The sequence below is a fragment of the Paenibacillus contaminans genome, from assembly GCF_003285015.1.
Classification (GTDB): domain Bacteria; phylum Bacillota; class Bacilli; order Paenibacillales; family NBRC-103111; genus Paenibacillus_V; species Paenibacillus_V contaminans.
In genome coordinates, this window is sequence record NZ_QMFB01000011.1 from 230686 (window position 1) to 288356 (window position 57671).

The following is a 57671-nucleotide window of genomic DNA, read 5'->3' on the forward strand; positions in this document are numbered from 1 at the left end:
CGGGGCAAGGCTCCGTACTCTCGGCTTCATACGTTTCCAATTTTCGGTCCCCGAGCCATATTTCCTCGACTTGGCCGAATTCGGACGGCAGCTGAATCGACAGCTTCAGACTATGGATGGCGTTCGCATAAAGCTTGGGCTTGTACAAGAGTATGGCGCTATTTTGATGCTGCAGCCCGAGCTTCCTGCCATCGTCTCCGAGAATGGTTTCGGTCAGCATCGGCGGGCGTTCGTTGACGATATAGTTGGCATACACCGCGCGAATATCGGATTGACGGACAACCGGACTGCTTTTTTTGTACAAAAGATGAAAGGAATCGGTTTGAACGCCATTGTGAAATTCATTCGTGGAAACGCCCAGCGCATAACCCGCTGTCATATAAGTGCTCGCGATCCCGCTGCCTGCGCCGTATTCGTACGTTTCCCCATCCTCCTCCGGCCCAAGGATCGCTGCTGAAGCAGCCGCGTCCGTCGACGAGCTGTACTCCACAGTCGCTTGATACTCGAACGGATATTTCCGGTTCAGCGCCCATTCCGCCAGGTAGACGGGACAGTGGTAAATCGTATTCAACTGCCACGCCGACAACACCTGCATATAAGCGGGCCAGCCGTGAATCACCTCATCCTGCTGTCCGTTCTCTGTGCTGAACAGCGTATTCAGCGGATTCACCTGCATGTGGTCGCCAAGAACCGCATACAAAATATCTCTGGCATGGTGGGAATGCCCGGTGGAGTCGACGGTGTAGGCTCTGGAGTACGGTCCCGCCATCTGGAACGTTTCACCGTGATATCTTCCAAGCACCTCCACCCAGATGCGTTCCTCGCATTGCAGCGCCATATTCCGAACTTCTTCGTCCCGGATCAGATTCGCGATCTCGGCTAAGGCCAACACCTGGATCGGGGTATAGGTGGGGCTGGAAAATTCCGTAGGGGCGCCTCTTCGCGAAAGCATGCCCTTCAGCTGGTTCAGCCGCTTGACGCCTATGGCGAACAAATCCTCACGTTCGAACAGCTCGCCGCCAATGAGCATAACGAACGTGCTGATACATGGGAAATTGTCGTTTACGCCGACGAAATCCAAATCGTCGCCGGAAAAATGACTCCACATCATTTCCATGTATCCGTTCAATCTGCTTATACATGCCTCGTCCAATAAGGAGCGGTATTTGGTCAAAAGCTGAAGTGCGTTGCAAGGCGAGAAATGGCAGTGAGCAAAATCGGATGTTCGGATAATCCGCCTCGCCGTTTCAATCGCTTCCGGTTGCCCGCTTTCCAAAAAACATTCGGCAAAGCATAACCGTTCATAAAGACCGGGGATGTATTCCTCGCGCCGCACGACCGGAACATCCTTCCCGAGCCATTTTCCAAGCTCATCGAATTTGGCCAACGTGCGCTGCGTCACCAAATCATTGAAAATACGCTTTCTTTGCCGCTGTCCGGCCTGATCATAAAAAACGGCGGTCATATCGTCGGTCCCTCCCCCGAAAAGGCAGCCACAGCCGAAATCGACTGCGGCCCCAAATGTTCATCCTGCTATGCCCGGAAGCCTTAAAAGACTGTCCGGACCGTTAAATAGTCGATGGACCGATTCCCGGAAGCGTCCTCCGCTTCAATCCGGAATTCGTACTCCTGCCCCGTCGACAAGCCCTCTATTTCATAGCTAAGTATCGTACCGTCTACCGAATCCAGCAGCGCGCCGTTTTGATAAATCGTATACCGGGTCACCGCCGTATTGTCGGCCGCGGCATCCCAAGAAAGCGCCAGCCCGGCTCCGGAATGTTCCGTCGACGCTAAACTGCCGGCCGCCCAGAAAGGCGCTCTGACATCTTTGTAGCTGTCGTTCAGGATGACCTCGTTCACGGGAACTCCTCTGTAATGAACGGGAGTTGTAACAGCTGTAAACGCATTGCCCTTCAAAATATGACCGTAATCGCCGAGAGACAAATGAATCCCCTTGTTCAAGTGGTGCAGCCGATTATTTTCGATAATTACGTTCGTGTTGTCCCCGGACTCGCTCGAAGGGCTGGCATCGCTGCTCAACTGTGCGGACCAGGACAAGATGCCCGATTCGGCAGGCGCTTCGGTATTTTGCAGCGGAACCGCGGAAGGCACCCCTTCCACCCGATTGTCCCTGATCTCGATTCCATATGCGCTGACGCCGTAATACCGCCCGTTTACGCCGGTTCGCTGGGAGTTGATATAAATCCCGGAATGCCCGCTTCTTCTGGAAACGCCCGTAATGATATTTCCGGTTACCCGGATGTAATAATCGGGCGTGAACCGGGATTGATTTTTGACCTGGGACGTATAGACGAAGATGCCTTCGGAATCCTCGCTGATGTTGTCCGCGGCTACCCCGTCAATCGCATTTCCGTAAAACCAAATGCCCTTCGCATTATTCAGGATCGTATTTCGATGGAAGGTTACGTTATCGTTGGGCGCGATCAGCGTCATCTTGCTCGTTCCGTCGGGAATAACATCCCATGACCTGTCGATCGCAAGCTTACTTCCCGTGATGCCCGTCACTTTCCTCAACTGGCCCATGCCCTTGCCGTCCGTAATGACGACCGCCAAGTAGCTGTACCGCAGCGGGTAAGACGCCTTGAGGGGAGTGGCCGGAACGATAGTCAGGTCGTTGGCCGTTGCGCCCAGCACCTTGCCCTCGTTCAGATAGGCCTCCGGCATCTCGACGGCCAACGGCTCCCCATCCCCGTTCGTCGGGGAATCCGGCCCCATGTTTTCCACAATATTGTCCGCCATGTGCACATTGTTTCTGCCGAAAATCCCGTGCGCATCCGCGCCGAATTCCGGATGGTTCACAAGATGGTTACCCGTCACGAACGAATACTGCGCGAACGTCGTAACCGTACCGGCTGCATATTCAAAATAGTTATTTTTGTATGAGGCATATGAGCCGATATAACTTGCTTCCGACGAAGCGTGATACCCTTTGAAATGATTCTCCTCGAATACGACTCTCTCTTTGGCGATAAAAATCATGCCCATGCCTCTGCCCGCCCCGGATGGCTGCACGGTCATCGGATAATCGATATCCACATGGTACACGAACAGCTTCTCTGCGGTTCGCAGAGTCTGATCCGTAACGGCCGGGCCCCAGTCGCCGCCCAGCCAGATGAACGAGTCCGGCCTGCGGCCGGCGTCGGACAGCCTCAGAGCCAGATGCGCGATGCCTTGTCGGCCCAGCGTTTTGCCGTCGCCTGAAGAGCGGATGAAATTGGCGGTCCCGGTTCCGGTATGATACAGGAACGTCGTCGCCTCATCCTCCCCAAGCAGCACAATGTCCGCCGGAATATCGATATGAGTCAAATGATAGGAGCCCGCCGGGAAATAGACCACACCGCCGCCCGACATTTTGGCGGCATATACCGCATCTCGGACGCTCGCCGTATCGTCCGCGGCATCGTCCGGCCAAGCGCCGTAATCGTTGACATTAAACACGCTGCTCCACGCAAACTCTTTAGCCCAGGCAACGTTCAATCCCAACGGATTCGAGCTTGGGACGACGATGCTGAGCCGCTGTCCGTTGTCGAGCCGCGCCCAGGTGACGCCTCCGTCGTTGCTGACGTCGACAAAGTAGGTTCCCGTCGGGACCGTGCCTACGGTAAACTCGATCGAATACGGCGTAAGCCGCTTGATCGTCTGATAATAGGACGTCTCATTCTCGTCCTGCAGTCTAATCATCGTTTCGCCCGCCGATCCGAATTCCGCGGCGGAGAAGTTTCGGCCCGACAGCTCCAGATTCAGACCGCTGTACGCTTCATATTCCGACAGGAACAACGGTCTAGGCACGTTAATTCTCGCGGGGCTGCTCCATCCGAATTCATTTTTGACCCAGATGTCATAAACGCCGCCCGTTACGGTATCAGGAAACCGGGGGGTAACGAAAAATCCGTTTCCGGCATCGGTTTGCTCCAAAACCAACTCTGTCGCATCCAGAGGAGGCGTTGCTGGGGCGGCTCCCGTCGCCTTGCTGATCTTCGCCTGCACGTCGTTCATATCGCTGCCGTTCATACCGTACCCGTTGACGGAAAAGAGCGTATCCGGTTTGACCGCGTCGGAAACCCTCAGAATGACCGGCGGCCGCTCCCATGCTTCGTTATACACCGTCAGCGTCACGGTTGCCTCGGCTTTATCGATTTGGTTCCCATCATCGTAAGGGACGGAAGCCACAATCCGATAATTCCCCGAGTACTCGGGCGTGTACGAGATTACCGCCAATCCGCCGGAGTCCGTGACCGCCGAACCGATAGCCGCATCGATGTAAGTCCCGACATACGGGCCTTGCAGCTCAAAACGGACGGTTTTGCCCGGCAGCGGATTGCCCGAAGCGTCCTCAAGTCCCGCTTCAATAGCCGCGTTCAAGCCTGGCTTCGGCAGCGAGTAAGCGGGCGAAGCAAACTGCAAGTCTATAGAGGTGTATGCGGGCAACGTGATCGATTCCGGCTCGTTCGGATCGGACGGCTTATGGCCGTCAATCGCCCTTAACCGGTATTCATACGTGCTTCCGGCGTCCAGATCCGAATCCCGGTAAGTCGATACCGTGCCGGCGACAGCGGCAATCGGGACAAACTCCGATTCGGTCGACTTTTTTCGCTCGATCGATATTCCCTGATCCGTGTCCGCATTGACCCAACTAACGTCAACCTGTCTGGGACTTGCATACGAAAGCTGCAAAGCGGACAACGTATTCGACGGAATCTCATCGAAGAAGAATCCCTCTATGTGCGTTGCGTAACCGGCCAGCACGGTCGCCTTGAGCTTAAAGCTTCCTTTCACTTTGTACATCAAGTACACGCCGTCATTGGTCGCATCGACAATTCGGGTCGACAACAAATTCCCGCTCAAATCGAACAACTCAAACTTCTCGGTCACGGATTCCGTACTTTCAAAATCCGTTGTATAGATCGAGAATAGATGCTCGTCCGTATCCGTGAGATAAAAGGTTTCTTCAAATGTGCTTCCGCTGTACGCGACCAGTTTCTTGCGCTTCGCCGGATCCGGATCGGCGGGATTCAGCAGCGCTCGCGTGTCGGAAGAAGGATTCTGGATCACGGAATAATTGGACCCGTACTTCGAATAATCGGAAACGTAAACTGGCAGATCCGCTACATCCGCCGCAAGCGGATTATCCCGGCCGGATGACCGCGTCGTGGAATAGAACGGCAGCACGTAACCGTCTCCCCCATACACCCCGATCCAGTTTCCTTGAACGGTCCTTTCCTCGCCCACATAGGAGACCGCGGTCAGCGGCGGCGGCTCGGACGTCAGAACGGCGTCCACCTTGATATTATCGAAATCGATTATGCTGGGATTCGCCGCAGTCGTTGAGTACGTGGCTATCCGCAGATCAAACGTCGTGAAGCTGCCGGCTACGAATTTGTCCGTTTTTCCGTTGCCGTCGTCATTGGCGCTGTCCGCCGCAGGAAATAGTTTAATGGGGACGGTAGCCGTGTAGGTTGCAAATAAATCGTCGCCGACAGGAGCGCCCGCGCGATTATCCGCGTAGGCGGCAACCAGCACATAGCTGGAACCGGCTGCGCCCGTCACCGCGTTCGTTCCGAACAACCTAAGCCATAGATAAGGAGATCTCGTATCATTGCGGCTCACAATATCGTAATCCAAGCTTAGTTTGATGTCGTAGGTTCCCGGTGCCAATGTATTGAGCGCATTTTTGGCGGCGGCGGCAACGGCAGCCGCCGGCGACACATTCACGCCCGCGACCGACTGCCCGGTTCCCGCAGATACGGCGGCAAACGTGCCGGCGGCGCTGGAGCCCGTACCGTTCGTTTTCCCGTCCGTCGTAAAATCCCCGCTGCCGATCGTCAGCAAGGAAGGTTCGGCATTGCTCAGAACGGCGGCCGGACCGTGCGCGCCTTCAAAGTCCAAGGCAAGCACGCTTGTCGTTGGCCCGTCCGCTCGGACAAGCTGCGGCGAAGGCCAACCTCCGAAGCAGCTAACGATCATGAAAAACAGCAACCAGCACGCGATTCGCTTCTTGGCGAACATATCCGCACCCCTCAAATTGATTTTGCATTCCTGCAATCACAACCTAACGCTTCATGCTGCTGTAAGTCTCGTTCGCTTCCTTCTCCAGCTGCGAGCCGCCTCGCTCATTCCATTGCTTCACAAAATCGTCAAACGAAGATAAAGGCTGCTCTCCGATAATGATTCGGGCATACGTTTCGGTCTTGAGCTTGACCAGATCTCCCCAATACTTGCCGGATGACGGCAGGATATCGGACTTGCCGAACAGATCCCACACCGGCTTGTTATACAGCTTGTAGTTGTCGAGCGCGAACTGATTGTAATACTTGCCGACTATGTCCAAGTTCGCTTGCGCGCCCCAAAACGTCGTCCCGGTCGAAATGTCCACAATGCCTTCCGCCTGAAGCTTCGCGTTGTCGACGTACGGCTCCACATGCTTTAAGCCGCCGGCGACTTCTTTGGCCGGATCTTTGTAGTCCCAATGCTTGCCCTTCTCTCCCCATGCAAGCGGAAGCCAGGCTTGTTCGTCGTTTTGCAGGGCGTCGAGGATTTGCAGCGCTTTTTGCATTTTCTCCGGGTCCTTCTCCAGCTGCTTGCCGAATGCCCAAATATTGCCCGCCGTTCCCCAAGCCCAGCCGCCGGATTGGCCTCGCGGACCTTCGGGAAGCGGAGCATAGCTAATCGCAGCGCTTGGATCGTTCTTGCGAACGACATTGATCAACGAATTAGGGTTGCTTTCATCAAGCGAAGCAGCGTCCGCAAAATCGATAAGCGCGATTTTCCCGGTGCTGAACTTGGCCACGATATCTTTCCCGGTCAAGAAATCCGGATCGATGTATCCCGCCTTATACCATTCCGCCAGCTTGCCCAGCGCTTCCTTCGCTTCGGGCTGCACCGCGCCGTTCACGACTTTGCCGTCCTTCACCAGCCATTGGGTGGGCATGACGCCGTAAGCCCCGAACGTGGAATGGAAGGCGTTGTAATACGATTGTCCGTTGCTGGACATGCCGTACACCCCGATTTTTTTGAGCGCGGCGAAAGCTTGCGTTATTTCGTCGATCGTTTTGGGCACCTGGTCGATCCCGGCCTTCTTCAGCAGATCGGTTCGCCATACTTGCTTCGTATTGAACTGTCCGGTGAAATAAAAGGTGGGCACACCGAAGTTTTTGCCGCTAATGTTCGTGTAGTACCACCCTTGAGGGGCCTGCTTATCCAGATTCGCCTTCGTCCGCGGAGCATACTTCGCGATCATGTCCAGCGGAATCTCGGCCAGCAGTCCCTGTGAAGCGTATTTGTTCAAATTGCCGGGGTCCAGGACGAACATGACATCCGGAACGTCGCCGGCGGCCAGCTGAACCTGCTGCTTCTGCGCAAAATCTCCCGAAGCGATCGGGTAAACCGGCTTCAGCTTGATGTTGAATTTGCTCTCCATCCATTTGTGTCCGTATGAATTCTCCTGAATCATGCCCGGGACATTCATCCAGTTAAACTCCAATACGGGCTCGGCCGTTTGCGCCGGCGCTCCCGTCCCCGTTCCCGCCGTAGCGGCCGGGCTTTTTGTCGAACCGGCGGAACACCCTGCCAGCGCAACCATCGCGGTTAGCGTCAAACCTACGATTCCTCTTCCAATCCCCAATCTTTTTTTCATCGATTTTCGATCCTCCCTTTACGTTTTCGATCCAGGGCGTGTCTGAGAGCTCCGAGGGGAGCAGATTTTACCGAATTTTCGTTCCATGCAAGGCGCGTTTGTGAAGGCGTACCGGGGGTACGTCAAGCAAACGGAACGAAGCAGGGGGCGAAAAGGCGGTGAAAGATGCCCCTGAGCGGGTTTTCAGACACGCCCTAACTATATACGAAGTCCATAGGACCGCATATCCAAGTCAGCCTTTCACCGAGCCCATCAATATGCCTTTGACAAAAAAACGCTGAATATATGGATAAACCAGCAAGATGGGCAGCGATACAATCATAATGATGGCGCTTTTTAAATTCTCGGGTGTGATATCCTGTGAATCGATCAGAGCATATTCCTGACCCAAATTCGTATTGGGATCAATGACGCTATGCCGCAAAAACAGCTGCAGCACTTGCTTGTCGGGGGCGTTAATGTAAATCATGGCGTCGAACCAGGCGTTCCAATGGCCGACTGCCGCCCACAATCCTACAACGGCCAATACTGGAGCGGAAAGCGGGACGATAATTTTGACGAATGCGTACAGGTCGCCGGCTCCGTCTATTTTGGCCGACTCCGTTATTTCACTCGGTATCGCTTCGAAAAAATTCCGCATGACGATCACGTTAAAAGCCGTTACGGCTCCCGGCAATACGAGCGACCATATGCTGTTCAACAGCCCGAGCTGTTTGACGAGGAGATAGGTCGGAATCAATCCGCCGTTGAACAACATGCTGAACACAAACAGCTTCATAATCAGGGAACGGCCGGGGAACGATTTTCTAGCGAGCGGATAGGCGGTTAACGAAGTGAACAGCAGCACGCAGGACACTCCAAGAACCGTTCTCACGATGGTATTGGCGTAAGCGGTATACAATTGCGGATTGACCAATACTTTGGCATAGGCGGTGAATGTCGGATTCCACGGCACGATATGAAGGCCGAGAGAATGGATATCGGCGGGCGAACTGAGCGAGATGGTGAGCACATATAAAAAGGGATACAGCGTCGCCAAGCCAAGCAGGAGCAAACCCGCCATGTTCAGCCATTCAAACCATCTCTCGCTTAACGAAAGCTTATAGTTCATCTCATTCACCTACCATAATCCTTGATCTTTGTCATATTTTTTGATGAGCCGATTGGAGCCGACGACCATTGCCAATCCGACCAGGGAAGAAAAGATGCCCGCCGCCGCGCCCAGCTCATAATCCATCGTCAACATTCTGCGCAGGACGTACGTATCCAATATATCCGCCACATTCGAATTGATCGACGTAGTCAAATTATAGATTTGATCGAATCCCACCGATAGGAAATGCCCGATATACAGCAAAAACATCGTAATGATCGTCGGCATGAGAGAAGGCAGTGTAATATGCCAAATGCGTTTGAAGCGGTTCGCCCCATCCGCAATGGCGGCCTCATACAACGTCGGATCGATGGACGACAACGCCGCGAAGTAGACGATCGACCCCCATCCCGCGCCTTGCCATATAGCGGATGCCACGATGAGACCGTAAAAATAGTCCGAGCTCATCCACCAGCCGATTCGGGGAATGCCGAACCATGCCAGCAATTGGTTGACGCCGCCCTCGAGACTGAGCAATGAGAATAGGATGCCGGCAAGAATGACCCATGAGAAAAAATAAGGCAAGTAGGACACGGTCTGAACCCATCGGCGAAAAGCGCGATGCCGGACTTCGTTTAATAAGACGGCCAGCAGGATCGGGGCGGGAAATACCAAGACGACCTTCAATAAGGCGATATAAATCGTATTTCGCAGCACTCGGGCAAAATCGTCCCCTGCAAACAAACGGCGAAAGTGATCGAGACCGGCCCACGGACTATTCCAAATGCCGTCCAAAATTTTAAAATCCTTGAAGGCGATGAGAAGCCCGTACATCGGTACGTATTGAAATAAAAAGAAAAGAAGGAACCCCGGCAGAAACATCAGCAACAGAACTTTGTGCTTAATCATTTGTGAAACATAAACTTTCAACGATCTTCTCCCCTCGCGATGTGATTGGCCGAGCTGTCGAATGGACTGGAACCGGTAGCCGTTCGGATGAACGGCTTCACTCCCGTCGGTATGGCCCCTTATTGCTTGCTCTTATCCTATTTCGACACGCATTCCATATCAATATTCATTAATTACGTCGCATGAAGTCATGAGAAAACCGCCTTGCGGTGGCTTTGGTGTTCGATAAACGTTTGTTCGTTGGCGAGGCAATGGGTATAGGCTTTCAGCCGCTCTTGAAATCGTGTTTCTTTGAACTTATTACGAGGGAGAAACACGATTTCAAAGGCGGCCCATAGCGAAGCTCCTTTGCCGGCCCCCATACCCATTACCTCTTGTTCGCCTTCGGTGCTTTCTGTTACGTCTTTGACATTTACCGATCCTCCAACCGGTATTCCTACCTGCTCGCCCCTCTTCGTCGCTTGCATGCGTCCGATTTTGCCCACTTGGAATCGAGTACGGCTTCCTTTCCTCGCCTGTAGTCCGAAAACGCCTACTTGCAGCGGGAATTTTGCATGGCACACCGGTGAATCCGTTCTCACGTTTACCGAGATTTAGAGCCGTTTCCGCGATATCCTTTCCGACAAATCAAAAAAAACCGTCAGTACCGGGTACCGACGGTTTCTTGCGTTTAGGAAGTCACATGCAGCTTTCTGAACTCTCCGGGCGTGATCCCTTCCACTCTTTTAAAAACCCGGATCAGCTGCTGAGCATTGTTGTATCCGACCTCGCCAGCAATCTGCCCGATGTTGATATCGGTCTCCACGAGCAGCTCTTTTACCTTATCGATCCTGTATCGGGTAATATAATCGATGAAATTTTCACCGGACGCTTCTTTAAAAATCAAACTTAAGTAGGAAGTGTTGATCTGGAGCCGATCGGCCACCATTTGCAAGGATACATCGTCTCTATAGTGCTTTTGGATGAACCCGATGGCATCGGCGACAAGCTGCTGTTTGCGATGGCTTCGCATCCTGCTGAAGTAGTCGATAACGGTCTGAAGGACACTTTGTGCAAACCAGTCTTGCACGGACTTTTGCCCCTCCAGCGCCACGATTTCAACGAACGGACTTCGCGAGCCGAATATTTGGCGCAAGTCTTCCTCATAATCCTGAACCAAACGGATCACCGTAACCAGGAGTTGGAAATAATACGTTCGCATGACATGGAGCGAAGCGTGCCGATCGACGAGATAAGCGCCGAAACGCTCCAACTGCCCGACAGCCTCAGCCGCATCCACGGAACGGATCGCTTCGAGAATGAGCTTCTCTATATCTGCGGGATAATCCAGCATTTGCTGGGATAGCCGTTCGTTCGTCTGCCGAAAAGAAAGGACCTCATCTCCGGCTTTCACCCAATTTTGCCGCAGCAGGTTGACAGCTTCGTAATAGGAAGCAGAAATATCGCCAAAGCTGCCGACGACACTTCCCATAGCGATGGTTATAGTCTGCTTAAGCAACCGCCCCACAGTCTTCCGGATCTCCTCCGCCGCTTCGAACAATTCCTTTTCCTTCACGGGTTTCGGCATATTCAGAATCATAATCACATTCCCCTGAATGATTACGGTCTCCGCCAGACAAACCGGTTTCATCAACTCGCCGGCGATATTGGCAACCGCGTAAAGAAATAGGTTCTCATCTTCCTTTCCAAAGGGAACATCCCCTTTCGGCGGGTCTATCTCCATCAGGAAAACCGAAAAATGAGCGTGCAAAAATAAATTGGCTCGATGATCATGCAGATGCACCAGCTTGTCCAAATCGGCCGAACGGTTAGCCAACGCGGAAAACAAATAATGGTCCTTCAATAAGGGCAAGTGCTCCTCCCATCGAACTCGGGCCTGCTGCATTTCCTCCAACAGATTCAAAATTCCCGTTTCAATTCGCGCCATATAATTTTGGATCAGGCTCTTGTATGGGGATGACGCCGGTTGCGACGATTTGGACAATAGCCGAACGATCTGCAGCAGTCCGCTCTGGAAGCGGTTAAAACTGAAAATCGATACAACAAAAGCCATTACAGCCAACAATCCGGTTATCCCGATCACCATTTTCTTCAACCCGTTCACCTTCTGGTACAAAGCTTCCGTCGGGATAAGCGACGCATAAGTCCAACCGTTTTTGTTGGATACGGCAAAAGAAATATTGTATTTTTCCTGATCGATCTTGAATTCGCCCGAATGTCTACCCTCCGGCAGCTGCGCCAAGTAGTCGTAGATCCGTTCGTCTTCCGCCGTTGCGATACCGGACTGGGCTCCGCCTTGAACGATAAATTGGCCGGTCTCGCTGAAAATCAAAATACTCCCTTTTTCAACGAAAGGGGAATTGCCGATCATACGACTTAAGTACTTCGTGTCCACATTCACAACCAAGGCGGCTTTTAATTCCGAATAAAACACAGGCAGCAGGGCGATATAGCTGATCCCCAGTCTGCTTCCCGTCGGAGTATCCGGCAGGGGCCTCGGGGCAATCCAGAAGCTTTGTTTGTACCTTTCCGCTTCTTTTTGGATCGCGGGCAGCCAATTCGTATCATGAAAATAACCGTTGGACAAATCGGTGATCAGCTGGGAAGTCACCATAGTATCCTGCGTGGCATGGTAGTAATAAATCGAATCCATGGCGGGGAAGGACGATTGTAAAGCCAGCAAGTCATTTCTAAGCACATTCGCGGCTTGGATAGAACCAAGCGAAGGGCTCGCACCGATTTTACTGACATCGCTTACATTGGATTGAATGGAAAATTGACCGGTCGTTTGCTCGATCTGGCTGACCAGCAATTCGACCTGTTCTTTAACTTGGGATAATGCGGAGTCGGACGATTGATTGACTTCCGTCCGGACTATATCCAAACCCATGGTATATACGATCATGCCGAATCCTAACACGGGGAAAATCGATAAAACCAGCAGGATGATCAACATTTTTTGATTGATATAGTCGCGGTAGCCGCGCTGCTTCTTCATCCAGCTCATGTTGAGTTCTCCCCCGAATTTATTGTGTTTTTTATTATACGGGGACTGCAATTCCATGTACATATTCATTTTTTTAGTGCGTCTAAAGCCGTTTTTTCTCCACTGCAGGTCCTTTAAGGATAGGCGCGTTTACCGAGAAGTCGAATAATCAGCGGAGGATATACTTTCCCCTGAAATAACGATATTTCATTCATCAGTGGTGCCGCGAAGTCTGAGATTCTTAAGAAAAACCGTCCGGAATGTTCGCCGAACGGTCCTTTTATGTGCGTAGCATGACGTTTGTACGTGGGAGACAAATGGGGATAGGCCTGCTCGTCGCTCGCATGCGCCGGAGTCCGATTTTGCCCAATTGGAATCGAGTCCGGCTCCCTTTTCTCGCCCGCAGTCCGAAAAGTCCCACTTGCAGCGGCTATTTGGCTCGGCACACCGGTGAATCCGTTCTCCAAGCCGGCAAAATCGGACTCGAGCGTAAGGCGAACCTCGATTCCTTGCGCCAAGCGGGCTATTTCGGACTACAGCATGTTTAGGAGCCTTGCTCTGATGGTTCTAATCAGCCGCATCAAACTCCGCTGAGCGGAAGGGGAATAGAGCGAAAAAGAAGTCCGTCGTCTTCCGTAAAGGCACCGGACAAACAATCGGCTTGTAGCAATGTAGTGAACATTGGCTTTTAGAGGCGGCATCAGCTCCAGTGCAAAATAAAAAAAGCCGATCGAATCCAGACCACTGTCTGTTACTCGATCGGCTTTCTTATTTATCGTCTTCTCTTATTTGGACAAGAAATCCAGTACACGAATCAAGAACACGGCTGTTTCCGCACGGGTCGCTTGGTTAAGCGGGTTAAGCTTCCCGCCGGCGCCTTCAATCAACCCTTGCTCTACCATGCCGGCAAGGCTTTCCGAAGCATAGCCGGATATTTGATCCGCATCCGTAAAGTTGTCAAGCGCAGCGGAATTGCCCCTTATTTCCGGAGCTCCGGCTGCCGCCAGCGCACGGGTGACCATCACGATCATATCCTGACGGGTAATCTCCGCCGCCGGAGCGAAGTTTTCTCCGTCGACGCCCGTGACGATGCCCAGCTTTTTGGCGATGGATACAGCTTCGTAATAATAGTCCTGCGGGTTGACGTCCGTGAACGAATCGCCCGCTTCCGCTTTTAAACCAAGCGCTCTGACCAGCATTAAGATAAAGTCCGCTCTCTTCACTTGATTCGCAGGGCTGAAGGCGGTGTCCGACGTACCGTTTACAATACCTTTAGCCGCTAGACGCTTGATCGCTTCTTCCGCCCAAGCATGCTCGCCAAGATCGTTAAATGGCGGAGCCGCTTGCTCATAAACGACAGCATAAGTACCCGGCTGATCGGCTTGGAACTGTATTTGTTTGTCTGCAGCCGAATATTTCGCGTTCGTGACTTTCGTTACCGTACCGTCGGCATTGATCATCACGATGCCAAGCTGCGAAGGCGTTTCACCATTGCCAAGCACATACGGAATGGCAACCGTTATCGGCTTGCCGTTCCGAACAGCCTTGCCGTCGATCTCCCCGGCAAGCTCAACAACCGGTCTGCCGCCTACTTGGTCTTGAACCGCTTTACTCAAGTCCTTCGCGTCACGCTTGCCGACTTCAAAACGCAACGTCATGCCAAGCTCCGCAGACTTCTCCAGCATTTGTCCGGATAGCAAGATCGTAGCATGCGGCGAAACGACCTCGATCACAAGATCCGCATGCCCGGACAAAAATTCCGCGGGAATATCAAGCGCGTATGCCGCAACGTCGCCATTCCCTTTTAGCTCAATAGACGCTTTTTTCTTGCCTTCTTGATCGGCTTTCGCTTTAGCGATCGCTTTGCTCATCTCTTCCACGCTTACAGCGCCGACTGCCAGCTTGTTATCGGCGTCGAGCTTCGTGCTTACGACTGCTTTGACCGATCCGTCCGCTTCAGGCTGGAACAGCTCAGGAGCTGTAACAACCGTTCCTCCGCCGTTGTTGGTTTGGCCGCTATTGCTTCCGTTTTGGCCGCCATTGCCGCCGTTTTCGCCACCATTGCCGCCGTTTTCGCCGCCATTGCCGCCGTTTTCGCCGCCATTACCTCCGGTTTCGCCGCCATTGCCGCCGTTTTCGCCGCCATTGCCGCCGTTTTCGCCGCCATTGCCGCCGTTTTCGCCGCCATTGCCGCCGTTTTCGCCGCCATTGCCGCCGTTTTCACCGCCGTTACCGCCGTTTTCGCCGCCATTGCCGCCTGGCTCACCGCCGTTGCCTCCCGGAGTCGGCTTCTTGTACTCGAACATGACTTTTTCCGGCTCGCTCATCTCATCGGTCGACACTTGAACCTCGTAAATTCCTTCAAGATCGCCTGCAAGCGTAAATTCCGTCTGGAAGTAGCTCGCCTCCGTCACGGTTGTGCTGCCTGTGTACGCGATTCCGCCTTGCGGATCGAGCACTTTTACATTCACGTCCGCCAGCTTGCCGTTCATAGCCAAGCCATGAATCGTCACGTTTTTGGTCGCCGCATCTACCGTCGCTTTCAGCCCGTCGATCGTTTTGACAGCCGCTTTGTTCGCCAGATTGTATACGCCGAATTCATAGAAGGAATAACCGTAGAACGTTTCTCTTTGGAGCCCCTGGAACTTGACGTACCTTGCCGTAACCGGCGCGAATCGAATCGTATTTTTGCCGTCTTGCGCATTGATGATTCCATCGTTTTCCGCGATCACGCTTCTCCAGGTTTGCTTGTCGTCGGAGACAAGCAGCTTATAGGTCTTGGCGCGCGCGTATTCCCAGTCTATTCGGATCGTGTCCATTTCCGTCGCTTCGCCAAGATCGACTTGGAACCACGTATTGTCAACCGTATTGCTCGCCCAGCGCGTTGCAGGAAAACCGTCGACAGCCTTGGCCGGCGCCAAGCTCGCGTTTTCCGCCGAAGAAGCTTCAGCCGGCTTGTCTTGAGCCAAGCTTCCGATCAGATAATACACGCCTTCTTTCAGCGTATTGTAGGCTCCGTCCGCAACGCCCTGCTCGTTCTTAAGACGATCCAGCGCTGCATTGAAGCCTTTGATATACTTCGCAGCTTCAGCCGAATCCGCCCCTTCGAAACGCTTCATCATCTCCAAATAAGCGCTCAGAGCACGGGCTCCGTCAGCATTCGTAATTTGATTGCCCGCCTTGAAGTCCTCAACCAGCTTAAGCATGCTCGCTGCGTTCATGCCCGCTTCGATCACGTAACTGGTCGTCTGCGTTTTGCCTGACGCTGCCGTAATGCTCAGCTCATGCTTGCCCGCTTTGCCCGCAAGGTCGATTACCGTCCCTGCCGTGTACGGCTTGCCGTCGAATTTGGCGGTTACTTGCGTGAGACCGCTTCCATCGTCGTTTTTGATCGCCCATGTAAATTGAACCTTCTCCGTATCCGGTACAACGACGACGTTCGGCATCGCCTGTCCGTTCATTTGGACTTCCACTTCGGGCGGAGCCGCATTATTGATTTGATAAGTGCCGTTTACAAATTGGTACAGCCAATCGTACAAAACGCGCGTTGCAGGAACCGTGCTTACCGCCGAATCATAAACCGCATTATTTCCTTGATAATAGGCTTTGAAGCTGTTCCGTATCAGACCCGTTTCAACGCCGCTGTTCAAATAGTCGACAAACCGTTCGCGGAAAACGCCATCCTTCACCATACGATCGTCAAATTCCAGCTCCAGCGACATGCCGTACTGCTTGGCAATATCGGCGGCGTCTTCAAGCCGATCGTAACCCATCTCTTCGAAGAAATAGTTAGGCTGGAACGTTGCGGCATCAATGCCTACATCCTTCCACATATACGATTTGTAAGCAAGAGAATGCGGAATCCAAAACATTTTCAAATTCGCGTCGTGAACGATATCGCTGGCTGCTTTCACTGTAGCGGGTCCTGTAGGGGACGTGCTGATTTGCTCCTCCAGCCAGTACATGCCGACAAGCTCAAGGTTGGAGTAATTTTTGGCCGTCCATTTTTGCTGTGCCTGATCGACATACCATTGGATCGCCTTGGCTCTGTTCTCGACCGCCTTCTCGGCTCCGATCGAATTCCGGAAGTCCTCGGATACGCCGTCGCCGTCGACATCGCCGAAGTCGGCCATATACTCGCCCGGGTCGGGAATCATCAGAACGACTTTCGTTTTATGCTCCGGCTGGTTCAGCTTTGCGCCGACTTCGGCCGTCGCGGCGTTCAAATGATCCATGTCGCCGTCGTGTTTAAACGTCTTGTCCAAATACCAGCTCCAGTCGTTTTTGTTGGCGCTTCCATTAAACCCGATGCCTGCGGGCGTGTTTAATCCCAAATACAGAACGCCGTCAAACAGCCAATCGACCGGCTCGCCTGATTTGTCCACGTAGCTGATGTTCGGGATGATGCGCTCCTTGTTCCAATCGCCTTTTCCTTCCGCATAGTGGCCGTTATAGAGCAAGCCGAGATTGCGGATTCCGCCCGTAGCTTCGCCCGCCTGGAGGAAACCGACCGGATCGGCGGGAACCGTTTCCGCACCGGCAAGCTTGCCGTCCGCCCCCATAATCTCGATCTCGTCAATGAGCGTCCACGCTCTTGTGTGCATCGAGAAGGTCACTTTCACATAGCGGGCATACGCCATCTCCGCGCCGGGTTTGCTTTTGATGCCGTCCCTGCTTCCGTCCCACGAATACGTTTCGTCTCTTGGCGGCCCGTCTCCCCACAGCAGCTGCGTTGCATTGTGTGAAAGCGTTCCCCAATTTACGTTGTCGTCGGAGACGTACATGGAAACCGTCAAGGGGACTAACGCTTCATTCGTAGGCCAATCCTGCAAAAACCGCGCTTTAATTTGCGAAATCGACTTCGGCTCGCCCAGGTCGAACGTTACCTCACGGGTCTTTTTCTTCAAATGTCCTACCCATGCCGGATCCGACATATTCAGCTCGCCCCGCAGTCCGTCCGTCAGCTTCCTGCTGCCGTCAGGACGGCTTGCCTCAGGCTGCTCCGACCATTGATAGTCCAGCCCCAGCGCAAGATTCCGTATCGAAGGCTGCCCTGCCTCCGCCCCCGCTTGCACTGCCGGTACCGCCGACAGCAGCATGGCCGATATAACGGTTACGGCTGCCCATTTCTTTTTTATTTTCATACGCGCTAGCTCCCTTTCCATGGTTGAGTAAAGAATCTGCCCTGCCTCGCTTCAACTTGCGCCGACCCGCTTCCTCCTTTCCGCGACACTCGGCAGAAGCTTATGCAGTATCCGTACTATTACATTAAGAAACTTGCCGCGCGAAGCAAAGAGACTAGTTATTACATTGCGTATACTTTTGTTTACCTTACCTTTTGAAGCGAACATGCGAATTAAGGCTGAAAAACAGGTCTCGCCTGCCTATGCCGGCTATTTTGCGGTGAATAAAAGTACCGATAACGGGAAATTTAACCATATCAACTAGGTCAGGAGGGAAAACCGCTCATGAATGAAAACCCGTATTTTGCCACAGCCGACGCCCGGAGAGAAGAACAAGAACAAAGCGATAAAGCCGAGCAAGCAGGATCGTACCCGCAAGGGAAGAAAACGGATGTTATGATCCAAGCCGAAAGCGCGGAAACGGTATTGGATAACGGCGACGTTACGGTTTTTTAAAATCCCGCAAGGATCGGCCGTCAGGATGGCTAACTTTAAAGCGATTATCCAAATGAATTCTTTAAGACGAATTGGGACATCCTATATTTTGGGAAATTGCTGAACACCAGCATCGATTCCAATTACAAACAAGGAGTGAGACGGATGGCAAATAACAATGATCGCAACCGCAATAACAATGCCGCTGATCGTGACACGGGCAACATGGCTGACGTTGATACGGGGGAAGCTGTAGGAACGGTGGGCGGCGGCGTAGCCGGCGCTGTCGTAGGCTCCGCTTTGGGGCCTCTCGGCACCGTTGCGGGCGGAATCGTAGGCGCAGCTTTGGGCAACAAAATGGGCGAAGGCGTGACGGATAACGACAACGATGCCGACGATCAAACGAAGTAACCGGCCGGTACGCCATCAAGCATAGTGCGAGATTACCGGTGGCGTTAGATATACTTACGGAAAGCAAAGAAGGCGCAGGGGAAACCTTGTGCTTTTCTTTTTTGGCTTGCTCCAAATGCCATATAGTTCGAACCTATCGCCATAAACCCAAACAAGTAAGATTCGTTCTCATACTATAGTTAAAGGCATACCTGCGGGAGGATTAACGATGGCCCCATCCCCGAAAAACAAGTCGTCCGCAAGCAAAAAGGATAACCAATCGGGTAAAAACCCGTCCATTCCAGAATTGCTGCAAAGCAATAATATGGAAATTGTCGTGGCCTTCCTGCTATTGACTGGAATTCTGAGAGTCGAAAACGTTCAATTTTTTAGGGGCTCCAGAATGGGCGTTAATTTGTCCGGCGAGTATGGCAGCTTTAATAATGATCATTCGAAGGACGACGACTCCCCGCTAATCAGGAGCTAATAAGAATACGGCAAATAATGCGTCGTTTTTGACAAAGCTTTATCGCTCCGTTCCCTGTTATGATAGTGAATAAAACGGCATATCGTACCAGCCGACGGCTGCTCATAAAACCAGCTGTAGTTCTGAAACGTCCTATCATAGGGGGAACTGATATTGGAATGGGCACTGACGTTCGGGGTCGTATTGATGGCGGCGACTCTCCAGGCCGGGACGGGATTCGGCTTCTCAATCTTGGCCATTCCGCTGCTGCTAGTGATCCATCACAATCATTCGGCAGTATCAGCCGCTCTGCTGCTCTCGCTTATTTCCTCGTTCACGACGTTACCGCGTGTCATTAGGGACATCGATTGGAGCATGCTGCGCAGGCTCCTGATCGGAAGCTTGATCGGACTTCCTTTTGGCGGCTTGCTGTTTCAGGTCATCAATATTTATTGGCTGAAAATGTTTGCAGGCATTTCCATCCTTATATTCGCCGTACCTATGCTGCTGAAGCTCAAGCTTCCGCTGGGAAAAGGATTCGGCATCGGAGGACTTTCCGGATTTCTCGGAGCCAGCGTCGGGATGCCCGGGCCGCCGGTCGTTCTGTTTATGCTGGCAAACCATACGGAGAAAAATACGTTTCGGGGAACCTCGATCTTGTATTACTGCATTGTCAATTCGATTAGTTTGTGCATGCAATGGACGAGCGGACACAGCTCTTTCGGCGATATGCCTTATGTCCTGTACTCGCTGCCTGCCATTTTCTTTGGACAAGCGATCGGGTTGGCACTGGGTCGAAAACTGAACCAGGTCTGGTTCACGCGTGCGACGTTTTCGCTGCTCTTGCTGACCGGAATACAAGCCATCGTTTCCGGCATGTAACGGCCGGAATCCGACTATGTCAAAAAACTTGACTGTTGTACCCGTAATCCAAAATACAAATATAACGTGGCATATGACAAAGATTTTTCGTTCCGTTTCCTATTATGATAACGATATAATTTACTTTGCTGCTGGTAGGAAACGCATGCAGAGACATTTCGCTGACGGCGCCGCCCCAAACCTGACTCGGCAGCCGAAAAAACGGGATATGAAGGATACGCGTTACGGAAGGTGGGCTTGAATGACAACTGCGGACAACAGCAAGGTGGAAATACGAAGCTTGGCCGATTGCACGTTTAATCAGGCAGTCGAGCTGTGGAATCTCGGATTTTCCGGCTACTATTCCGATATGTCGACGACGCTTGAGAAGTTTATACCAAGGCTCGGACAGGAATCTATCCGTCCCGGGCTTTCCGTCGCTGCATTCGTGGACGGAGAACCGGCAGGATTCGTACTGATCGCGCTTAAGAGAGTCGGCGGGATAGATTTGGCATGGAACGGCGGGACAGGCGTAAGCCCGAAGCATCGCGGCAAAGGGCTGGCCAAGCGGCTCATGAAGGAAGCGGCGACGATCATGCGGGATAGCGGTGCCGCCAAGGGTTTGCTGGAAGTGGTGCAGCATAACGCAGGAGCGATAGCCGCTTATGAAAGCGCCGGTTTTCAGATTCGCGACGGTCTGATCGGCGCGAAACGAACCGGACCGTTCCCCGAAGACATACTCGAAGCTTCCCATGTAAAAAGCTACCCAATCGGCAATGTAAAGCCGCATCAAATCGCGAAGCTCCCCTTCTTTCGCGAAGAAACGGCCTGGTCCTCAGCCTGGTTCAACCATCCGGAAGCGGACGGGGTTCTCGTATTCGACCAAAACGGAGACGTAGGCGCGTATGCTATTGCAAAAAGAAGATACGGGGAGGACGGCAAGCTGCTGTCAATCACGCTGCTCCAATGCGCCGCCGATCCGGCTCATCCCGAGCGAAAGCAGCTCCTCCATGCGGCGCTGACCGCCGTTTTCTCGCCGTTTGAAGAAGACTGCATGAGGATGACCGATAATACTTCGACGTCAGATCCGGCATTGACGGAATGGCTTGAGGCGGCGCGGTTTGAAACGGTTTATACGCAGTATTTGATGATCGCCGAGCTGAAGTGAACACCGTTAACGATAACCTATAGGTTAGGAAAAAGGAGGAACAGCCATGATTCAATGCGGGATGGCGGAGGTTGATATTACGCCCGTTATGGGCAGCGAAATTCCGGGCTATTTCGGCCCTAGGGTCGCGGACGGCATCAAGGACCTGCTGTACGCCAAGTCACTCGTTTTGGAAACGGAACGCGGGACGGTGGCTCTTGTCGTGATCGACGCCCTTTCGGTACCCAGGCAAACCGTGGAAACGATACGTGAACGCATTGCCGCCGAAACGGGGATCGAGCCGCCGGGCGTTTTCGTTTCCGCAACCCATACCCATACGGGCGGCCCGGTTTCCACAGGTTTCGGTTGTACCGAAAGCCCCGCTTATTTGGAATGGGTTGCGCATAAAGCCGCCGACAGCGTTCTGCTGGCTTATCGCACGCGCAAAGAAGCGAAGATCGGATTCGGACGAGGCTCCGAGACGGATATCGCTTTTAACCGGCGATTTTTCATGAAGGACGGCCCGCTTCGGACGAATCCGGGCGTAGGCAATCCGCTCATTGACAAAGCGGCGGGACCGATCGACCCCGAGGTGCTGGTCATGCGTATTGACGATACATCCGGCCACCCGATCGGAGTCGTCACAAATTACGCTTGCCATACGGACACGGTCGGAGGCGACGAATTTTGCGCCGATTATCCGGGGGAGCTGAGCCGGCTTGTCAAGCGCGAGCTCGGGGAGCAAGCCGTGAGCTTATTTTTGTTGGGAGCCTGCGGCAATATTAATCATATCGATGTTTCGGGCAAGCATAACAAGGGCAACGACCATTACCGCTGGATGGGACGTATTCTAGGCGCGGAAACGCTCAAAGTCCGCGACAAAATAATCGTAAGCGAATCAGCGGAAGCTGCGGCTCTTAGCGAGCGGTTTACAATCGACTTGCGCAGTCCGACGGACGAGCAGGTGTCTGCAGCCCGCCGTTTGAACGAAACCGGAACGGATGACGTGCGCGCCGCGACTTACGCCCGGGAAATCGCGAGAATCGCGGACGAATGTCCGACAGCCACAGCAACGGTGGAGGTACAAGCGATGCGGATCGGCGAAATGGCGATCGTCGGCCTTCCGGGCGAAATATTCGTGGAGTTCGGCCTGTCGATCAAGGAAAAATCCGCGTTCGGCTATACGATGATCGACTCCATGTGCAACGGAACGATCCGTGCTTACATATGTACGCGCGAGGCGTTTCAGCAAGGCGGCTACGAGCCGCAGATGACGTTTCGCAACCGCTTCCCGGAGGAAACGGGCGAACGTCTAGTCGAGCTGGCCGATTCATTGTTGAAGAGGCTCGATGAAGGCCGCTCCCGGCTGTAGCGGTCGAAAAGGATGTTCTATGCCGCAAGGGAATACCGTTCGTCTCAAATCTCTACTTATTGATGAACGATATTCCCCGGCTTCTGCCGTTCGCAACCGCCCCTTGTCCTTGATCGGGCGCTGCACATCATTTTTCTTTATCCCCGTATGGCTGACTTGAAGCAGCTGCTTCACCAATCCCCTTCTCTACTTCAATTATCTTGGCATCAACGTCAATAATGTCTTTATCCCTTTGGTCAAATTGCCCAAACCAATCTTCCATTTTGTTAAGTGCATTTCTTTTTACATCTTTGTTTATATATACCGCTACTGTCCCTAAGGCAAGGAGAAGTGCCGATAAATCGTCACCGTAACCGATAACCGGAATCAAATCAGGAACCAAATCTATCGGAAGTATCAAATACCCAAGGGCGCCGTAGATTACCGATTTAGCTTTTAAAGGAACGCCAGGATTTTGAACAGCATAATAACCTAGTAACGCGCTATACACTACCTTTTTTCCAGCCTCAATAGCATGTTTTTTTAACTTTTCCCAAAATGAGCCCTCGGAATAGTTTGACTCATAATTGCTCATCGTTCCATTAGCTCCTTTTTTATGAGTATAGTAAAATAAGTGGCCTTGGCTAAAATCGCAGCTACCTCCTGCTCTCTCGTTCCCTTGCTAAGATCTATAAATATCTCTCGCGCATCTACGTGCCGACATTTTCATAAAAGCCGCCGCCAGCGCTGCAATATGTTTTAGTACATTCGATCTCATCCGAGCTTTTCCTCTAATGCCGCCACAAAATGTTATTCTCTGCGACTCCCTTCGCAATTCCGCATCTTCCCGATTGGATCGCCATGACCCAGAAGCTTATCTGTTTGCTCCTGCAGCATTCTCTTCCCGGCCTCTTCATCGCTATCGTCAAAAGTACGGAAGCTATGGCTGCGTACCTATACCAAGGCTTGCCGCTCCAGGACCCTGTCGAGTTTACCAACGACATTTACAAAATCATAGTGTAAAAGTAATCCCCCGCTTCATATGCCGGAACGGGGTTTTTGTTTCTCCGGCGAGCTACGCTTGCATCATGACGCTGCTTCAGATAGCATATGAGCTTTTTCCTGCGGATGAGCTTTTTCCGGGTGGTTGCAAGTGGCGAAATAACAAGAAAGCGACTGTTTGAGCTTGTAATCGAACGGAAAAAGATCACACAAAATGAAAACGCTATCTTTAATTGCCGAGTCGCTGTGATCTATAGTGAGGGCGTCTTTCTAATTTGCCGAGAAAGGGGCTTGCTGCGAATGTTTAAGCATGAATGGAAGAAATGGTTTCGCAAACGATTGGCCGCTATTTTGTGCCTAACGATGATCGGGACGATGCTGTCCGGAGTCATCTCTGTCCGCAAGGGAGAAGCTGCGCTTCTGCAACTGGACAATCCCGGATTTGAATCGGGGCTGACGGGCTGGACGCAAATTTCAGGCAGTTCATCTATGGTGTCGTCCGTAACATCGGTCGTGTACGAAGGGGCGAAAAGCCTGAAGATCGTCGATAATGTCTCGACATCAGGCGTTATGCTAGAGAGCGGGAAGCTGAACGCGCTAGAAGGCATCACCTATACCGCATCTACTAAGTTTTACCAGGTTAGCCGAACGGCCGGATATGCCAAGCTATCGATCGCCTTCTATGGGGCGAATCAGACGCTCATCGAGCCCGTGAAGGAAGCAAGTGCAACAACCGGCAATAACGCCTGGCAGGATCTAAGCGTGTCGGGGATCGCGCCAAGCGGAACCCTGTTCGTTAGCGTGCGAATCGGAACCACCTCCGCTTATATGAGTACGGCAGCTTATTATGATGACCTTACACTTTCCGCTTCAGACCGCGACATGCTAAATCAAGACAAGCAAGCGCTCGCCATCGGCTTTGCTCCGGGTGAAGATGCATCTGCGGTCAAACATGCGTTAACTTTGCCTGCAACCGGACTAAACGGCTCCGTCATCTCGTGGCAATCCAGCAATCCGTCGATCATCAGTCCTTCGGGAGCGGTGTCCAGGCCGCCGCAGTCGGAAGGCGATCAGACGGTTACGCTAACTGCCAATATGATCTACGGCATGGAATCGGATACCAGAACGTTCATCGTTACCGTCAAAAGCTGTTGGGAGACGCTGTCCAATCCAGGCTTTGAAACGGGCAATTTGAGCGGCTGGTCTCAATTATCCGGGACGCCTGCCAATCTGGCGTTCGATCAGTCGCGAACGAGCAGCGGCGCCTATAGCCTGAAATTCAACGATTCCAGCAATACTTCCGCAGTCGGAGCGGAAAGCGAAAAGCTGGACGCTGTGGAAGGCATAAGCTATTCGGCAGCTGTGCAGGTCTATATCGAGAGCGGAAACGCAAGCATCTACCTCCGCTTTTATTCCGCAGCCGGAGGACTCATCAGCCAATTCTCCGCAGGATCGACGACACGAAACAAGTGGACGCCGTTAGCTGTCACGGCCGTAGCGCCTCCAGGCGCCGAATATGTTTCCGTCGTGCTGTTCTCCAGCTCCGCGAATGTCGGCGTCAGCTATTACGACAGCGTCGTCCTGCAAAGAACGGGTCCAACCGTAACGAATGTCGAATTGCCCCTGACGAATCCGGGCTTTGAAGCGGATATGACCGGATGGACGATAGAGTCCGGCTCGATGTCCAGCGTAAGCGCCGATTCGACCCGCGCTTACTCCGGGACGAGAAGCCTGCTGATTAACGACGCCAGCGCAGCAGATTCCTTTGCAGTCGTTGGCACGGCTGAGCTTGCGGCGGAATCGGTCACCTATACGGCGACAGCCAAAGTTTATCAGAAAAACAGGGAGAACAGCCGCGCTTACTTCTACCTATACTTTTATGATGAAGGCCGCCGCGTCATCCAAACGCAATCCGCAATCGGCCCGTCTACGAATAACAACGGTTCCGCATGGTCGGACTTGTCCATCGAGGCCCAATCGCCTGTTGGCGCGAAGTATGTAAGCGTAGGGATCAGCACGACTTCCACTTACAAGGGGATGTTATGGGTTGATGACATCAAGCTGAGCGTGCGAACAAAGGCGGCTGCCGAGCTCCCGACAGACGTACAAGCCGTAACGGCCGACGCGGCTTCCCTGTCTATCGGATACATCGGCGGCGATCACGCTTTATCGGTTACCGGCAATTTGAACTTGCCCGCTATAGGGCTCCATCAGACGGTGATTTTATGGAGCGCGGACCGGCCGGATCTTGTAGGGAGAGACGGAACGGTGATCCGGGCGCGGAGCGATGAAACGGTTCATCTGACCGCCGAACTGATACGCGGCGAACAGCGGACGACGAAAACATTTACCGTCCGCGTAGTAAGCCGTCTGCCTGAGATCACGACTATCGGCGATCAACTGTTCAATTCGGACTTTCAGGAAGGCTTGACCGGCTGGAAGCAAGTTCTCGGCTCTTCCATGGCCGTAGGAGCGGACGAAGACGGCTACGAAGGCAAGGCCATCCGGATCAGCAATAACGGCGTCCTGGGTGTCGTGGTACAAAGCTCTGCCGTTAAGGCAGAGAGGACGATGGAGTATACGACGACCGCTCGCATCAAGGTCAACTCCGGCGCGGCAAGGGTAGAATTACGCTTCTATGATGAACAAGACAACTTCCTGCTGGCGAAGCCGCTCGTACAGGGCGAAACGTCGAGTGCCTGGAGGTCTGTCGGTATTCGGGGCGAAGCTCCGGAGCACACTCGCTACTTGCGTGTGGTCATCGTGGCGGAAGCAGGCGGTGCTGCCGACTTCCTGCTGGACGAGATCGAGGTCAGCGGCGGGGACTTCGTTCAGAACAATCGCGGATTCGAGTCCGGAATGCTCGAATGGTCGGCGCTGCCGGGGAACGGAGCGATCGAGCTGGATACGAGCAACGTTTTCAAAGGGAACCGTTCGCTGAAGCTCACCTCCACGACCGGGGCTGCTCCGCTCGTGACAAGCGTATCGAGATTCGCTGCAGCCGGAGAATCGTTCGCCGCCTTCTCCAAAGTACTCGTCGAAAGCGGCAAGCCTGTCATTACTCTTGCGTTTTATGACGATGCGGGGCAAGTTCTGGCCAGTCATTCGAGAACGATTGACACACCGCAGCAGGAATGGACGGATCTGGGCGTGAAAGCGGCCGCTCCTGCCGGCGCGAAATCCGTTTCGTTTACGCTCACGGTTGATCCGAACAGCCAAGCCTTGTTTGACGAAGCCTATTTAACGAAGGAGTTTACATATTTAGGCGTACCGATCAAGCTGGAATACATTCAAAGCTCGGCTTACGGCAAAAGTCCGGACGGTCGGGATCTCGCCTACTCCGTCGTCGCAAACGAGGACAGAGGGAGCAGCTTTGTTGGGGTCGATCTCGATACATCCGAGCTTGTCGTTCAATTGCCGATCGCTGCATCAAGCGGAGCGTTTACGACGCTCGCCGGATCAGACAACAATATTTATGTGGGCAGTTACATAGACGGCAGGGTTTACAAGTTTGTGCCAGGCGCATCCGAGATGATCGATCTGGGTATCGCGGTTCCCGGGCAAAACACTTTGTTCGGCTTAACCGATGGCCGCAACGGCGTTTTCTATGGCGGAACCTACGATCAGGCTTATGTATTCAAATACACGCCAGGTACAGGGTTCACCACTTTCGGACCGAATGGAGCAGGTAACCGTTTTGACGAGAATGAAGCCTACGTGCGGGGAATGACCATCGACACGGAAGAAAACGTGCTGTACGTCGGCATAGGCAGCCACGCCAAGCTGATCCGCTATGAGCTGGATACTGGCGCCTCGCAATCCATCCTGCCCGAAGCGTATGCGGACAGTACCTTCGTCTATCATCTGAAGCAGACAGGCGGCAAGTTGTTTGCGACGGTTACGCCGAACAACCAGGTGCTCGTTCTATCCGTCGAGAAAGCTGTGTACGGATCGGTATCTGCATCTGTCGATGCCGTGCTGGAAAATACTTTCGCCGTGTCGGATGCGATAGATGGTAAAGTCTATTATGTGACAGCCGATCAGGTGCTTCATGTGTACGACATTGCCTTACGCAGCTCCAGCGTTGTCCTGTCCGGCGGCCTGCCGGTCGTTGCCGGCGTTGCTCCGATGACGTTGTCCGTAATCAACATGAGCAATCAAACGGCGTATCCCGGTTATTCTGTCGTTGGCTTCGGCTCCGTTTACAAAGGAAAAACCGGAACCTTCGTCTACAATATTCAAACGAACGCGATGAAAAGCGGAGCCGTCGACCTCCCCGCTGCCAATTACGGACCGCGAAGCTTGATGCTGGGACCGAACGGAGATATTTATTCGTCCAACCATCTGGGCGGAGGAACCGGCATCTATCATCCGCTCGGCGGCGTTAACGGCATGGAATACGGGCTCGGGCAAGCGGAGAACGGCGTCGCGCTGGATGGGAAAATGTACTTCGGCACGTATACGCATGCCAGGATCATGGCTTACGACCCTTCCCAACCGTGGAATCTTCATCAGGGAGGCAGCAATCCGCAGGAGGTCTTTGAGCTGAACAGCGAATACAGGCAGGATCGACCGTTCGGAATGGCTGCCGGCGACGGACTTCTCTTCGTTGGAACCGCACCCGATTACGGGCTTCTCGGCGGAGCGATCGCGATTTATGACCCGCATTCCGGCAATAAGCCGACTGTCGTGACGGATGTGGTCTACAAGCAGAGCGTCGTCACGCTGGCTTATAAGGACGGAATCCTATACGGAGGCACTTCGGTCTGGGGCGGGTTGGGCGTAGACCCTGAGGAGGACTCGGCCAAGTTTTTCGCTTACGATGTAGCCAGTCATACCAAATTGTTCGAGATAGTAATTGCGGCCGGGAAACGCGTCATCACCTCAGTCACGGTCGGATCGGACGGGAAAATATGGGGCATGTGCGAAGGATATGTTTTCGTCTACGATCCTGCGACAGGGACCATTGTTTATAATGAGAACCTGTTCCCCGAGATCAACTACGCCGAGAAAATAAACCCCGTACTATACGGAGGCCAGTTGATCGCCGGCGACGACGGTTATATGTACGGGAACACGACCGGAAAGTTTTTCCGTATCCATCCGGTGACCAAGCAGAAGGAAATTTTAAGAAGCAGCTCATCGAGCTTCATCGAGAAAGACGACTTAGGCAATATGTATTATTCCGATTCCAAAGGAGTATGGAGATATGCGTACTTCGATACGGCCGATCAGGCGGTAACCGAAGCGAACTAAGCGCTGGCTCCTCCTCCGGCAAGCCGAGGCCCATATGAGCATTTTCGTGCAAGTGACGAATTTCCGTTGCCTGCAAACGCTTGCTGCGCCTCGTTTTGCCGGAATTTCAGGGGCCGGAGGACAGCGATTGAAACTTGGCTGGAATTTGATTTCTATACGGGTACGCAGGGTTTGCCTAACATAAAATTTGTGCAGCCCGCACTCGGTCTACGGTCTTACGGACATGCTGCACAACGGACGGGTCAAGCATACAGCATATAGGGAGGAATAAAGAGATGAGAAAAACAACACTAGGCGCCGCACTGGCCATCGCCATGATGCTGCCGATGCTGGCAGCGTGCGGAGGGGGCACGGAGAGCGGCGCTTCAAGCAGCAGCCCGAGCAAGGCGCCCTCGCCATCCGGCGATGTGAAAGCGCCATCAGAACAAGCGGCTTCGGCATATGGCGACACTGGGGGCCTGAAACTTCCACTAGTCGATAAATCGACGAAAATATCGTGGATGGTTGTCAGCGAAACCCCGGTGAATGAGAAATTGATTGCGCAGGAGATTAAAAAACGCACGGGAATCACGGTCGATTTTCAAGCCTATCCCAAGTCCACGTATCAAGACAAATTGCGAGTCATCCTCGCGTCCGGCAAAATCCCGGATATTTTCCACGGCCTCAATGCGGTTGATCTCAAAAAGATGGGCAAACAGAAAGTCGTCGTAGCCATTAATGAATTTGCCGACCAACTGCCCAACTTCAAGAAGCTGTATATGCAGGAGAACGCTTGGGTTCTCAAATCTTACGGGGACGAAAACGGGAATTTGTATACATGGCCGATCTACAGCATGAACCGCGACGTCAATCACGGTTTCCTGTACCGTAAAGATATTTTTGACAAGAACAACATTCCTGCGTGGACGGACACGGAAGGGTTTTATCAGGCGCTCAAGAAGCTTAAGGAAATTTATCCGCAAAGCTATCCGCTCTCATCCAAAACGAGTGTCGGCATCTTCAGAGACTACGCATACGGATGGGGCATCGGCGGGGCAAGCTATCCGATGTATTATGACGAAACGAAGAAGCAATGGAAGTTCGCGCCAACCCAGCCGGAGAACAAAGCGATGCTGGACTTTATGAAGAAGCTGTACAACGAAGGTTTGCTCGATCCGGAATTTATCACATCCACTGCCGACTCCTGGACCTCGAAAATGACGACAGGCAAATCGTTCGTAACATTCGACTGGATCGGCCGACTGGACCTGTTCTACAATCAGGTTCGCGCCAGCAATCCGGACTACAACCTGCGTTACGGGTATCCGGTAGGGCCGACCGGGCATGTCCGGACGCTATCTAAAATCGACACGAGTCTGAATATCGCGGTAGCCAACAACGAGAACAAAGAAATTGCGCTAAAATTGTTGGATTACATGACCAGCCCTTCCGGCTCCCAGCTGATGTCGCTCGGCGTTGAAGGCCAGACCTTCACCCTAGATAAAAACAACAAGGCGGTTTATCCGGAGCTGAAGGATGTCCCGCTGGTCGACATTACGGTTCTTAACGACAAGTATGGACTATGGCTTGAAGGTGCGACGCTGCGCCCGGATAGCCGAAGCGTGTACTTCAACTTTACCGAGAAAGAGAAGGAATCGCAGGACTTGATCGTATCCAAAAATCTGCTCGAGCCGGCTGACCCGGTTCTGAATTTCACGGATGAGGAGACGGCCAAGCTGGCGGAATTGCAAGCTTCTCTGCAAAAAGCCGCCGAGGAGTTCGATTCCAAATACGTCATTGACAAAGCTGCCGGCGAGAAGGACTGGGAAAACTGGAAGGCCGGCATGGAGAAAAACGGGGCGTACGCGCTGGAAGCGATCTATAACGCCGCCCAATCACGTCTGAATCGCACAAACTAAGCAAAGCGAACTTATGGCGCCATCGCTCCGGCCGACATCGGCGGGAAGCGGTGGCGCCGGGATTGGAGGAACCCGATGCGCGCCCCGACGCTTGCCAAGCGAATCGCACTGAACAAACAACTGCTGCTTTTATTTATTCCATGTATTCTGTTCTATGCGATCTTCCGATACGGCCCCTTGTACGGACTGATTATCGCTTTTAAAGATTACAATGTATTCACCGGAATTATGGGAAGCGAATGGGTCGGACTGAAATATTTCCGGAAATTTTTCGAGGGTCCCGACTTTATCATGCTGTTCCGCAATACGCTGCTGCTAGGCTTCTATACGCTGGTATTCAGCTTCCCGTTCCCTATTCTGCTTGCCGTCCTGCTGAATGAAGTCAGAATCGTCCGATTGAAGAAAATCGTTCAGACGGCGAGCTATTTGCCGACATTTTTGTCCATCGTCATTATCAGCAGTATGATTATCGACTTTCTGTCCCCGAACAACGGCATTATCAACCAACTGCTCGGTATGTTAGGCGTCAAAAACACCTATTTTCTCGTTGATCCAGCCTGGTTTCGTTCCATCTATGTATCGTCGGAGATTTGGACGCATACCGGCTATGAATCGATCATCTATTTGGCGGCAATTGCAGGTATCAATCCGTCGCTGTACGAAGCGGCAAGAGTCGACGGCGCCGGCCGGTTCCGCATGATGTGGCACATTACGCTCCCTTCGCTGCTGCCTACGATTCTGGTCATGTTCGTTCTCAAGACAGGCGCGATGATCCGCATCGGATACGAGAAGGTGCTGCTTCTCTATAACCCGATGACGTACGGGGTTGCCGACGTTTTCTCGACCTATGTATACCGCAAAGGACTGCTTGAATCCAATTACAGCTATGGCGCGGCGGTCGGCATGTTCGAAGCGGTCGTAGCGATGATTATGCTGCTGGCGGCCAATCTGATCAGCAAACGGTTAGGGGGGAACGGACTTTGGTAGGAGTAGGACAACGCAAGCTGTCGCTGTTCGCCATTTGCAATACCCTTCTGCTTCTGGCCGTGGCGGCTGTTTCAGTATTTCCGATTGTTTATGTCCTGGTCGTTTCCGTCAGCGATACGTCCAGCGTCGTGCAAGGCGACGTATTCTTGTGGCCAAAAGGATTTAATATCGACGTCTACAAGCAGCTGCTGACTGACGCTAAAATTCCACGGGCGTACTTGAATACCATTTTTTATACATGCCTCGGTGTCAGCATCAATCTTACGTTTACGGCAATCGCTGCCTATCCGTTGTCCAGACCCGACTTCATCGGCCGCAAATACTGGATGTTCGCCATCCTGACGACGATGTTTCTGCAGCCCGGCATCATTCCCAATTATCTCATCGTGCAGAAGCTCGGATTGATCGATTCCGTGTGGTCCGTCGTGCTGCCGAATGCGATCTGGACTTTCGAATTGCTGATTCTAAAAAGCTTTTACGAGAACATCTCCCATCAACTTCGCGAGGCTGCCTTGCTAGACGGGGCGTCAGAGTATAGAATCTTATTTAATATCGTCATCCCGCTTTCCAAGCCCGCGCTTGCTTCCATCGGACTGTTTTATTTCATTGGACACTGGAACAGTTATTTCATCCCGATGATCTATTTGAATGACCAAACGCTGTATCCGCTGCAAGTGGTCTTGCGAGGCATGCTGATCTTTAGCGAAGGAAACGGACCGAATCTGGTCGATGCCGCCGCATTGGCGCCGCAAGCGTTGAAGAGCGCCACGATCGTCGTGTCCATGATTCCCGTTTTGATGGTGTACCCGTTTGCTCAGAAATATTTTGCCAAAGGCGTTATGCTGGGAGCGGAGAAAGGATAAGAGGCAGGGAACGCAGGAAAAACCTGTCGCGCAAAAAAAGCTTAAATGAAGCGGATGTCGACGTAGATCAGCAGGGGGTACAAATACATGAAACGTTGGATCACCAATTGGGGCTTAATCCAAATATTTTGCTCCTTGCTGTTAGTGATTTTGACGATGTCCGCATCTACTTATGCGATCTACCGGAAATCGATATCCGGCATCTATGAAAAGGTTACGCAAAATAACCATCTGGCGGTTCAATCCATTGTTCAAGCGTATGACAACAGCTTCCGCACGATCGACTCTATCATCCATTCCATTCAGACATTGGCGCCCTACGACAATCTAATTGCGGTCGACAATCGCAGTTTGGATATGGTGAAAGTGCAGACCGTCGTCGAAAATTTGGCGGCGCTTGTTTCGTCGGTGGAATATATTGAAGATGTCGTCGTGTTCTACGATTTTTCCGATCTGGCAATTACATCGAAGGGGACAAGCAGCCTTCCGTTTCTCTTCGATCACAAATATCGGCATGACAGCTATAACGCCAATTACTGGCGCTCCTTCGCGCTGACCAAGCATCCGTTCAAGCTGTTTCCGGCAGACCGGTTCCAAATTTTCTCGGATGCGAACCAACAATCGAAGTCGGCGGAGCTGCTGATCGCCTTCTCGGGAAACAAGGTGGAAATATCCAGCAAACGGATTATGGTAATCATCGACATGAGCACGTTGTTGAAGCATGTGAATCAGCAGCCGACGATCCCCGGCTCCTCCTTGATCGTTCTGGATCAGGAGCAGAATGTGGTCTATAGCACGGAGCCGCAGATGAATCTGATGGGGATTTTGAGCGATGTGTATTTCAATGCCGACAACGAAGCCTCCGTGACGCGGGAAAATTACAAATATCGTTTTTATCGGTCGTCATACAACGACTTTATTTATATCGACAAAGTGCCTTATCAGTTTCAAAATATCGATTCAGTATCGGCAGCTAATCGCATGATCATGCTATCGACGATAATTTGCGCCGTTTTGCTTGCCGCAGCGCTTAGTTTTTATTTGCAAAGGCCCGTGAAACGCATTCTCCGGCAGTTGGGCGTCAGTCATGCGCTTGGCAACGATTTCCGCCATATTCTCGACGGCGTCGTCCGCTTGCAACAGGAGAACGGCGCCTATCAGGAGAAATTGGGGGCCGTCGACAAGGTGGCGCGGAGGAGCGCCTTCCTTCAGGCCGTGGACAACGGCGTGCCTGCGGAGAAGCATGATCGCGCCCTGCATCTTTATTTCGACGAGTTCTACAGATACAAGCTGTTTGCGCTTGTGAGGCTGCAGCTTTACGAGCATGCTTCGGAAGAGCTGTCCCGGCGAACCTCGCAACAGATCACCGAAGCCCTGCAAGCCCGGTTTGACGCGGCTGTGCGTGATGCGGCCGTGTTTTACGACAAAAACGCCATGTGGATCGTATGGGTCGGGATGAATGAGCCGCGGGAGCGGGAATCGCTCTTGAAGCGATTGAAGCCGATGATCGCGTCGCTGGAGAAAGAAGAGCTGCAGGCCCACCTGCTGCGGGCGAGCGTCAGCGAATGCTACGATGCGGAAGCGGTCTTCCTGCCGCGCGCCTATCAGGACGCCGTGAACGGCATGAAGTACCGCTCCAACGATCGCGCGCAAAAGGTCCATGACGCGCTGGAATTGGGCGGCGGCGGTATGGCGCCGTTTCAATGGGAGAGCGCGGAGAGACTTTCCCATTACGTTGCGGATGGAAAGTGGGATCAGGCGAAAACGGCAATCGCGGAAATGATGCAGCGGAGCGGCGCTAGCCAGACTAGCCTCCATGAGCTGGCCCATATCGCGCGTACCATTTTCTATGCGATACTGAGGCAAGCGGTAAGGGCATCCGGCAAAAGCAAAGAGCTGCAAGAGCTGGAGATCGACGTGATGCGGCAAATCGAGAACGCGTATAACGATCGTGCTATGGAACAGGCTTTATTCTTTGCGCTGGAGGCCATTGCCAAACAGTCGGCCAAGCAGTCGGTACGGTCCGGCAAGCCGGACCCGGCCTATATATTGCGGTATATTGAACAATACCATTCGCAGGACTTGAACCTCGATCAGCTCGCCGAGAAGATGGGGATTTCGCCAAAATATTTCTCCCATTATTTCAAGAAGACTTTCGGCGTTAATTTTATCGAGCATCTGAACATGGTCAGATTGGCCCACTCCAAAAAGCTGCTGAAGGAAACGGCTTTAACCGTCGTAGAAATATCGGAGAAGATCGGTTATTTGAACTATTCCACGTTCACGAATACGTTCAAAAAATATTTTGGTATTACCCCAAGCGAATACCGGAGGCAAACAGCGGACAGTTCGAGCGGGGAATGATTCGGCGATCGAGGAGAAGCGTCCTTGACAGCGCCTGTTGTTCCGTAAATGATCAGATTCTCGCAAAAAGGTACCAGCCCTACTCCAGCCTCAAGAAATCTTACCGACCCGCAGCATGCTGAAGGATGGTATCCAGTAACCTGGCGTTAAATCCGGAAATCTCCACGAAAGCACTGCATCTTGCTGAACATTTTCCGATGAAACGACCCACAACGGGATCTCCTCGGCCATCGGTCCGGATCTGACTATAAGAAAAGAAGCCCCAAATCCACAGCTGAGTGGAGACGGGACTTCTTCTACCGCTTAATTTTGACTATAACGAGTTGTTCAGCAATTCGACAACGCTTTCAGGGTGTTCAAAATGCTTGGTATGCGCTTCTCTCTTATCATCGCTGCGGTACTTGACTTCCAGCCGAAACGGCGGTTGAAGGTTTAGCAGCTCAAATTGCTCGCGATTCTCGACGAACCGGCGCAACGCTCTTTCGGCACCCGCTCGAATTTGTTCGCATGCATGATCCGGATGCATATGGATGGCTCCGTTGTATCGTTCTTTGTAGGCGTCCGTGCTGTATTGTTCTCCGCTTCCCGGCATGATTCCGCGTTTAACGCTAACCGTTTCAATTCCTTTTATAAGCTCCGACGCTTCTTTAGTAAACGCCTCATCGCCCGCGCCAAAGATCGAACGTACGCCCAAGGAAGCGCCGCATAGCGACATCTGACCGAATTCCCCGACGGATATACCGTTTATTCGGAAATCGAGTACATTAAACCAGCCTGTATGCGGCATCTGCGCAAATTCCGTTCCGGATTTCGCATGCTGGCCTACCCATGCCATCGCGTCGAATGTTTCGTCAAGCATAAACGGATATGGCCCCGGCACAGGTCCCCGTAAATACAAGGCGCGCTTATCGAGCAGCAAGTTGTTGATACCGCCGTATCCATGACCGTCCACAACGACAATTTCGGTTGCTCCCGCCGCCGCAAATCCGTCGATCGCCGCATTTACTTCCATGGTCAGCAGCCTCTTGCCTTCTGCGTAATATCTGCCTTGAGGCGTCACCCAGTCGTCGTGATTCACTACACCGCAAACACCCTCCATATCGGTCATTACAAAAATTTTCAACGGACTCACCTCATTTTTAGTTTCTATACTCTATCCTATCATGAGTATGACTGGTAGACGTTTCAAAATTACTAAAACAAGACAATTTTTATTTCCCTTAATCCTTTAGCTGCTTAATAATAAATGATGCAATCAAAGGCCTCCGTGATCCATTTCAAGCAGCTATCCCGTATCCGGTTCATTTAACCGCGATACAATCCAGCTCCACCAGCATCCCGTTCTTTTCAATCGCTATGGAATAGGGTCCGAAAGGTTCATGCACAAGGGAAGAAGTCACCACCCGTTTCGTACGCATTCCCCGGAAAACTTTTTAGCAGACCACAGATAAAGATCACCTGACGATGGCATGAAGCCGAAAGAGGCCGTACACTGCCGGGATGGTCGCGGATATCCGTTACGAGCTGGCTGTGCATAGCTGACCTCTACACAAATGCTCTTTGAAAACAAAAAAATCCCCACCAGCCGCAGCCAGTGGGGATTTCATTTATCGATTATTTTCGCGGTACAAGAAACGGTTAATCACCATCGCTAGTTCGGCGCGCGTAACCGGCTTGTCCGGCCGGAACGTCCCGTCTTCGTATCCATGCATCAACCCGACGTCTGGATCCGACACCGCAGCGATCCCGCCGGCGGCCCAATGGTTTTCAGGCACATCCTTAAACATATCCCTTACCCCCCATTCTTCTTCAGTCCATACGTCTCCACGATTCCAGCCACGATCGCCAATGCACATTTCTGGCGGTATGCGTTTGACCTCAGCAGTTCCGCCTCGTCTCGGTTCGTCATAAATCCGCACTCGCATAAGATCGCCGTCATGCGGGTCTCTCGCAGCACATGCAAATCGCCGGCTTTGACGCCCCGATCGACAAGTCCGGTCAGTTTAATGAGCTGTCGCTGAACGGCGTTGGCGAGTGCTACGGCTGACGCTGGACGAGTCGTATAGACAAACGTCTCAATGCCTCGCGCCGCACTCCAGTCGTTGCCACTGGCGTTGGCATGGATCGAAACAAATAGATCTGCCTTCCATGCGTTGGCGCAGTCCGTGCGCTCCTGCAGCGACACATCACGGATTTCGGCATGCGTGAACAGGATCTCCACATTTTCATATTGCTTTAACAGCGCGGCCGCAAAATCAGCAGTGGCTGCATTAAAATGGAATTCCCTCATACTGTCGTCCGGGCAACGCTTTCCCGGTGTGCCCGGCCCGTGGCCAGCGTCGATTACGATCTTCATTGCTCATCTCCGCCTTTTCCGGCTTTTTGTCCGTCAACATGAGCTTCAGCCAAAATGTACACGACGACACTGCCAACGGCTGTAATGAGTCTCGTGATCTTCACGGCCGCGTCCTCACCTGCTCCGACCAAAACAAGAACGCTGGCAGCCACTCCGACCACCAGCGCCCAAAACTTGCGACTGCTCAATTTTCGTTTCCAATCGATCATGGTTTCAGCCCTCCAATAACAATGAAAGTTACGACGGCTACCAGCACAGCGCGTGTCAACGTGCGCCATAACCACCATCGATTGTCTTCCATTTGGTTAAGGAGATGGCGCGCAGATCTTGCCAGTTACAGGCCAGTACAGCCGTCTCACTCGCGCTAATCGCCGGTCAAATTTGCCGTTCATATTGTCCAGCTCGTCTTCACGCGTGTAATGCGCTGGAGCACATCTGCGCTATCTCCTGCCATGTACAGCCCCATTTGGCATAAAATAGCCCCGATTGCTCGTGGTTTGTTTCTACGGTCGAGTCAGCAAAGCTTCGACGTCAGGCTTGATACTAGCTGGTACGTCGTCAATCGTCTTGATCCCTTTACGGATCAGGTTTGCGTAAATCTGCGCCATTAGCTTGCACCTCCTTCCAGTACCTCAATGCGTACCATCAGCGCGTCAATAGTTGCCTGCTGCTGAAGGATCAGCTCGTACGCCTCCGTAAGGGCTAGCATCGTATCGATGCCTTCCTGCTCCCGCATCGCGTCCTGCTGCGCGGTTGTTTCGTACACCTCAGACAAGGCGAGCATTGTATCTACGCTTTCCGCTTGGAGCTGAGCAACTTTGTCTTCAATGCTCGGTGGGACTACTGGTGGATTAGCCTGCAAGTCATCCCAAGCAGCTTGTAGTTCAGCTTCCGTCGGTTTCGGATCGGGAAGACTCCAAACTGCGATATACTGGCCGTTTCCATCCGAATCGTCCTGCACCAAAAAATCACTTTTCGGGTCAGCTTCGGGAAACAGTTTCATAATTGCTAGTGATGTGTTCACGGTTTGAATCCCTCCATTAGGCTATTTTTGTAATACTGCAATAAGTACTTGCTGCATTTGTGTTACTTACAGTTACTGAAGGTGAAGGGCCAACGTAGAAACTAATGACATCTCCTGCATTTAACTTCATAATTCTTGAGCCGTTTAGCAACAATCCATGTGATGTCTGTGAGGTTTGCATTTGAGCAAGGTCATAATGTGCACCATTTAGGTTTGCAGTTGCATATACAGAAGTACCGGTTGGTGGGGCAACAGATGATTCAAATTGAAATTGGACAAAATAATGCCCCGACTGTTTTGCTGTAAAAGCACCGCTAGTCGTACTCCATTCACCCAAATTGTCGTAATTTAGATTCGACATACTTGTGATCTTTGTAAGTACACCACCAGTAAATGTCTGAATTGATCCAGCATAAGCACTTACTGAACTACGACTATTTGTTGTATTATCCCCCCAAGGATTGATTGCCCCACCATTACGAATAATAATTCCTCTGTCGCACCAATCTGGATTTGTAGCGCTCGGCATGGCCCCGGTTACATCGACGCGGCCACCACTACTAGCGGAAATCAATCCACCATTACCCGTTCCATTGTTATTGACAGCGTAAACGCTCGTCCCAGGGCCAGCGGCTTGAAAACAAGTACCCCTGTTGGAAATTGTACAACTCTCCACTTTCAAGGTTGCGCCGTCTGCAGCTACAAAGGCTGCATCCGAACTTAAGTTTGTAACTGTACAATTGATCTTGTTCGCAGATACAAATGCTGTGCGTGACGCATAAATACAGGCATTTGAATTGTGTACGTTAGTCATACCTTCGAAAGAAACTTGACAACTATTCCCTACCACAATAAAACCCTGTACAGAAACATTGGCTGAGGTGGTTATATTCCCCCGAATAATTATTGTTGCTTTACCCGTGAAACCATCTATCCAAGCCTGCGCAGGGTACGTACCGTCTGCCACATTTATAGTTACGTTATGGTTAACTGCATGTGGAATCTTGTCAATAGCAGCTTGAATGGTCTTTAACGCTCCACCGGATGTATTAGATAGCCCGGTGTTTGCGTCGTTTCCATCCGTGCGAACATAATAAGTTAGATTCCCAGTCGTCTGTACAGGGACATTTTGACCGGCTGCATTAACAGGCAGCACAAGTGCCCCTGTCATCGTATCCCCGGTCTTCGAAACCTTTCCGTTCCAATTCGCTTTTTCAGCGTCCGTTACGAATCGGTTTGAAGCGTCCTGGGCTATGATAGACGGCGGATGCGTCGCCGGGTGGGTGTAGTTGTTTGCCCCCGTTGCAACCCCATCCAACTTTGACTTGTCTGCCGCCGACATAAACCCAGCTGCCGAAGTCGTGGCCGCAGCATGGGCTGTGCCGCCAGCCCCTACGTGAGTAATTGGAGCCTGCTGCACATTGTCAACGTTGCCTAAGCCAACATCAGCTTTCGCCAAAGTGACAGCCCCCGTCTTGCCCGCAACGCTGGTCACGGTGTTGACCTGCGCCCCAGCCGTAATCCCCGCCAACTTATTCTTCTCTACTGTTGTGTAATCCTCAGTGGACAAGCCTTTTCCTGCAACTTTGTCTATTTTTCCAGTAACTGCAGCGTCCAAAATATCGGCGTTGCCGTTCAGATCATTGATGTCGACAACATCTGTTCCTTCCGGCTTTTTCAAATTCAAATTCGGCGTCAATTTCATAGGTTCACGCTCCTCCGTAAGTCCGTAATTGATTCCATGTTTTCGATGCGGCCCCGCCCCACGTCAACGACAGCAGATTTGCCCATGTTGTGTACGTATACTCGAAGCTATAGGTCAAATGAGCCGGCTTGACCTGCTCGAGCATCTGGATAAATCCCGACATATTTGGCGGAATACCGAGAATACCAACAAACTTCACAACGAACCGGTATTCCGCCGGGTACTCGATCACGTCCACTTCGCCGCCGGAGAAGGCCGCTGCCGTGTCGATCAGCATTTGGCGGGTCGTCGTGCCAGTCCCCCGCAGTTTCGCATTGATCTGCTCGCGTCTACTTTGCACCGGCTTCGTCGGATCAACCGACATTCCCAACTCGGTTTCCCATTGATCTAGTCCCCATGTCGCCGTCGACACAAAATACTGATCGAGGACACCGCCATTTTCAGACCAGAGCATGCCCAATTCCTTGCCTTCAGAGTCCATCAACTCTCGAAAATCGCGAATGCCCTGATAATATTCCGGGAGGTAGGCCATCAAATCAACGGGGTCGACATCAGGCGGATCGATTTGGCTGCCGGAGGCGAACCATAAGGTACCGTATAAAAATTGCCCATAGGACATCAGCTACACCCCCTTGAGCTGGTTCCAGGTGACGCCCGGTCCAAGCTTGCCAGCCGCCAGATCATAGACCGCCTTCACCGCGCTGGCCGTCGCCGCTTGCGTCGTGCTGGTACTGTTCGTCGCGGTGTTCAACTGCACGACTCCAGACGCCGACGTCGACGCTGCAGGAAGGCGGTCCGCCGCCAAAGTCCCGCTTGTAATATCGCTGGCCGAATGCGAATGGACTGCCGGCGTAAATGTCGAAGGCTTCCCGCTAATCTCGCTCCAATCGACGATACCCCAAGCGGCGCTGCCAGCCGTCGCCCCCGCCTTCAGCACGCGGCCATTATTGCCCGTTCCCGTTGCCGGAATATGCTGGTTACCGTCCCCGCCCGGATGAACGTAGTTGTTCGCCCCAGCCGCAATACCGGCGAGCTTCGTACGTTCCGCCGCCGTCATTATTTTATTGGCCGCAGACTCAGCTAAATCGTCAGCCGTCAAGGCTACTGCGCCGGTTCTGCCTGACACACTGGTCACGGCGTTGACCTGCGCCCCCGCCGCGATCCCGTCCAGCTTGACCTTGTCCGCGGCCGACATCGCTCCCTGCGCCCCCGTCGTCGCTGCTGGCAGCCGGACAGCTGCCAACGTCCCTGCCGTTAACTCGCTAGCATCATGCGTATGCGTAGACGGCGTATATGTCGCAGGCTTCCCTGTCACGCCAGCCCAAGACACCGAATCGGCCGCCTCCGCCGCATCTACTTTTCCATTGTTGTTCGTGTCATAGATCGACTTGAGCATATCGCCGCCCGTCGATTGAGCAGCGACGAGCAGCACATTGCCGCTCGTCGTGCCGATATACAGTTTCTGCGTATCCGTGCAATACCCTAACTCGCCGACAGCCAGAGCGCCAATACTGGACTCGGCGCCGCGCCGGATCTGAATCAGCACCTTCCTCGCCAAAACCCTCGCCTCCTCAGAACGTACCGCCGTCGATCGCAGCTACCATCAGCCGATTGCCATTGGCTGCGTCATAAACAATGCTATCCGCGTCGATATTAGTCTCAATCCCCGTTGCATTCACGAGCACGCCTTTGCCTGCCTTTGCGGAGACGGCCCCGGGACCAACCGTAATGCCGTTGCCTGCTCCAACCGTCAGCGTCACCGTCTCCGCCGTCCCGCCGCCGGTCAGTCCGTTCCCCGCCGTAATCGTCTGCAAGGCGCCGCCCGTGCGCACCCATGACGTTCCATTGTAGGTATACTGCTTGGACTCGTCATCGACGATACAGGTCATGCCGGTAGTCGGGGCAATGAAGCTCCATGCCGATCCGGTCCATTCCGCGATGTTATTGACTTTTCCTGTCCACACGCCAGTCGGGGAGGCCCCGACGATATACCGGTCCTTTGCAGCGGGAGAAGCCGGCGGCGTTGCCAGGTCCTTATCCTTCACGCTGTCCTGATACTCTTGACCGGCCCGAGCCAAGTCCAACTCGTTCTTAATTTTTTGCGCCGACCAGAGGTCGGTCACTGAGCTTCCTGAGTCGTTGATAACGCGATGCTTCGTCGCATCGTCGATATGGTCGCGAATCTGGGCCGCGGTTGCCGTCTTCGTCCCATCCGACACTTTGTTGACGCTGCCGCCTGTCAAATCCGTCTTTTTCACACGGCCATACGTCGCACCCTCCGCAATATTATCCAAAGTCCCGTTCAGGTCGCTCAGTTCCAATGCATTCATCCGCACCCATAACGCGCCGTCGTCCAGGTACAAATAACCGTTATTCGCCCCGCCGCCGGTGACAAAATAGTACCGCCCGGAAACAGCCGCGCTCGGCCGCGATGCATAAGGTCCCGTCATGACCCGGCCCACAAGCGTATTAGCCGTACCATCCCCGACATATACTTCCTTCGTATCCGTGCAGAACCCCATCTCGCCGGCCAACAGCGCGCCGCGCGCTACCAGTTCCGCTTTCGTCCCTCGTCTGATCCGAATCGTTTGCGCCATCCGTCATTCCCCTTCATAAAATGTTCCGCCATCAATCATACCTGCCTCTTTATAGCGATCCATCTCCGTCTGCGTTGACGTAATCGCTTCCTGCAGCACGTTGACATCGTCCGCATCCACCGTATCGCCAGGCGTTTCGTAGGTCACATACACGCTCTCTACATTCGCAAAAACCCGGATCGTTCGCCTCCACGGTGATTCAGCCGGCGCCGAAAGCGTCCAGGTCGCGACTACCTCGCCGGTAAATCTCGGACCGGTGTACACCCGAACCGTACCGTTGATAATATTGTCATGAGCGAGCCATCCCTCATACTGCCCATTTTCAAGCTGCAGGGCTTCCTCGATCGTGTACACACCACCGTCCTGCTTCTTGTTCAGCTTCTCAGAAAAACGATCAATCCCTTCGGGATAAGCCACTGTTTACACCCCCAAATTGACCGCGCCAACAACCGGCACTTCTTCACTCTGCAGCGCGACATTGCCGGTGCTCCCGTTCACTGTCAATCCTGTGTAATCGAGTACGCCTGACGTGCCTATCAACAACGTGCCGATGCGAGCATAACTGACATAGGTAAGCTCAAAGGCCGTTTCCCGCAAATACGCCTCCAGCAGTTGGATGAACGAATCCTGCACCATTTGCAACGAATACCCTGAAGCAAGGGTGACTGTCGCCGCCACCTCGACCGCCAAACCGATCGCGGATACGACCGTTACCGCAGCGCCGATCGGCCGGACCTCCTCGATATGAGCCGCTACATCCGATACCAGCGAAGGCGTCGCCGGCTGCCGTTCCGTATCGACGATCACCACCTTGACCGTCCCCGGCCCGTCCCACAGCGGGACCACTTTCGCCGCTCCGACGCCAACCGCTTCCGTCGCCCAACGTCGGTAATCCGCTACATTTCCGCTTGTTCCCGGCTCCCGCACCTTTTGCAAAAATCGAATCCGAAGCTGGTCGTCGGATTCCGTATCCTCGCCGGGCAGCAGCACATCCGTCAGTTCCGCGCAAGCAAGACCGGCGACGTAATCGATCGGCAGCAAGACGCCGAAGACGCTATTGCCCGACTCGCCCACAGCTTCGCATTCCAATTCGTATTGGCCGGCTGTCAGCCTCGCCTTCACGACGAAGTTCAATTGCTCGCAAGAGTATCGGCTGCCAATCGGCACATCGAACGGCTGATTGCCGCCGTTCCAAAACATGCCCTTTCGGAGCGCGGGCGATGCCGGCTTCCGGGTTACCCCGCGATCCGACGTTCGCCGATCCAGGTAGACCCCGCTTGTCGTCTCGCCAAATCCGAGCCGCAAAGTCCCGTCCAACTCTATGTACATCTGCGCAAGCTCGGCCGCCGCCGGTGCCAGCGCATCGTAAACGACGCTGCCCTCCCGTTTATCCAGCGTAATCGGGACGCGATCCAGCATACGCTTCAAAATAACGTCATAAGACTGCGATTCATACACGTTTTCCCACCTCCTGCTCTACCTCAAAACTGCCGCTATCTGTTAAGACGGTAAACCGTACGAGCAACTGGTCCCCTTCCCCCTCCAACGTTAACCCGGATATGCCTCGTATGCGGTCATCCTGCAGCAGCGCCTCCTCGATGCGTCTGCGAATATCCGCCCGCACAAACAGCGGGCTTTGCCCGATCAACGCTTCCAACTCCACGCCATAGTGGAAACTGTATACCAAATACCGAAATCGCTCCGTCTGAAGGATCTTGAAGACGGCTTGCTTCGCTGCTTCCAATCCATCGATCATCCCGGCAACGCGTCCGCGCTCGAAATCCAGCCGCCATGTCCGGGAGGGCTGCTGCACCGCTAACATACGCTCGGCAGGGATTTGTCCTCCTGTCGGGATCATGGTCCCACCACCTTATCGAAAATCAAATACTTTTGCCCGCCCTGCATTCTCAGTAAAATAAGCCTGTCCCCCGCTTCCAGCCCTTTACGAATGACGATCGGCTCCTCCGGCAGCGCCGGCTCCGTCATTCTTGTTGCCATGCCGCTTTCACCGGAATCCGCATACGCTTGATCGTGACGCAGATCGATTTCATACCTCGTCAGGTTCTCCGGCACAATTAAAAAATCCGCATCGAGGGCAAACCGTTGATCGACAGTTACCTCGAGCGGATCTATTCTTGTTACTTCTCCAAACATGATGGCCATAGGGGCGCCGGCTTCGATTGCCGCAGCAGCGGCTTGCTTGATAGCCTCCAGCATCATATCACCTTCAATGTCAGACTCATCGTATGGTTCGTTCCATCAAACCGATGCTTCGCCTCGTCAACCAGCATAGGCTGGTTAATGCCAAGCGATTCGATCACAACGGGCAAATACATACCGGCGCGCACACGTACATCGCCAATCGCCTCCAACGTCAATCCCCGGGATTCCCGATTCTTAAGTTGGACGAGTTGTGTCAGACGAGTGCTGATCTGCGCCGCATTCATGTTCTCGTCTACGCTTTCGTATAGCTGCAATAGTCCCCAACGAGCGATATTGGCGCTGTCCTGTTCCATGTAAATCTCGCGTTTGCCCGTTTCCTTGTTATCCTTGTACAGTTTGATGCGATTGTACGTATCCGAATCGATGTCGCGGCCAAAATCGTAGCCCGTCATCAGACTGCCATCACCCACGTAAAAACCGGCCAGGAAGTCGTCAACCAGCCGCAAAGACAAACTGCCGAAATCATCGAAAAAAACGTAATGCCTTTGTGTGCTGATCAGAGTCTGCGTGATCGCTTTGTCAATGATGTCCATCAGCATCTGCCCGTCCTCCGACATGGTCGGAATGCGATAACCGGAATCGTCCAGCCGGCCGACCCGGAGACTGAAATCATCCGCGATCTGTTTGATAATCTGGGTAGCGGTCGCCGCCTTAAAGACATAGGTATCCTTCACCAGCAAATAACGGGTCTGGTCGTACGCTTTAACCGATACCTCATCGTTTTGATTTACCTTGACCGCGAACACGTAACCGTAGAACACGTTTGCCTCATCCATGCGGATGCGGACAATGTCGCCGTTGCTGACGGCGAAAGCCCGCTCCTGATAGATTCCATTTCGAATCAGAGAAAAATCGACGCTCGCCGGACGGCCAATGCGAGTCGTAGTCCAGGATAAATCGGATGTAATCTCCGACACGTCCCAAACACTCCCGGCTTTATTGTCAATCAGAATCTCAATCAAGCATCCCACCACTTTCAAGCGGAATCCGGAGGACTTGTCCTGGCTCCAACTCTTTCGTACCTGCCTCCGTTAGCCTATTGTACTGTTGGATTTCCTTCCAATACTGATCCGTGCCAAAAACCTTTTTCGATATCGTCCACAAGTCGTCCCCCTGCTGAATCGTGTATACTTTCAAAGGCGCGCGATCATCCGCTCGGGACCAAGTAGCCCGCAAAGAGGAAATCGTCCCGTCATCCAATCGCTCAATGGATAGACGTCTGGCGGCATAAAAGCGATACTGCTTCAGCTTCAGCGAGTATTCAATATCGCCCGGAGCCCCGGCTGCTTCCTTCCACTCAAAGGATTCAATGCTGGCCGGCGTATTGATATCATATTGCGTCGATGTGAAAATGAATCGAATCGGCCTCTTGGTCTCCAGCCACTTTCTGAGATAAAGAACGTATTCAACAGGGGGAAGCAAGGCGTTCGGCGTCACGAACGGGACGGGATGAGCAGGGAAAATACCGCTGAATGAGAACTCAGCCAATTTAGGACTGCGAATGACATTGATCATTCCTAGCCCATAAACCTCGCTATCGCTGCCATTGCTGCCTTCGCTCACTTCCATGGATTGCGGCAGAAGCGGAACTTCGAACCATTCCTCCCGATTATTGAAGCTTAGTTCCAAATAATAGCCTGACACTATGCATACACCCCCTGTGCCGATGAGGAGATTTGTTCCGTCAGCATGGTTTGAATCCGGGCGACGATTCGGTCGGCGTCCTCCCCGTTGTTGATGTCCCCAGTTGTTACGCTCACGGTCGGTGTCAGCGAGACAAAATTCTGGATATTTTTCATCTCGGCGAGCTCGCGCATCATTTTCAGGTCTTCGCTGCTGATATCGACGGTGTCGTTGATTTTGCCGACTTCGCCTACTTCGCCGATCTTGCCGACCTGATCCATTTTTACCGCAGTCGCGTCTACACCGGGAAATCCCGGTAAACTAAACAGTCCGGCGAGTCCCCCGACGGCATCCTTGATTTTATCAGATGCAAAGTGACTTGCTTTCTCCCCCCAAACTTGTCCCGTTTGAAAAGCGTCGCCATAGTCCATTTGTTCGAATCGTTTCAGGGTTACTACGTTATTATTGTTTTGTAACTGATTACGGTTCTGTTTCAGGGCAGTTAGTGTACTGTCTAATCCCGCAGTAATGGTCACCCCTTGAAGGCCCGGAATTTTATTCAGGATCGATTCAATTCCCGAAGCAAGTTTCCGCAGAGATTCAAGTGAACTAATCACAAGGTCGTAAAACAATTTTTTAACTCCATAGACCGTATCATTCCAAATGTTAATAAAAAACTCTGCAATAGAAAGAACCATGTTGGCAAAACCGGCGAATATGTTAAACAAGAAGGCAACCAGGACGCCAAATATTCCGCCAACAAACCCTACCACCACAGCCGTAGCGTCTTCCCACGAGTACAAGGCGTAAATTAATAATCCAATCGCGGCGCCGATCAGGAGGATCGGCCAATTCGCGATCATCCAGGCTGAAGCCTGTGCCAGGATGGGTTCTACCATCAACCATAGCTTTGTTATAAGCATGGGGATTTGCGTCATCCCCCATAATAAGAAGGCTCCCCCGATCGCAGCGAAGAGCGGTTCAAACACCCCATAGATCCACTGGATTGCACTTCCAATCCAAATCAACGCCTCAACCAGTCCATTGGCAGCCATGCCAGCCAGCATCATTACATCTGTCAACCCATCCAAAAATGCGGTTCCACCCGCCGAGCTAAGCAATTGGCTGATCCGCTCGATCGCAGGGCCAAGAGCGATGAAAGCCCGATTCTTCAAACTTACAAAAACATCGCCAAAAGTGCGCGGCATTGCTTCGAATTTTTTATTGATGTCATCAGCAGAAGAAAACAACGCTCCTTTAAGGATATTGGCCGCGATGCCTCCCTCTTCGGCCATCGCCTTCAGCTCGCTCTTCGATTTCCCGGTAAATTTGGCAATCGCATCGGCCAACATGGGGGCATTTTCCATAATCGAGCTGAATTCGTCACCCTGCAGCTTTCCTGCAGCCATCGCTTTCGTCAACTGATCCATGCCGGATTGCTGCCCCGCTGCATCCGTTACTGAAAGCTTGAACGCTTTTTGCATCAGTTCGGCGAATGCGATCGTTTCGTTATTCCCGCTAAACATATCCCCGGCTTGAAAGTCCAATTTAACAACGTTTTGTGCCATTGCCATATAATCGCTTTTCGATCGTTCAGCCGCTTCGAAAATCGATTGCTGCAGCCCTTTGGCGGTTTCTCCTTTTTGCCCGTCCGCGATCAGCCCGATTCCGGCTTGTGTCGACATATAGGCATCGCTTGCCTTCATCGCGTCCCCCACGGCCTTAAAATTTATCGAGCTTATGAAAGACGCAATTCCTTTTAAGTTGTCTAACCAGCTTCTTGTGGATTTCCCGCCTTGCTGGGCATCATCGTTAGTCTCCTGTTGAGGCGGACTTCCTTCGCAACAACCGCCTTTGCCTCCGCTCTGTCCAAGCCGCCGAACTGCGGCCAAGAGCCGATACACAAGTCTCTGCAGGTTCGTAAAAAACACGTTGATTGACGCGGGCAGCTGGATTTGAATCCGCAATCGAATGTCGCTAAGCCGAGCCATGATCAACCGCCTTAACCGTACCAGGTCTGCAGCTAATGCTTGGCGATCGAACGCGAGACGAATGCCCTTCTGGCTCTCGAGCTGCTGTCTTATCCGTTGAATGGCTGCCGCAGCCTTCGACGTATCTACGTTTACGGACACCGGCGATTTCATGATTCGCTGGAGACGCTCCACAGCCGCATTTGCCGATTGGACCTGACGAACAAACCGCTGAACGGAACGGTTGAGCTGATCCATCATTTTGAGTGAATCGGACACTGTAGCCATTTCCAAATCCCCTCCCTTCTGCAGCAAAAAGAGCCCCTTAGGGGCCCTCATGCTACTTTTTCATTTTCCTTCGTTCTTTCCGCTCCTGCTCCACCCGCACATCGATCATGGCATAAATGGCTGCACGCTCCCGCCGCGACATAGCGGTCAATTCGTGCGGCAGGATGCGGAGCTCGTGGAGGGCGTAGTACGCGTAATTCGCTTCGCCATCGCCCTCCTGGATCAGTTTTTTACCTGTTCCACCAGTTCGTTTACGTCCTGATCAAAGCCGTTCAGCCGCTGCACGTGCTGGACCAGCTCGACGTATTCGCCTGGCAGCAGCATTTTGCGAAGCAGGGATTCCGCGCCAAGCACACCGTAAGAACGCTGCAAATCCGGATTTTTCAAATCGGGGAATACAACGCTGGACGAGACCAGGTTCGCAAGGTAATCCTCGGTATTGGTTTCCTGCGTATACTGCCCGTTCTTTCCTTTCACGCGTCGGGTCGCCGCCTTGCGGCATTGTTCATTTTCGTCTTCCGTCATGCTGCGCAGCTTCCAGAGAACCGCTGAACCGTCTTTATTCCGGAATCGCGCGGATACTGCGACTTCTTCCGTCACTTCCCCCGCGACATTCTGTGCAAAAAACACGCTCAAATCACTCATGGTTGTCCCTCCTTAAGGCGCCCAATCAGGCGCCCGTAATCGTATTGAATTTGTCAATGACATCATAGTCATGGAACGTAAACGGCAGTTCCTCTTCCAGCATATCGTCGCTTGACGCATCGAAGCGCGCCGCGATCACGCTGTCCAGATTGCAGCCTTTCAAGTATGTTGTCTGCTTGCCCGTTCCGCTCCCCGGCTGCTCATTGACAATCATCAGGTCAAACCAGAAATCCTGACCGGTCTGGATATACGTCCGCATGAGCTGGCGGAAAACAGATGTGACATAATAGATGGTCAGCGTGCCCGAACCGCTCCAGCCCTGGGAGCGCTGCGGCGTATTCGTTCTGCCGAGCACCGGTACATCCACCTTATTTTTCTCGATCGTCGCTTCCAGCGATTTTGCGTAAAACAATTCTTCCGTACGGCCGTCAATGATCACGTACGCTTTCGCCATTTTCCCACTGATTGCGTCAGTTTCCCTAAAGAATGGCATCTTACTTCACCTCCACATTAATGTAAATCTTCTCGATCGCGTCCACTGGCTGAATGCTCAGTTCGATAACGACCGCATCCGCATCCGTACCCTGGCTGACCGTGATATCCGTCTGGCTGTCGAAGTTTTGAATGGCCCCCAGCCCTTGCAGGGTGCGCAGGTAGGATACGACTTCCGCTCCCAGCAGCGCGCGGCCGTCGGCGTTATTGCCAACCTTACCGATGTAAAAGCTCTCGAAAATCCGCTTCACATCATTCGCGATACTGTCGAGCACGCGGATGACGCGGTTTTTGCCGAATGCCTTTCCCTTGTCCGGCGTAAAGCTCGTCAGCGTATTAATATCCTGCTCGACGACGGCATGCCCTTGACTCGGCGTAAACACAAACTCGCCGGCGCGCAAAGCGGCTACAATCTGGCTATTGGTGTAGCGCGGCGCAACATCCACCGAATCGTCGTAAGCGCCGTACGTAAGCGATTGGCTCGCCGATGCGGCTGCCGTGGCGGCAGCGACCCAAGCGGTTGCTTGCGCTGCAGTGAGCGTGGAGCCGTCCGATAGCACGACGCCGTTCTTAACGCTAATGACGCCCTCGAAGTCCGCCGTCGGGTAGTTCTCCATGACAAGCTGTACCTTCTTGCCTTCCTCCTCCCGCATGCGCCGGACAAATGCGGCATAAACCCCTTTCAACGTCGCATCCGTGCCGGTATACGCCAGCGTATGGAAGTCCTGCAGCTCCAGCGCCGCCAGATAATCCAGATGATCTTGATTCGCCGCCGTGCCGTCCGCACCGCCCACGAGCGGGGCGCCCGCCGTTTCGGTCAAGGAGCCTGTGCCGGAAAAGACCACGTAGCCATTGCTAACCAATCCGGCTATGTTAGCTACCGTCTGCACATCGACCTCGACGCCCGCCAGCCGTGTCGTCACATCAAATAGCAAATCATCGTCAATATTCTCCTGAATGATTACGGTGAGCGCGTTGCCCCTTGTGCCGCCATACTTCGCAGTTGCAGTCAGGGAACCTACAGTTACAGCCGCTTTCGTGCCCGTGTTCAGGCGATACAGCAGCACCGTCTGCGCTCTCTTCAGCGCTTCACGCAGCAGCAAAAGCGCCGGCGCACTCAAGTCGAGCCCCAGCAGCGGCTGCACATTCTCGCCGGCCGCGATCGAAATCATCGTTTTTGGCTCGCCCCACGGCAGAGACAAGGCAAGCGATGTGACGCCGCGCTCCCCCAGCGCCCCAAGCGGCTGCGTCGCGCCGTTGAAATTGATGTAAACGCCTGGTCTTACTTTATTTTGAGAAACCCATGTGCCTCCAGCCATTTATTTCGCCTCCATTTTCAAAAATGCTTGCATAGCCGTCTCGGCTTCTGCAATCGTGTACGTTTTGTTTTCCTCCAGCACCACGGAAAGCACATCCTTCTCCCGCCCCGGACGCTGCCGGGATTTGAGGAATTGTTCCTTCGTATAACGCCCTTCCGCTGCTTGTGCAGCAGGCTGCGCCATCTCTTCTTTACGCTTCAACAATCTTCCCCTCCTGTTCCAGGGCTTGCATTTTCGGCGCCGCTATCGGCTGCTCCCAAACGAGCATTTCGTAGGCCACCCAAAACTCCAGCACCCCGTTTTCAATTTGAAACCGCATATCCAGCCCGGGCAGCGGACGTCCCTCCAGCGCAATCCATGCCACTGCTTGCATGAGCTGCTCGGCGATGTCGTACAGGTGGTCATCGTTCGTCGGAGCCGCCGCGAAATAGCGGATGGCGAACGGATATCTGCGCCTGAAGCGGTGCCCCAGCTCCCGAACATGCCCCGGNTGAAGCGGTGCCCCAGCTCCCGAACATGCCCCGGTTCCAGTAACCGCACGAAGAAACGCGGCGGGTCGACCCCTTGAGGAAACTCTTCATCCGATACGGGGATGCCGGGAAACGCGGTTCCCAAAACGTCATGCACGGCATACCGCACCTGGTTATAGCTGATTGCCTCTGACATATTCCCTCACCTCGAAACCATTTGATCAATCACGGCAATCGCCGATGGATAGTGGCAGAAAAGCTCCCGTTCAAGCATTTCCACAGAGGTAGATTTCCGCCTGCCGGCAATGAAGCGGATCTCTCCAATCTCCAGCTTTTACGAAGCGTCCCGTGCCGCGCATACGCAGCAGAAGTTCAGCCATTCACAGACAAGCGTACTCAGAATACCGGCGACCGCTTCTATATGGGGGAGAGTAAACCCGAAATGTAGGAAGCGATCGCTAATACAGAGAAATTATTACTTATCTGTTTATTACTTCCACACTAGCATACTAACACGGGTAGACACGCCCAAAATGACATCATAGCGCCACTCTATTTATTCGGCCTTGAGTGTGTTTGCGAGTAGCAGTCCCCTTTCCGTGCAAACAAGTTTGCCAAAGAAATCTACCTCCAGCCGATTTTCTCAGCTATTTCTTGAACAATATCATCACGCCAGCGCATGGCCTGCCGACTACTGATATGTAAACGGCCCGCTAAACCTTCCCAGTTCAAAAGCGTTGATCGGGTCCAATACCGCAATTGCAAAAGCTTGCGCTTCTCCTCCGGCAGCCGCTCGACCACCGACTCAATCGCCTCTACGATGGCCTGCAGCTGCTCCAGCATCTTATGGCTCGTCAGCAGCACGACCGCCCGTCCGGTCGGATCTCCAGGCAAATTGCCCCGGCTGCCCCCTATGTTCTCATCTCCGCCGCTACGGCCGTACAAAATGTCGTTTTTCAGCCGGACGATCTCCCGCCTTGTATCATGATAAGCATACAGTTCACTTTCAACGTGCTGGAACGTGCCTTTGCGTAATTTGGTTTTCATGATTTTGGTCCCCTCTCAATCCGCAACCTCTCCCACTATATGGACATGGAGTCGCGGGGAATTTGGTTTGCTTTTGCAATTTCTACGATTACGATGATATTCATGATTCATGAAGTTACTGACAAAAAAAGTTCTTCTATAGACTTATCTATTCTTTCCGAAATCACAAATCTCGTTTGCTAGAATTGGGGGAATACCAGATTCTTTGTTACTATATGTGCGCATGTCGACGCCTATCAATTGTGCAAGATCCTCTTGTTGTGTGATGCTGAAATACTTGCGCCAAGCGATAAACTTATCCTGCATATCAGCCACCTCCAGTCAGTGGTTTCATGATATATGAAGTATATGAGGTAGTCAACATTAAACTTCATAATTCATGAATGTTATTTGTTTACAACTTCATGAAATCGTATATAATAATTCATGAAGGATGGTGAAAACCATATGGCAGATGTGAAAAAATATGTTGGCATGCAGATTAAAAAGTATAGAAAACTCCGCAATATGACCCAAAAGCAGTTGGGTGCAAAAATCGGCGTTCAACACAATACCATTTCATCGTACGAGTCTGGAACGAATGAGCCGGAGCAAAGCATACTATTTGAGTTGGCGAAAGCGCTCGATCTGAGAGTGGATGACTTTTTCCCCAAGTCGACGCCGGCAGCTTCTCCGGTTATTCGAACATCAGAAGATAACGGCATCATACAAAAATACAATGCGCTCGATGAGCACGGTAAACGTTCCGTTCGCACATTACTTGAGCTTGAATATGAACGTTGTACCAAACCTCACCTCACGGTCGTTGCGGCTCATAGTGACGACTATTCGGAAGAACAACAGAAACTGATGGAAGAAGATCTTGACGACCTTGAGAAGCTTCATGCTAAGCGAAAGAAATAGAGGTGAGGCAATGGAGTACGATAACCTGTTGAAAGCAGCGGAACGATGCGGCTTATTCGTTTATGAAACCAAATTCAAGTCAAGGGCGAAGGGGTTAACAAAGGGGAATATAATCGGTATTGCGGATCATTTGCCTTTGGCGGAAAAATCCTGCATCCTCGCCGAAGAGCTAGGCCACTATCATACGTCAACCGGCAACATCCTTGACCAATCCGACATTCGGAATCACAAACAGGAGTTGCGTGCCCGGCAATGGGCTTATCAAAAGCTCATTCCGCTCGAGCGGATCGTCGACGCGCACCATGCACGTGTAAAAGGTCGCTACGACATTGCCGGATACTTGGGAGTAACGGAGGAATTTTTACAAAGCTGCATTGACCGGTATACTGAAAAATATGGATTATACGCACCGGTTGGCGATCGCTATATCGTTTACTTCGATCCGTTAGGCGTTATTGAAATTTTCCCGTCCTAATCGACCCTTTCGCAACGAAGGCGCGCGGCTAATTTTCACGACTAAAAACCGAACATACGTTCATATAAAGGTTAAATTACCCATTGTTATTACTAACGGTATTCGCCGCCCTAGCCTATCGTATTGCAACTCCGATAATTAGTGCGATAAATAATTTACCTATGCCAGCATTATCGAGAGAGGTCGTAGCTATTCGTTGACTCCCTCATACACATAAGGTGACTAAATCTTGTGCACGATATTTACTGGTTCGTGTGACGAATCCTGCATCTTTGGCTAGTTGGGCGAGAGCAGGAGGAGACAATGTCGTTCCAGTTCTTGTGAAGCCAAATGAAGGTCGTCTGAAATATCAGATTCATCATAAAACGCTATCCTTTCATTAATCAGTCTTATGAAAGAATAGCGTATATTCGTTTTCAGGAGGTAGTACTTTCCTTTAGCTTGATGGGCATGGGGTAGGACCAGCGAAACTGTCAAGTTGATTCTGCTTGTGGGCTAAAATCTAGAGTCTCCAATCGATCCATCACACACATCAGATTATGACTTTCCCACGGCTCGAATACGCAAAGCTTGCCCACATCGTGTGCAATATCTGCTGCTCGGCGGAGAATACGTGCCACACCCATTACAAAGCAAATCTGCGTGACTCGATGAGCCTCCGACTCGTGTATCTTCAGGATTCAAAGCACGTAATGTGCCAAATTCAAGCTGTCGTCCACGTCGAATAAGCCCCAGTAATAAACTAATACCAATAGCCCCAATAGCTCCCATTGCAAGTAGTCTAACACTTCCTGATGCGTACGAATAATTCCATAACGTATGCAAACCTATGGAGACAGCGAATAAACCGAGAAACATCCCTATTCTTGCCCATGGATTACGTTGCTGACTATGTAGTGTCGTATGTTTTGCTAAACCCATCCAAAGTCCAACCGCAGCAATCGCAGTCCACGTACCGTGTCCAAATGGAGAAAGTAACGTACGTACCCACAAAACTACGAGCATTGATAATGAAGAATCAGTTTGTAAATTTGTCCAGCCATACAATATGCTCTCGATCGCTGCAAACCCCATGCCTGCCGCAGCGCCAAACACAATCGCATCCATCAGAAATCGAACCTGATGACTACGCAAAAGAATGAAGAAAACGAGTAGCTTACAGCATTCCTCTACAATCGCTACGATTATCGGGTTATAGAAAGAACCTAGAAAGGGTGGAGCAACAGATGGAACAACCATCCATAATCGTTCCAAAGCAAAAGCAGCCGGAATCGCCACAAGTCCAGTTAATACAAAGATCATCGCTAAGCGAAAACTGCGAAAACCGAGGATTTGTTGATTTCGTACATAAGCCACGAACGTAACAGGTCCAAACAAGCCCCCCATGAGCAAAACAGCGATTCGTATCCCAAGATTCGAAACAAAAAAGGCTAGGATTGATAATCCAACAAATCCACAACCTAACCACAGTAAGTATGTAATCCACTTGTCTTTGGCTTGTGGCAGCTGATCTTGCTTTTCTTGTTCTGAATGTTGCAATTCTTCTGGATTATAGGGTACAACAACGGACTTCAATAACGCTGGATTCCGAATACTTAACATAGTCAATAATTGATGCTTCACAGGCATGTAGTAAGCTAATATCGATTGAAAGAACGACTGGTCCAGCGTTAATAGTTCACAATCTTCCAGCACTTTTACTTGATAAAATGCCGGCAAATCGGTCAGCAATTCCGTTTCCCCGAAAAAATCACCTTCCCGAAGAACCGCATGTTTCCCTTTGCTGCGTATTTCTACACTTCCACGACTAATCATATATAAGGAGGTTATCGCTTCACCTTGACGCACGATCGTTTGTCCTTGCTTGACCGTTTCTAATTGTGTGATCTCAGCAATCCCTCTTAACTCCGAATCAGGAATCGTCGACCAAATCGTCGCTTTCCTTAATAAACTATGGATATAGCGTAATCGCACATTAACTAGCATACTTTGATAGAACAATGGACTTTGATCAGCTAATCGTTCAAACAAGCTATAATCAAGCCGAAGTGCTATCACCTGCTCCATAGCTACAATCGAAGCCGAGCGAGGCTCTCGTCGAATGAGCCCCATCTCGCCAACGATTTCACCCGCTCCTAGCTCTGCTAGTGTTAGAGTCTGTCCAACAAGATTCCGACTGGTTACTCTCACACGTCCTTGCACAAGTATATAACAATCTGAAGAGGGGTCATTCTCTACATATAAATAAGATCCTGGCTCGAAGGCGTAGACTTCAATTGTACGTGCAACCATTTCGATTTCATGGTCCGGAATCCCTTGTAACAATGGATGCTGCCGTAGCCATTTGTCAACAGTGTCTAAGTCCACTCATTTTCTCTCCCTACTTTCTTATACGCCTATTTTACTATGTATCGTGATTAGAGTGTGTATCATCATTAAAACATAAATAGGATTGCAGGACATGTATGCACGATACAAGCCTTGCAATCCTAATCACTTACTTGAACAATTTAGATTAACGCATATTCCCAATAATTGAACTACGAGATTCCTGCATCTTTTTAACGAAATTAGTCATGACATCAAAAGCTTCGTTACGTTTGTTCGTCATCGACTGTAACCTTAGCATGTCCATTTGTTGACTATTACCAAGCGAGTCAATGGATTGCTTTACAGTATTAATCTGCGCATCTACTTCGCCCTTCGTCTTCGGTGTCCCCGTTATTCCAGCGGACGAATACAATTGACTTAAATCACTTTGTTCTTGGCTAGTGACTTCTGCATTAGCTGCTGCACCCGCACCCAACCTGCCTTGCACTTGAAATAATCCCGCCAGCACAGAATTCAAACGGCCTACCTGTTCATTTCTCGCTTGTACATCAGCAATTTGCGTTTTCAGTTGTTCATCTAGTAGCTGCGTGCGTTGCGCTTGTACCGCTGCTAGGGCTTCTTCAATCCCCATTCCTTGTAAATCCACTGACGATATTCCCGCTACCGTGTTTTGTAAGTCCTTTCCCGTGATCGTTTCCTTCACCGCACTGTACACATCGTCGTTATACAACAGTGCTCCCCCTGCCAATACGCCTACAACAAAAGTGCCTAACGAGGATAAAATAAGCTTTTTGTTCATTATAAACTCTCCTTCTGTTTTCTTTTTTTATGAATTGCATCTTACCCCTTAATTCACTCTTCATATCTTATTAGATTTAGCTATTTATTTCTGTAACCATGGCTACAGAATGTCGCCTTGAAGCAAGACGAATTTAATGCTGGAAGATACATGCCTCTGGGCACGCGTAACTTTTATATGAATACGAGACTCGATGGGCATGGGGTACCGCCAACAAAACACGTATAACGACGCTAAGCAATTCGTTGCATAAAAAAAGCGAGCTCTCCCTTTCTCTACAAGGGGCTCGCTTTTCGTAAATGCAGCTGAGCAAAGTTCAACTAACGTACCCGTTAGTTGAGCAATTACCCTTTAATAGCTTCTATTGAAAGCCATTGCGGAATTGCTGCTAAGGGATTTTTATGCCAATCGCAATACTTTTCAAGCTCTTGTTCAGACATAAGTTTTCCCTCATCGGATGAATCGTCCACTCAAAACGAACCATCCTCTGCATACATTTCCTCAACATACTGTACGGCAGCGCAAGGCTTGTTTGGGGAGGCTTCTTAGAGGAGCTTAA

The 57671-nt window shown here is 52.1% G+C and carries 48 protein-coding genes and 2 pseudogenes (1 of these 50 running past the window's edge); 14 read left to right on the forward strand and 36 right to left on the reverse strand.

Annotated elements, in window-relative coordinates; genetic code table 11:
* The 8 genes from DQG23_RS19755 to DQG23_RS42195 all read right to left on the reverse strand — a co-directional run.
* Positions 1-1465: the 5' portion of a hypothetical protein gene (locus tag DQG23_RS19755; protein WP_113032600.1), read on the reverse strand. Its footprint begins 458 nt before the window's first position; 1465 of the gene's 1923 nt are visible here — the first part of the coding sequence; it begins with the start codon at positions 1463-1465; the stop codon falls past the left edge of the window.
* A gap of 83 nt (positions 1466-1548) precedes the next feature.
* Entirely contained in the window at positions 1549-6027 is a 4479-nt protein-coding gene (locus tag DQG23_RS19760) for a glycosyl hydrolase family 28-related protein (protein ID WP_113032601.1), read from the reverse strand.
* 43 nt (positions 6028-6070) lie between these two features.
* The gene (locus DQG23_RS19765) at positions 6071-7654 is read right to left on the reverse strand and encodes an extracellular solute-binding protein (protein WP_113032602.1); all 1584 of its coding nucleotides are present in this window, start codon (positions 7652-7654) and stop codon (positions 6071-6073) included.
* A gap of 232 nt (positions 7655-7886) precedes the next feature.
* Positions 7887-8765, reverse strand: coding sequence for a carbohydrate ABC transporter permease (locus tag DQG23_RS19770; protein ID WP_113032649.1), 879 nt, complete (start codon positions 8763-8765; stop codon positions 7887-7889).
* A 9-nt stretch (positions 8766-8774) separates the two neighbouring features.
* Positions 8775-9677 carry an ABC transporter permease gene (locus tag DQG23_RS19775; protein ID WP_238177944.1) on the reverse strand — a complete coding sequence of 301 codons (903 nt, stop codon included), beginning with the start codon at positions 9675-9677 and terminating at the stop codon, positions 8775-8777.
* Between the two features lie 167 nt (positions 9678-9844).
* The gene (locus DQG23_RS19780) at positions 9845-10123 is read right to left on the reverse strand and encodes a hypothetical protein (RefSeq protein ID WP_146762339.1); all 279 of its coding nucleotides are present in this window, start codon (positions 10121-10123) and stop codon (positions 9845-9847) included.
* Between the two features lie 203 nt (positions 10124-10326).
* Positions 10327-12663 (reverse strand): helix-turn-helix domain-containing protein, encoded by a 2337-nt coding sequence (locus DQG23_RS19785; protein WP_158560599.1) that lies wholly within the window; start codon positions 12661-12663, stop codon positions 10327-10329.
* 764 nt (positions 12664-13427) lie between these two features.
* Positions 13428-17786: a DUF4855 domain-containing protein gene (locus DQG23_RS42195; protein WP_158560600.1), complete on the reverse strand. Its 4359-nt coding sequence runs from the start codon at positions 17784-17786 to the stop codon at positions 13428-13430.
* A gap of 324 nt (positions 17787-18110) precedes the next feature.
* On the opposite strand from DQG23_RS42195, the gene DQG23_RS42200 reads away from it, so the two are divergent.
* The 6 genes from DQG23_RS42200 to DQG23_RS19845 all read left to right on the forward strand — a co-directional run bounded on the left by DQG23_RS42200 (position 18111) and on the right by DQG23_RS19845 (position 22496).
* Positions 18111-18281, forward strand: coding sequence for a hypothetical protein (locus DQG23_RS42200; protein WP_158560601.1), 171 nt, complete (start codon positions 18111-18113; stop codon positions 18279-18281).
* 144 nt (positions 18282-18425) lie between these two features.
* Positions 18426-18671: a glycine zipper domain-containing protein gene (locus DQG23_RS19820; RefSeq protein ID WP_113032606.1), complete on the forward strand. Its 246-nt coding sequence runs from the start codon at positions 18426-18428 to the stop codon at positions 18669-18671.
* A 208-nt stretch (positions 18672-18879) separates the two neighbouring features.
* Positions 18880-19137, forward strand: a complete 258-nt coding sequence (locus tag DQG23_RS19825; RefSeq protein WP_113032607.1) for a hypothetical protein — start codon at positions 18880-18882, stop codon at positions 19135-19137.
* 153 nt (positions 19138-19290) lie between these two features.
* Positions 19291-19998, forward strand: a complete 708-nt coding sequence (locus DQG23_RS19830; RefSeq protein ID WP_113032608.1) for a sulfite exporter TauE/SafE family protein — start codon at positions 19291-19293, stop codon at positions 19996-19998.
* A gap of 241 nt (positions 19999-20239) precedes the next feature.
* Positions 20240-21145: a GNAT family N-acetyltransferase gene (locus DQG23_RS19840; RefSeq protein WP_113032610.1), complete on the forward strand. Its 906-nt coding sequence runs from the start codon at positions 20240-20242 to the stop codon at positions 21143-21145.
* 46 nt (positions 21146-21191) lie between these two features.
* A complete protein-coding gene (locus DQG23_RS19845; protein ID WP_113032611.1) occupies positions 21192-22496 on the forward strand; it encodes a neutral/alkaline non-lysosomal ceramidase N-terminal domain-containing protein in 1305 nt (434 codons plus the stop codon).
* 127 nt (positions 22497-22623) lie between these two features.
* Here DQG23_RS19845 and DQG23_RS19850 read toward each other — a convergent pair whose 3' ends face one another.
* A complete protein-coding gene (locus DQG23_RS19850) occupies positions 22624-23070 on the reverse strand; it encodes a YkvA family protein (protein WP_113032612.1) in 447 nt (148 codons plus the stop codon).
* 707 nt (positions 23071-23777) lie between these two features.
* Here DQG23_RS19850 and DQG23_RS19855 point away from each other — a divergent pair.
* From DQG23_RS19855 to DQG23_RS19875, 5 genes are all read left to right on the forward strand, one after another.
* Positions 23778-28733: an immunoglobulin-like domain-containing protein gene (locus DQG23_RS19855; protein WP_113032613.1), complete on the forward strand. Its 4956-nt coding sequence runs from the start codon at positions 23778-23780 to the stop codon at positions 28731-28733.
* Between the two features lie 275 nt (positions 28734-29008).
* The gene (locus tag DQG23_RS19860) at positions 29009-30631 is read left to right on the forward strand and encodes an extracellular solute-binding protein (protein ID WP_113032614.1); all 1623 of its coding nucleotides are present in this window, start codon (positions 29009-29011) and stop codon (positions 30629-30631) included.
* Between the two features lie 75 nt (positions 30632-30706).
* The gene (locus DQG23_RS19865) at positions 30707-31618 is read left to right on the forward strand and encodes an ABC transporter permease (RefSeq protein ID WP_113032615.1); all 912 of its coding nucleotides are present in this window, start codon (positions 30707-30709) and stop codon (positions 31616-31618) included.
* Positions 31612-32481: a carbohydrate ABC transporter permease gene (locus tag DQG23_RS19870; RefSeq protein ID WP_113032616.1), complete on the forward strand. Its 870-nt coding sequence runs from the start codon at positions 31612-31614 to the stop codon at positions 32479-32481. The genes DQG23_RS19865 and DQG23_RS19870 overlap by 7 nt, the downstream gene beginning before the upstream one ends.
* An 87-nt stretch (positions 32482-32568) precedes the next feature.
* Entirely contained in the window at positions 32569-34845 is a 2277-nt protein-coding gene (locus DQG23_RS19875) for a helix-turn-helix transcriptional regulator (protein WP_113032617.1), read from the forward strand.
* Between the two features lie 313 nt (positions 34846-35158).
* On the opposite strand, the gene DQG23_RS19880 is transcribed toward DQG23_RS19875, so the two are convergent.
* From DQG23_RS19880 to DQG23_RS19960, 17 genes are all read right to left on the reverse strand, one after another.
* Positions 35159-35968, reverse strand: coding sequence for a M55 family metallopeptidase (locus DQG23_RS19880; RefSeq protein WP_113032618.1), 810 nt, complete (start codon positions 35966-35968; stop codon positions 35159-35161).
* 484 nt (positions 35969-36452) lie between these two features.
* On the reverse strand, positions 36453-36632 hold the full coding sequence (locus DQG23_RS19885; protein ID WP_158560602.1) for an S-layer homology domain-containing protein: 180 nt from the start codon (positions 36630-36632) through the stop codon (positions 36453-36455).
* Positions 36633-36637: 5 nt separating this feature from the next.
* The gene (locus tag DQG23_RS19890) at positions 36638-37201 is read right to left on the reverse strand and encodes an N-acetylmuramoyl-L-alanine amidase family protein (protein ID WP_113032620.1); all 564 of its coding nucleotides are present in this window, start codon (positions 37199-37201) and stop codon (positions 36638-36640) included.
* Complete coding sequence (locus DQG23_RS19895; protein ID WP_113032621.1) at positions 37198-37410, reverse strand: hypothetical protein; 213 nt, start codon at positions 37408-37410, stop codon at positions 37198-37200. The genes DQG23_RS19890 and DQG23_RS19895 overlap by 4 nt, the downstream gene beginning before the upstream one ends.
* A 294-nt stretch (positions 37411-37704) precedes the next feature.
* Complete coding sequence (locus tag DQG23_RS43450) at positions 37705-37809, reverse strand: CD1375 family protein (protein ID WP_272949059.1); 105 nt, start codon at positions 37807-37809, stop codon at positions 37705-37707.
* Positions 37809-38225, reverse strand: a complete 417-nt coding sequence (locus DQG23_RS19900; protein WP_113032622.1) for an XkdW family protein — start codon at positions 38223-38225, stop codon at positions 37809-37811. Before DQG23_RS19900 ends, DQG23_RS43450 begins: the two co-directional genes overlap by 1 nt.
* A 16-nt stretch (positions 38226-38241) precedes the next feature.
* On the reverse strand, positions 38242-39930 hold the full coding sequence (locus DQG23_RS42595) for a hypothetical protein (protein WP_192894612.1): 1689 nt from the start codon (positions 39928-39930) through the stop codon (positions 38242-38244).
* Positions 39931-39934: 4 nt separating this feature from the next.
* Positions 39935-40549 (reverse strand): YmfQ family protein, encoded by a 615-nt coding sequence (locus tag DQG23_RS19910; RefSeq protein WP_113032623.1) that lies wholly within the window; start codon positions 40547-40549, stop codon positions 39935-39937.
* 3 nt (positions 40550-40552) lie between these two features.
* A complete protein-coding gene (locus DQG23_RS43005) occupies positions 40553-41488 on the reverse strand; it encodes a tail fiber protein (protein WP_238177945.1) in 936 nt (311 codons plus the stop codon).
* Positions 41489-41501: 13 nt separating this feature from the next.
* Positions 41502-42527 (reverse strand): DUF2793 domain-containing protein, encoded by a 1026-nt coding sequence (locus DQG23_RS19925; protein WP_113032624.1) that lies wholly within the window; start codon positions 42525-42527, stop codon positions 41502-41504.
* 3 nt (positions 42528-42530) lie between these two features.
* Positions 42531-42944 carry a phosphoglucomutase gene (locus tag DQG23_RS19930; RefSeq protein WP_113032625.1) on the reverse strand — a complete coding sequence of 138 codons (414 nt, stop codon included), beginning with the start codon at positions 42942-42944 and terminating at the stop codon, positions 42531-42533.
* A 3-nt stretch (positions 42945-42947) separates the two neighbouring features.
* A complete protein-coding gene (locus DQG23_RS19935; protein ID WP_113032626.1) occupies positions 42948-43985 on the reverse strand; it encodes a baseplate J/gp47 family protein in 1038 nt (345 codons plus the stop codon).
* A complete protein-coding gene (locus DQG23_RS19940; RefSeq protein WP_113032627.1) occupies positions 43978-44385 on the reverse strand; it encodes a DUF2634 domain-containing protein in 408 nt (135 codons plus the stop codon). Before DQG23_RS19940 ends, DQG23_RS19935 begins: the two co-directional genes overlap by 8 nt.
* Entirely contained in the window at positions 44382-44744 is a 363-nt protein-coding gene (locus DQG23_RS19945) for a DUF2577 domain-containing protein (protein WP_202865927.1), read from the reverse strand. The genes DQG23_RS19940 and DQG23_RS19945 overlap by 4 nt, the downstream gene beginning before the upstream one ends.
* A complete protein-coding gene (locus tag DQG23_RS19950) occupies positions 44744-45667 on the reverse strand; it encodes an XkdQ/YqbQ family protein (RefSeq protein WP_238177946.1) in 924 nt (307 codons plus the stop codon). The genes DQG23_RS19945 and DQG23_RS19950 overlap by 1 nt, the downstream gene beginning before the upstream one ends.
* A 37-nt stretch (positions 45668-45704) precedes the next feature.
* On the reverse strand, positions 45705-46394 hold the full coding sequence (locus DQG23_RS19955) for a LysM peptidoglycan-binding domain-containing protein (RefSeq protein WP_202865929.1): 690 nt from the start codon (positions 46392-46394) through the stop codon (positions 45705-45707).
* Complete coding sequence (locus tag DQG23_RS19960; RefSeq protein ID WP_158560603.1) at positions 46394-48364, reverse strand: tape measure protein; 1971 nt, start codon at positions 48362-48364, stop codon at positions 46394-46396. Before DQG23_RS19960 ends, DQG23_RS19955 begins: the two co-directional genes overlap by 1 nt.
* A 39-nt stretch (positions 48365-48403) precedes the next feature.
* On the opposite strand from DQG23_RS19960, the gene DQG23_RS42205 reads away from it, so the two are divergent.
* Positions 48404-48613, forward strand: coding sequence for a hypothetical protein (locus DQG23_RS42205; protein ID WP_158560604.1), 210 nt, complete (start codon positions 48404-48406; stop codon positions 48611-48613).
* Between the two features lie 240 nt (positions 48614-48853).
* Here DQG23_RS42205 and DQG23_RS19965 read toward each other — a convergent pair whose 3' ends face one another.
* From DQG23_RS19965 to DQG23_RS19990, 7 genes and pseudogenes are all read right to left on the reverse strand, one after another.
* On the reverse strand, positions 48854-49276 hold the full coding sequence (locus DQG23_RS19965; protein ID WP_113032631.1) for a phage tail assembly chaperone: 423 nt from the start codon (positions 49274-49276) through the stop codon (positions 48854-48856).
* 25 nt (positions 49277-49301) lie between these two features.
* Positions 49302-49769 (reverse strand): phage tail tube protein, encoded by a 468-nt coding sequence (locus DQG23_RS19970; RefSeq protein WP_113032632.1) that lies wholly within the window; start codon positions 49767-49769, stop codon positions 49302-49304.
* Between the two features lies 1 nt (position 49770).
* Complete coding sequence (locus DQG23_RS19975; protein WP_113032633.1) at positions 49771-51087, reverse strand: phage tail sheath family protein; 1317 nt, start codon at positions 51085-51087, stop codon at positions 49771-49773.
* A complete protein-coding gene (locus tag DQG23_RS19980; RefSeq protein ID WP_238177947.1) occupies positions 51088-51288 on the reverse strand; it encodes a hypothetical protein in 201 nt (66 codons plus the stop codon).
* Positions 51278-51559, reverse strand: a complete 282-nt coding sequence (locus tag DQG23_RS43585) for a phage tail terminator family protein (protein WP_337589405.1) — start codon at positions 51557-51559, stop codon at positions 51278-51280. Before DQG23_RS43585 ends, DQG23_RS19980 begins: the two co-directional genes overlap by 11 nt.
* Before the next feature lie 74 nt (positions 51560-51633).
* Positions 51634-51753, reverse strand: a pseudogene (locus tag DQG23_RS43590) (phage tail terminator family protein); the annotation flags it as partial.
* A 428-nt stretch (positions 51754-52181) separates the two neighbouring features.
* A complete protein-coding gene (locus DQG23_RS19990) occupies positions 52182-52604 on the reverse strand; it encodes a transcriptional regulator (protein WP_238177949.1) in 423 nt (140 codons plus the stop codon).
* A gap of 447 nt (positions 52605-53051) precedes the next feature.
* Here DQG23_RS19990 and DQG23_RS20000 point away from each other — a divergent pair, with 447 nt between their 5' ends.
* Entirely contained in the window at positions 53052-53507 is a 456-nt protein-coding gene (locus DQG23_RS20000; protein WP_113032635.1) for a helix-turn-helix domain-containing protein, read from the forward strand.
* 10 nt (positions 53508-53517) lie between these two features.
* Positions 53518-53982 (forward strand): ImmA/IrrE family metallo-endopeptidase, encoded by a 465-nt coding sequence (locus DQG23_RS20005; protein WP_113032636.1) that lies wholly within the window; start codon positions 53518-53520, stop codon positions 53980-53982.
* A 208-nt stretch (positions 53983-54190) separates the two neighbouring features.
* On the opposite strand, the pseudogene DQG23_RS43015 reads toward DQG23_RS20005, so the two are convergent.
* The 3 genes and pseudogenes from DQG23_RS43015 to DQG23_RS20015 all read right to left on the reverse strand — a co-directional run.
* Positions 54191-54330, reverse strand: a pseudogene (locus DQG23_RS43015) (IS4 family transposase); the annotation flags it as partial.
* A 189-nt stretch (positions 54331-54519) separates the two neighbouring features.
* On the reverse strand, positions 54520-56349 hold the full coding sequence (locus tag DQG23_RS20010; RefSeq protein ID WP_113032637.1) for a cyclic nucleotide-binding domain-containing protein: 1830 nt from the start codon (positions 56347-56349) through the stop codon (positions 54520-54522).
* A 148-nt stretch (positions 56350-56497) separates the two neighbouring features.
* Complete coding sequence (locus DQG23_RS20015) at positions 56498-57112, reverse strand: hypothetical protein (protein ID WP_113032638.1); 615 nt, start codon at positions 57110-57112, stop codon at positions 56498-56500.
* Between the last annotated feature and the right edge of the window lie 559 nt (positions 57113-57671).

What these genes read in the sequence shown, in the direction of transcription:
- DQG23_RS19760 (WP_113032601.1), bottom strand. Translation starts at nt 6,027, where the DNA reads ATGTTCGCCAAGAAGCGAATCGCGTGCTGGTTGCTGTTTTTCATGATC.
- DQG23_RS19765 (WP_113032602.1), bottom strand. Translation starts at nt 7,654, where the DNA reads ATGAAAAAAAGATTGGGGATTGGAAGAGGAATCGTAGGTTTGACGCTA.
- DQG23_RS19770 (WP_113032649.1), bottom strand. Translation starts at nt 8,765, where the DNA reads ATGAACTATAAGCTTTCGTTAAGCGAGAGATGGTTTGAATGGCTGAAC.
- DQG23_RS19780 (WP_146762339.1), bottom strand. Translation starts at nt 10,123, where the DNA reads ATGCAAGCGACGAAGAGGGGCGAGCAGGTAGGAATACCGGTTGGAGGA.
- DQG23_RS19785 (WP_158560599.1), bottom strand. Translation starts at nt 12,663, where the DNA reads ATGAGCTGGATGAAGAAGCAGCGCGGCTACCGCGACTATATCAATCAA.
- DQG23_RS42195 (WP_158560600.1), bottom strand. Translation starts at nt 17,786, where the DNA reads ATGAAAATAAAAAAGAAATGGGCAGCCGTAACCGTTATATCGGCCATG.
- DQG23_RS42200 (WP_158560601.1), top strand. Translation starts at nt 18,111, where the DNA reads ATGAATGAAAACCCGTATTTTGCCACAGCCGACGCCCGGAGAGAAGAA.
- DQG23_RS19820 (WP_113032606.1), top strand. Translation starts at nt 18,426, where the DNA reads ATGGCAAATAACAATGATCGCAACCGCAATAACAATGCCGCTGATCGT.
- DQG23_RS19825 (WP_113032607.1), top strand. Translation starts at nt 18,880, where the DNA reads ATGGCCCCATCCCCGAAAAACAAGTCGTCCGCAAGCAAAAAGGATAAC.
- DQG23_RS19840 (WP_113032610.1), top strand. Translation starts at nt 20,240, where the DNA reads ATGACAACTGCGGACAACAGCAAGGTGGAAATACGAAGCTTGGCCGAT.
- DQG23_RS19845 (WP_113032611.1), top strand. Translation starts at nt 21,192, where the DNA reads ATGATTCAATGCGGGATGGCGGAGGTTGATATTACGCCCGTTATGGGC.
- DQG23_RS19850 (WP_113032612.1), bottom strand. Translation starts at nt 23,070, where the DNA reads ATGAGCAATTATGAGTCAAACTATTCCGAGGGCTCATTTTGGGAAAAG.
- DQG23_RS19855 (WP_113032613.1), top strand. Translation starts at nt 23,778, where the DNA reads ATGTTTAAGCATGAATGGAAGAAATGGTTTCGCAAACGATTGGCCGCT.
- DQG23_RS19860 (WP_113032614.1), top strand. Translation starts at nt 29,009, where the DNA reads ATGAGAAAAACAACACTAGGCGCCGCACTGGCCATCGCCATGATGCTG.
- DQG23_RS19865 (WP_113032615.1), top strand. Translation starts at nt 30,707, where the DNA reads ATGCGCGCCCCGACGCTTGCCAAGCGAATCGCACTGAACAAACAACTG.
- DQG23_RS19875 (WP_113032617.1), top strand. Translation starts at nt 32,569, where the DNA reads ATGAAACGTTGGATCACCAATTGGGGCTTAATCCAAATATTTTGCTCC.
- DQG23_RS19885 (WP_158560602.1), bottom strand. Translation starts at nt 36,632, where the DNA reads ATGTTTAAGGATGTGCCTGAAAACCATTGGGCCGCCGGCGGGATCGCT.
- DQG23_RS19890 (WP_113032620.1), bottom strand. Translation starts at nt 37,201, where the DNA reads ATGAAGATCGTAATCGACGCTGGCCACGGGCCGGGCACACCGGGAAAG.
- DQG23_RS19895 (WP_113032621.1), bottom strand. Translation starts at nt 37,410, where the DNA reads ATGATCGATTGGAAACGAAAATTGAGCAGTCGCAAGTTTTGGGCGCTG.
- DQG23_RS43450 (WP_272949059.1), bottom strand. Translation starts at nt 37,809, where the DNA reads ATGGCGCAGATTTACGCAAACCTGATCCGTAAAGGGATCAAGACGATT.
- DQG23_RS42595 (WP_192894612.1), bottom strand. Translation starts at nt 39,930, where the DNA reads ATGAAATTGACGCCGAATTTGAATTTGAAAAAGCCGGAAGGAACAGAT.
- DQG23_RS19910 (WP_113032623.1), bottom strand. Translation starts at nt 40,549, where the DNA reads ATGTCCTATGGGCAATTTTTATACGGTACCTTATGGTTCGCCTCCGGC.
- DQG23_RS19925 (WP_113032624.1), bottom strand. Translation starts at nt 42,527, where the DNA reads ATGGCGCAAACGATTCGGATCAGACGAGGGACGAAAGCGGAACTGGTA.
- DQG23_RS19940 (WP_113032627.1), bottom strand. Translation starts at nt 44,385, where the DNA reads ATGATCCCGACAGGAGGACAAATCCCTGCCGAGCGTATGTTAGCGGTG.
- DQG23_RS19945 (WP_202865927.1), bottom strand. Translation starts at nt 44,744, where the DNA reads ATGCTGGAGGCTATCAAGCAAGCCGCTGCTGCGGCAATCGAAGCCGGC.
- DQG23_RS19960 (WP_158560603.1), bottom strand. Translation starts at nt 48,364, where the DNA reads ATGGCTCGGCTTAGCGACATTCGATTGCGGATTCAAATCCAGCTGCCC.
- DQG23_RS19965 (WP_113032631.1), bottom strand. Translation starts at nt 49,276, where the DNA reads ATGAGTGATTTGAGCGTGTTTTTTGCACAGAATGTCGCGGGGGAAGTG.
- DQG23_RS19970 (WP_113032632.1), bottom strand. Translation starts at nt 49,769, where the DNA reads ATGCCATTCTTTAGGGAAACTGACGCAATCAGTGGGAAAATGGCGAAA.
- DQG23_RS19975 (WP_113032633.1), bottom strand. Translation starts at nt 51,087, where the DNA reads ATGGCTGGAGGCACATGGGTTTCTCAAAATAAAGTAAGACCAGGCGTT.
- DQG23_RS19990 (WP_238177949.1), bottom strand. Translation starts at nt 52,604, where the DNA reads ATGAAAACCAAATTACGCAAAGGCACGTTCCAGCACGTTGAAAGTGAA.
- DQG23_RS20000 (WP_113032635.1), top strand. Translation starts at nt 53,052, where the DNA reads ATGGCAGATGTGAAAAAATATGTTGGCATGCAGATTAAAAAGTATAGA.
- DQG23_RS20005 (WP_113032636.1), top strand. Translation starts at nt 53,518, where the DNA reads ATGGAGTACGATAACCTGTTGAAAGCAGCGGAACGATGCGGCTTATTC.
- DQG23_RS20015 (WP_113032638.1), bottom strand. Translation starts at nt 57,112, where the DNA reads ATGAACAAAAAGCTTATTTTATCCTCGTTAGGCACTTTTGTTGTAGGC.